Genomic DNA, 57,671 nt, shown 5'->3' on the forward strand with positions numbered 1-57,671 from the left:
TTCTTTATCGAAACGGTAGCTAAAGTTTTCTTGGCGCGGAGCAACCACTAAAATGGTGCTGATCGTGGCAGATGTGGTGGCGGTTGCTGATTTTTTATTTTGGGTTGATCCGTCTTCAGTCACCGGATCGTCACGCCACACTAAGCGGTAATAACGCTCTTGATTATCAGCTGGACCTTTATAGAAGATCTTAAAACTCTCTTTAGTCTTTCCGGGCAAAATTAAATTGGCTGGAGAAGAGAGCACTTCGTTATTGCTCATCGGAATAACTTGACCATTTTCTAATGGCGAAGAGACTCGCTCAATGGACAAGCCAACCAGTCGAGCTTGATCGACATTATTTTCAATTTCTTTTGCGAGAATAGTTTGGTCTGAGGTCATCATTTCAGTGATGGGACCGACATGAATAGCTGCTGCGAAATGACTATAAAAAAACAAAGGACTCAAACAGGCTAATATTATTTTTTTCATCACGAATCCTTTAGGGAGAGCGAATGATCCGCTCATCCCTTAATTACATTAATAAATTACGTATATTGCTTTATAACTTATGGCGCTTTGGTGAAGTCGCCTTCCCAAGTTGCAGTGAATTGCACTTTTACATCACCGTCCCAGTAACCATCGGCTAAATCAGCAAATTTAGCATCAACACCCGCAATTTTTGCAGAAGCGATATTGAAAGCGAATTGACCTTGTCCACTTACACGATCTTTACCGTTATAAGCACCTTCTTGTGCTAAGAAATCTAGACCAGCAGTGATACCTTGTTTTACATCAACCATAGTGGTGTCAGTAGTTTTGTTTACTTCTGCGCCATTCCACTTAACGCCAACCGTTAATTCACTGTCATCAGCAGTACGAGTTAAGGTGTCGGTGATAACTTTTGAAGTCAATTTAAAGTCAGTGGCTTTTTCTTGACCTTGGATTGTGATGTCGAACGCACCATCTTGAGTATTAAAACCTTTAATACCTTCAGCGTAGTTGAAAGTTAATGATTTTAATGGGGTAACAACTAACATACTTTGAGTATCTTTAATTGCTTTCGCATCCCATGAAGCTACAGCTTGTGCTTTACGAGTGTCTGCTTGAGCAAGGGTAGTCGCACCCATAATAGCAACAGCAAGAACGGCTAATGTCAGCTTTTTCATACTTATATCCTTTAATGATTGTCTATAATAGAGTGGGTTTCTTTCAAGCTACAGGCAGAAAGAACTTTGTATCTATGCTTAATTAATAATAAAAAACACGTCTTTAAAATGAACTTGTAGTCAAATTCATTTTAAAAATAATGTCTAAAAAATTAGACTCTTTAATTTAGAGATAAACTAAATTTTATTTCTTTTATATTTAACTTGATCTTATTTATAAGGATGTAATGAATTTAAATTATCTTCATCTTTAAAATAATCTTTTTAAGACTGGTTTTTCTTTGATATTTGTTACTATTTCTAGCTGATTTCAATCTTTCTTTACTCTTAAATTGAGTACGGAGATCAATTTAACGAATAAAAATAAGATTTTGCATAAGAATAATCTTATAGGCTTTTCTGCTGATAAAATAAAATATAAGGAAGATTTATCTTTCTTGTCGTATTTTGTTATTCTAAATGGGGCTTTACGCCTAATTCGATGAGTAATACTTATGTTTTTCTGAATGTGCTTTAGTGTAAATAAACATATATTTTGTTATATGTAATTTTATATATCAATAATATCGGATTTATATATATTAAACGCTATTTACTGTCCTTTAATGATCTGGTTGTGAATAATTAAGTAGATTTGCCATAGCAAAAAGCATCAAATCTTATTATGATAATCCTGATTGGATTATAATTAGGTGTTTATTCTTAGTGGTATTTATATATTAACAATTGAAATGGTAATTGTTATTATCTAAATAATCTTATTGCTTTTTTAAATGTATTTTAAAAAGTTAAAATTGTATTTTATTTATTTTTTTTGATCTAGATTAACATTGTTATTAAAATGTAATAAAAAAGTAAACTTATATGAATTGGTATTGTTACGGTATATTAACGTTAATTTTTCATTTTACTTAATAATATTCTAATTATTATTGGATGTTAATTTTAAAATTTAGTGATTCTATTTTTAATTTTTTTTAACTCTATTTTTATTATTTATTATGATTAGTGTCTATTTTTTAATGTAGAAAGTTTTACTTCCAGATAGGTAGTGGGTTTATAATTATTGATATTATCTAAATTATGATTTATTTTAATGTAATTAAATTATTTTTTCCTTTAATCATAATAAAGAATGAAACCATCAGTGGTTTATCACTGCGTTAAAATTAATATTTTTTAAATAAACTTTATTTTGAATATATTAATATGAATTTTTCACTTATATTCTCTTTTTTTGTTAAATTAAAGTTAATGGTGAATAAGGTTGAATGGTTGTAATTTATTGATTTTAAATTTTTTTGTGTTTGTTTTGCTCTAGCTCTTTATTGTTAATGATAATCGATATGAATAAAATCTAAATAAAAAGTCATTTAATCGATACCGATAAAAAATAAAATAAAGTATGATTTAATTTAAATTTAATATTTAATTTTTTATTTGAGTTCTTATGGCAACTGAAATAAGTTAAATATTATTTTTATAAATAAAATGCGACTTTTAGTGCTGTTAAATTTTTTCACTATAAAATTATAATAAATAATAAAAATGAACTTAAAATATTTTATTTTAAAACGCCTTGCTCAGGTTATTCCGATGCTGATTATTGTCAGTATATTGGCATTTATCTTAAGTCATATTTCTGCTGGTGATATTGCTGAAATTACATTGCGTAGTAAAGGGATGATCCCTACACCAGACAGTATTGCCGCAGTAAGAGTCGAGTTGGGGCTAGATAAACCGCTTTACATGCAATATCTCAGTTGGTTGGGTAACACGTTACAGGGGGATTTTGGTACCTCAATTCAATCAGGTTTGCCTGTTAGCCAAGAAATTATTGATAGATTTCCTGCCACATTGAAGCTGGCATTAGTCTCCACGCTATTTGCTGTCTTGCTTTGTGTGCCTATCGCATTACTTTCGGTTCGCTTTAAAGATAGTGCCATCGACCATGGTATTCGTTTTGTAACGACAATTGCCGCCACACTTCCTGATTTTTGCCTCGGATTATTATTGCTTTATATTTTTGCAATTAAGCTTCATATCGCTCCTGTTATCGCTGGCGATAGCATGCAAAATATTTTATTACCCGCACTCACATTAAGTGCTGGATATGCGGCAATGTATACCCGCATTTTGCGTAACAACCTGATTGAAGTGAGTTATACCGATTATATTCGAGCAGCAAGAGCAAGAGGGCTTGGAAAAACCGCCGCACTGTTTCGTCATGGATTAAAAAATGCCGCACTTCCTTGTGTCACTTTAATTGGTGTTAACTTCGGTAAATTATTAGGTGGTCAGTTTGCCTGTGAAACGATTTTTTCTTGGAATGGTATTGGTAAATTCGCTGTAGATAGCATTCGGCTAAAAGATTTACCCGTTATTCAAGGTTATATCGTTGTCGTTGCGGTGACTTATATCGGTATCAATCTATTGATCGATCTGTTGTATGCCTTTATCGATCCTAAAATCATGATGGAGTGATAAAGCATGCAACTGAATTTCTTACAGCGATTCTTACAACAGCGTTTAGCAATGACAGGCGTTGTGATTATCTTATTTTTGGTGATATTAGGTATTTTTGCCCCTTATTTGACACCGCATGATCCTTATATCACCAATGTAAAATTGAAATTGATGGATGCGAGTGTGGAATATCCGCTAGGAACAGATCAACTAGGTCGTTGTGTATTTTCTCGCTTGATTTATGGAATCAGAACCAGTTTATCAACAGCGGTGCTAGCGACATTCTTAATGTTAAGTATTGGCATTCCATTGGGAATTCTAGCGGGTTATGTCGGTGGAAAAACCGATAATTTAATTATGCGATTAGTTGATATTGCCTCTACTTTCCCATCAAGCCTATTAGCATTAGCTGCAATAGGGATCACCGGTCCTAGTTTAATGACGATTTTACTCGTTTTTATTACACTTTGGTGGGCGCCTTTTGCCCGTATTATCCGCGGTTCTGTGATTGCATTAAAAGAGAAAGACTTCATTCAAGCCGCAGTTTCTGTTGGTGATCCTCATCGGCGCATTATATTTCATCATATTATTCCCAATGCACTCTCTTCTATCATTGTGTTAGCAACACTGCGTATTGCTGCTGTTATTACGCATGTCGCGGCATTTTCATTTATTGGATTGGGCTCACAACCCCCTATTGCTGACTGGGGCGTAATGCTAAGTGATAGCCGGCAATTTATGACCCAATATCCGATGATGATTATCTATCCTGCTCTCGCCATTATGCTCTCGGTTTGGGCGCTAAATATGATTGGTGAAGGATTAAATGATGTATTGCAGAACAACACTAAGGCATTAAATTTAAAAAAACAGGAGGAGATTTAATATGTCTTCTATTCCTGTGTTATCGGTTAGAAAATTAACCACTTGTTTTTATTCGCAAAAAAATAGATTTATTGCAGTAAATAATATCGATATCGATTTATATGCTGGAAAAATTACCGCACTTATTGGTGGTTCTGGTAGTGGGAAATCAGCTACCGCTCTCTCTTTAATAAATTTAATTGATAATCCCGGAAAAGTGGTCTCAGGAGAGATCACGCTCTTTGGTGAAATGATTTCTAATAATAGTGAACGACAGTGGCGAAAAATTCGTGGCAGCAAAATTGCGATGATCTTTCAAGAACCAAGAAGCGCTTTAAATCCCACGATCAAAATTGAAAAACATTTTGCAGAAGCGTTATCCCCTGAACTGCACAAAAAATCCAAAACAGAAAAACGTCAACTTTATAAAGAGATCTTATCGCGTCTAGGTTTAAGTCACGGCGATGAACTACTTAATAAATACCCCTTTGAATTAAGTGGCGGTATGTGTCAGCGCATTATGGTGGGAATGGGGCTGTTATCAGGCGCTAAAGTTTTGATTGCAGATGAGCCTACTGCATCACTTGATCTGACTACTCAGGCTGCGATTTTGTATGAGATTGATCGTTTGAAAGCATTAGGGATCGCGATTTTACTGATCACGCATGATCTGGGAGTGGTTGCTCAAATGGCAGATGATGTTTATGTGATGTATCAAGGGAATATTGTCGAGTCAGACAGTGTAACGGCGTTATTTGATAATCCGCAACATGAATATACTCAGCGCTTATTAGCGACGGTTATCGCAGGAGAAAATAATGCCATTGGTTGAAGTGAATAATCTCTCTAAATATTACCGTAAAAATGGGATTACAACGTGTGCTGTTGCTGATATTTCGTTTTGTATTCATCGTGGTGAAACATTAGGTGTGGTGGGTGAATCTGGTTGTGGAAAAACAACGTTAGGTAAATTATTACTTAAACTTGAGCAAAGTGATAACGGGAATATTTTATTTGCGCACAAAGAGATAACTCATTTTAGTTTTAATCAGATGCGTCAAATTCGCCAAAATATGCAGATGATATTCCAAGCCAGCGCAGATGCATTTAATCCCTACTTCACGGTAGAGCAAATTATTGCTGAACCACTGATCAATTACCAAGAGATAACGCGCCAAGAACGTCAGCAGGCGATTTGCCACATGCTTGAACTTGTGGGGTTAGATAGCACTTTCTTATCAAGACGCTCTGATGCACTTTCAGGTGGGCAAAAACAACGAGTTGGCATAGCAAGAGCACTTATCTTACAGCCTGAATTTGTTGTCTGTGATGAGATTGTCTCTAGTGTCGATTTTGCTTTAAAACAGCAAATACTCACATTAATTAATCGATTAAAAAAGACGTTAAAACTTACCTATCTGTTTATTTCTCATGATATTTCAGCGGTTAACTTTGTTAGTGACCGTATTATTGTGATGTATCTTGGGCATATTGTTGAAGTGATCCCTAAGATGGATAACCATGTTCAGCATCCATATAGCCAAACACTTCTTTGCGCGGTATTGCCAATTCATCCCGCACAAAAAATTCCCTTTAAGCAACTCATGCATCATGAAACGCCAAAAGCGCATTCAGGATGTATTTACTATCATCGTTGCTTAAAAAGAGCAGAAATATGTAAAAAACAGGCACCACCCATGGTTCAGATTTCTCAATATCATTGGATTGCATGCCACAAAATAACTGATTGATAAATAGAATATAAAAAAATAAAAGGATACATTTTCTATGTTTAAACGATTGATACACCATACCTTACTCATTAGTTTTCTCTCACTTACGGTACTTTCTGGCTGTAAAGATGAGAAAGCGCAAGATACCACTTCAAATGTAGAAGCAAAAAAAGAAGTTGTGGTCGCCATTTATCGTGATGGCGCGATGAATATGTTAGATGCTGCAAGTTATAACGGTCCTCATTTTGTATTTAAAATGATCTATGACGGTTTAACGGAGGATGGTGGTGAAGGCAAAATTATTCCAGCATTGGCAACAAGTTGGGATATCTCTGCTGATGGTAAAACTTACCTCTTTAAGTTGCGTGAAAATGTGAAGTTTTCTGATGGTACGCCATTTGATGCCGATGCCGTTATTTTTAACTTAAAACGTTGGGTGAATAACCCACGCTATGGTCAAATCACAGCGACATTAGTCGATTCTATGGAAGCTGTTGATAAGAACACGGTACGTATTACTTATAAAAATGCGTCTTACCCTATTTTGATGGAAATGACGTATCCTCGTCCTGTGCGCTTTTTAAGCCCAGCCTCATTAAGTGATGATGGCAAAACATTTACCAAGCCAGTAGGTACAGGTCCTTGGATGCTAGAGAGCTACGATAAAGACAAAAGTTTTACGTTAGTGCCAAATCCTTACTACTGGGGTGAAAAACCAAAGTTAGACCGTATTATTTTTAAAGTCGTAGCAGATGGTCAAGCGCGTGTTTTTGCACTGCAAAGTGGTGAAGTAGATATTATTGGTGGTGACCTAATTGGTAAAATTCCAATGGGAAACATTCAAGAATTAGAACAAGATAGCAAATTTGATACCTTTACTGCTGACACATTAAGTTCACATTTTATTGCCTTTAATCAGCGTACTCCTGAATTTCAAGATAAGCGCATTCGCCAAGCTATTAACTATGCAATAGATAAAAAGAGCATTGCTGAAGACCTTTTCAACCATATTGGTAAAGAGGCGACAGGGATGTATCAATCAGGTGTACCTTACGCTAATGCAGAAAATAACTACACGTTAGCGGGAGATAAAGCGAAAGCTCACGCATTGTTAAGTGATGCGGGTTATGTGAAAAATGCACAAGGTATTTTTGTGAAAGAGGGCAAACCTCTGGCGTTTTCTTTGTTGTTAACAACGGATGAATTTCCTGAGTGGAAAACCTTAGCTGAATTTATACAAGCTGAACTGGCTCAAACGGGCATTCAAGTTAACCTGAAGATACTTGATCGCAATGGTTATACCCAATCAACGTTAGAAGCTAAAGATTTTGATATGGCGTTAATGCGTACCGCTTCTGATTCATGGATGCCACATAGTTCAATGTTAGAGATCTACGATTTACAGGCAAACAATCAACAAGCCAAAGCATGGTATGACGAAAAGCTATCAGCCATGATTTATAAAACCTTATCAACGCTAAATGAAGACGATCGTCAAAAAGGCTATAACGATATTATGGGTTTTATTAGTGAAGAGGCAATTACGGCTCCGATTTATCATCCCGTCACTAATTTTGCAGTAAATCCTAAAAAAGTGGCTAACTTTGAAGTTGGTGTTAATAACTATGCACCTGTTGCGTGGGAAAAATTAACAGTACCGAGTTCGTCAGAAAAATAATCAATAACGTGCAGCTTATCTTAGGTTGCACGTTATTTGGATCTTATCTTTTTTATAGGTTGTGGTTATGCAAGGTTCACAAAATAAACTATTAAAAAATTGGACTGATGGTGCTGAAAATTACAGTAACCTTATCCAATTAGAATTAAATGGGTTTCAGCGAGAAGCGTGGCTCAATATTATTCATGAATATTGTGGTCAACATGGCAAATTAAGGGTGCTTGATATAGGTACTGGTCCCGGCTTTTTCTCTATTATTATGGCAAAAGCAGGGCATCAAGTTACGGCTATCGATTGCACTCAAGCTATGGTGGATGTGGCTAAAAAGAATTTTGAGACTCATCAAGTGGATGTTGAAGTAATGCAAGGCGATAGTCATGCACTGCCTTTCCCTGATAATTATTTTGATTTAGTGATTAGCCGCAATGTGGCATGGACGTTATTAGATGCAGAAACGGGTTATAAAGAGTGGTTAAGAGTATTAAAGCCCGGTGCCAGAACCCTTATTTTTGATGCTAATTGGAATAGATATCTGTTTGATGAAAAATTAAATCAGAAAAACAGTGAAGATATTGCTGCTTATGCAATGACGTTTAATGAGCAACCTGCTGGTTATAGTGCAGATATGCTGGATTATCGCAAAAGTATGCCAATGTGTCAGAAAGTTAGACCTCAGTGGGATTTATCAACCTTGGTGACACTTGGCTATGATGAATTAACTTGTTTAACCAATATTAATGACCGTGTATATGATGATAAACGCAAAGTACTTTACCGCTCTACACCCATGTTTATGATTGCCGCGACTAAGCCTTGGGTAAAAGTAACTTATTAAATTTATTGCGTTATTTAGGGCTGATTAGTTGTCCTTGTATATCTGCAATACCAATGCTTGCAATACAGCCAGCATTAAATTGCAGGTAGTCATCTTCAATGCCATCAGAGAAAATAACGCCGTTTTCTGGCATTAAAGACTCTAGTTCTAAAGGAGAATTAGCATCAATAGTGCCAAAAGTAAGCGCTATTCCTGTTGTTTTACTTGGAAAGGGCTCTCTGACACTAAATTGTAGTTTTTTATCTCCCCAACTAAATCCTTGTAAAAAAGGGTGTGATGTATTGCCTGTAATTGCCATTGCACCCGCTAAAATAGATTGAAACCAACCTGTTGAACCTAACCCTGTTGAGACAATAATACCGGAAGAAGATTGCGCTTCTTTAGCGCCTTCCCACTGTAAAATATAACGGGCTGAAGTATGACTTTTTGGACCAATAAAGAGATCATTTACCGCCAATAGAGACTGACCATCATTCGTTGTCGCTTGGGCAAACGTGACTGCTTTAAAAGGCATTTTTTTATTCAATGTATTAATAACAGTCTGTTTTAATTGCCCAATTTCAAATGGCAGTAATTTGCCATCCCACCTTGAGGGATCTGGGTTTATCGCAATAACCGGCTGTCCAGTAAGGTATTTTAGAGTGTTAGCCACAAGCCCATCTTGACCAATCACAACCACAATATCATGAGCCGCAAATTGATAACTCGGGAGTAAATTTCTTTCTAATAGCTGAAATCGCCCAAACGATTTTAGAATTAATTCGGCCTCCGTTAACTGTTTTTGATACAGGTTATGCTCGTTGAGGTAATCCTTTACCTCAACATTATTATGTTCTAAATAGAATTTAGCTTGCGACCAAGTATTAAAACGTTCAATTAACTCTTGCAAACGGCTTTTTCGCATCACCAATACAAATCTAACCTCTCTGTTATTTTCCATTATTTGCTTCCTTTTTTCATAAATTGGCTAAAAAGGTCAGGTGTAATATTTAGTTCACCAATTTTTCCTGAATTGAGTGCTAAGGTTTCAAATGCCATCGCCATTAATTGCTGAGAGTCCATTTTTGCCAATGCCATTGCTTTTAGGTTTTCAACCGGTAATTCACGATAGGCTCGCATGGTTGCTTCAATGGCATAAGCGTCGGCTTCTGATTGTGTCCGTTGGTTTTCCGCACTTAACGCTACCAGTTCTTTACGTTTTGCTTCTGCATTAACTTTGGCTTCTAATCGCTCTTTTTCGATTTCAGCTTGTTCTCTTAATAGCGCACGTTCGTTTTCTAGTCGTGCTTCTTCTATTTCTTGTCTTTTACGTTGTATGGATAAATCAGTTTCTAATTCAGCTTCTTTAATGGTGCGCTCTTGTTCTACTGAGAACTTACGGCGCGCATAAATTGCGTCATCTGCTTCTTTAAGTAGCGATTCTCTAGCTTGTGCTTCCAGTGCTTTTAAGGTTTCTGGTGAGGGGGTAATTGCTGCAATAGAGACATCAAGAATAGCGATACCTAATGCATCTAATGATGGGTGTTGCACCAGCTGTGACATGACAAAAGAGACTAAAGATTGGCTGAGTAATAGCGCCTCTCGCAGTGGTGTACTTTGAATTTTTGCCTGAATTAACGTTTGAGCAATACGCACCACACGATCACTTAATTTCAGTGGATCTTCTGAGGCGTAAGCTTTGCCATTTTTACTTAAGTTAAAGTTGAGTACTTCGGCGGCTTTTTCAGGCTCTTTAACTTGGAATGAAATCTGTCCTTGAATGCGTAAACCTTGATAATCCGCAGTTTGAAAGTTAAAGATAAAAGGCGCTTCTTGGGCATTTAAAGGTAATGCAGCAATTGAAGTTGTTGCCGCGTTATACCAAAAACTAAGTCCTTTACCTTGTTGGCGAATTTTGCCATTCACTGATTTTATAATGAAGGTTGATGAATCTGCTTTGAAATAATTTAAGTTAAACATAATAGTTCTCCAGTTAGTGTCCTTATGACAATAACTAGATTGTGTCTTATCGACACTATGCTTGTCAACTGATTTAGTGTCTTTATGACAAAATTTGATTTTCCTGCTGTTATGTTTAAAATAGCGCTATCTTTTTTCAATAAAGCCGATGCCATGAATGAACAGGATTTTTTAGCTGGTTATAACCGCTGTGATTTCTTATCACCACTGTTAACCGTTGATGCGGTACTGTTTACATACCACGAAGAGACACTAAAAGTGTTGGTCGTTAAAAGGGGAAATCATCCCGAAAAAGGAAAGTGGGGATTACCGGGTGGGTTTGTGGATGAAGCGCAAGATAATAGTCTTGAAGATACCGTATTGCGTAAGCTAAAAGAGAAAACAGGTGTTACGCCACCCTATATAGAACAACTCTGTTCTGTCGGTAATAGTCAGCGCGATGCAAGAGGCTGGTCGGTTACGGTGTGTTATACCGCATTAATTGCGCATCAAGCTTGCGAAGCCCATATTGAATCTGTAGATAGCGTTATGTGGTTACCTATTGAAGAAGTTGCTCAAAAAGTATTGGCATTTGATCATAATGAATTAGTCCACCAAGCAAGAGAGCGGTTAAAGCAAAAATCACTCTACTCAATCGTGCCCGGTTTTGCATTACCTGAAGTATTTACCTTGCCTGAATTACAGCATGTGCATGAAATTTTAATTGGTAAAGAGATCCAGAAAAAATCATTTCGTAGGCGTATTGAACAAGCTGATTTATTAATTGATACTGGCGAGAAACGTGCCGAAAGAGGACGCCCCGCAAGTCTTTATCGGCTAAAAGAGGCGTCGGCAGATTATCGCTTTATTCGTAATCTGGAATTTTAATCAGCAAGTTGTTTTACAAAATAGTTAGCGCCATCGCGTATGGCGTCATCTGCCACTTTCATCATGCGAGAGTAGTGTAAAAAGGCATGTAATGTGCCTGAATACATTTTGTATTCGCAAGGTTGTTGATGCGCTTCTAAGGTTTTAAACAGTGTAATGCTGTCATCAATAAGTGGATCATATTGCGCACCTGCGATAAAACAGGGTGGAATATTTTTAGTTAAGTCATTATTAAATAAACAGTAATAAGGCGCATCTCGATTGCCTAATACGGTTAAATAAGCATTATCATACTCTTCTAAATCTTGCTGGCGTAATCCATCCCACTCACCACCATAAAGACGACGGCTGGTGGAATCACGTAATCCATATAATCCATACCAAAGTAAAACCGCACCAATATTGCCGCAATTTATTTGGTTATCCCGTAGCCAAAGAACAGTTGCTAACGACAACATTGCGCCAGCAGAATCACCAGCAAAGCCAATGTTTGATGTGTTTAAGTTATATTTTTGAGCCATTTGGTGATAGTGCTGACAAACTTGTGCTGATTCTTCAATGGCTTGTGGGTAACGTGCTTCTGGTGATAATGAATAATCGATACCAATAACAGCGCATCCGGAATAGCGCGCTAATAGGCGCATAATACGATCATGGGTATCTAAATTTCCTAAAATAAAACCACCACCATGAAGATAAAACAGTGTTGCTGGTGTCTTGTCTACGGGTTTATAAATACGCGTTAAAACTTGCCCGTAAGAGGTCGAGACTGAAATATCTTGAATGCTAAACATTTCAGGGGCGTCTTCATTCCAATAACGTCTATCTTGGTTATAAGCAAGGCGCATTGCTGGGTAATCGTTACTTTTAGGCGCTGGTTGCGGATTATCTGCATAAAATTGCATGACTTGCTGCATTTCTGGCGAAATAAGTTCTAGCACATTGATTTTATTTTTAGTTTTCATTAATGCCTCCAATTATCACTGTACGGTATTGTAAGTAATGGGGCTTAATAAACTGGGATCTTGGTATCCAATATTGAATGTTAGTGAGCTGGTGAGTGGGTAAGAGTAGGAAGTGTGATTTATCTTTTAGTTAAAAATAATGGTGAAAATATGATGAATTGCACAATTTTTCTTAACTAAATTAATATTTGAAAATAAAAATGATTATCAGAAGTGTTAAGATATAAGAGTGATAAAACGATTATTGAAGAAGAATAATGAAAAAAATATTGCTGATATTAGGTTTATTTCTAACTGTTTTTTTATTAAATGGGTGTGCGACTAAATCAACGCTGGCTTACATTGATAAAGGAGAAACAAGCTCGGCGCAAATAAGACCAAAAATTTTATCTCAGCCATTACCTTATTATCCAGTAAAAGCGCGAGCTAATAATATTGATGAGAGTTTAAAGGTTAAATTTGATGTAGATGAAAAAGGCATAGTCCAAAATATCAGAATATTGGATTCACCCTTCGTGGATGTATTTGGTTTATCACTTATTCATGCGATAGAACAGTGGCGTTATGAACCTGGAAATCCAGTAAAAGATTTAATTATGGTTGTTGATTTTAAATCGACAGTATCTAACTAAATTATTACCTAATAAAAAGAGAATAACCCTTTATGAATTAATGAGGTTATTCTCTGATCATGTTTAATTTGAGACTAACTGTACAACGACTAATCGCCCGCCTTCTTCTGTTGATAATACAAATTGCAGCCCATCGGTTAGGGCAATTTTATCGCCAATCGCTATCTGTTTTTTCTCCGGTAATACCATTAATCCATCAATACGTTCGTTAACTAGCCACCATGTTGAATTGTGATAAACAAAATAACCAACCCGTTTTTTCTGTTCATCGGTGGTGCGTTCATTCGGGGCAATAAGGCGATTAACATGCCAAGGGAAAAGCGATTGATTACTCCAAACCATTAAGCGGTGATCGTCTGGTCTAAAACTCCCTGCTTTACGTGAAGAATAGAGGTTTAAAATCGGCAATTGACCTTTATAAGGGGTGTGGCAATAAGGGCAAACAGGGTGTGTTTTACCTGAAAAAACATACCATTGCTGTTCACAATCACTATTTTGACAAGGCTGAACCAAATCTACTGTTTTTACTAATGCGGTTTCCCATTCATCTGCGGTAGGACGTTGAGCCGGATCGTGTAATCCCGTGATAAACGCCCTTTCAAATAACGGTGTTAAATAAGGACCCATAATGGTGTAAGGGATCTTTTGTGGATCAGCCCAAGGCAGAGAAGAGGGTTTCACCTGATTTAATTTTACCGCATTACTGCTATCGGTTGGGTGTTCAATAAAAAGGGCTTTTTCACCCATAGAGAGAGTTTCATCACGCATTTCATCGTCAAGATCGTGAATTTTACCGCCACGTAGAGGATGACGATAAAATAGATATATATAAATAAGTACGGCAAGAGCGTGTCTGTCAGTGGTGATATTAGGCAATATGCGATTAGGATCATCTTTCGCTAAATGGCTGGTTTTTACCACTTCAGGTGCAATAAAATCGGGTGTTCCTACTACATCGGGTGGGTATTTACCGGGAACGACTAAGCCATCAATATCAATGACACAAGCGTGACCTTGTTCAGGATCGATAAGCACATTTTTATAGCTAAGATCACTGTGACATAAACCCGCCGCATGCATTCGGCGTACAGCGCGAGCAAGCAATAAACAGACTTTGAGGTAATTTAACATATTGCCACGTTCACGAGGATCGAGAAATTTGTTCTGGTTATTTGCACTCGCAAACCATTTTCCTTCTTTCTCTCGACCTTTTATCGCCAAAAAGTCATTATTTTTAGAACCATATTTAAAGAAGAAATGCGATTGATAAGTCGGAACGACAATACCAATTTTTCCTTGATGCTCTACAACATCGGTTGGCCAGCAAAAGAGGTTTTTCCAGTAGTCACCACCGCTCTGTTCAAAGATATTATGACGATATGAGCTGGTTATCATATCAATACGATCTTTCGCTTGTGCATTTTGTTGCGTTTTATAAAAGGCGACAACATAGGATTTATCAGGGGAAAAATAGACATCTTTCATGGAACCAGAGCCAATTATCTCATTAACATACTGGATTGTTTTTCCACTTTGCGTTGTACAGGTAATGATATCTGCCATAAAAAATCACCAATTCTTTTGTTCTAAAGATCACCAAGCCACAATAATAGTGCGGTCATCGTGATTACCTGCGGAAAAGAAATTCAACCACTCAGCAAGTGCTTTATCTGCATTTTCAGGTGTCGCTAAACAAGGCGATATCTCATTAACTAATGCAGCCCATTTATCTGCGGCTTGTAAGCCGTTGTCCGTTTCAAACCAAGGATCAGAAACACCATCAGTCATTAAAATAAGATGAGAAACATCATTCCATTTACCAATAATAATACGGCGATTAAAGTCGTTATCATGGATCGCGTTATCATCTAAAAAGCGTGTTTGTCCTGCATATTCGCCGCTATCAGGAGAACCTAATAAGCGTACTTTTCCAGTAGGACTAAATGCAGCAATAGCGCCATCACCCAGCCAAAATGAGGCAGCAAAAATGGCATTATCAAGTTGTAAAGAGACGGTGGCTAATAGCGTAGTAGAAAAGGATTTCACGGGTTCATTAACGCGTATTGCTTCATTTTTTAAATTATTAACAGCAAGTTGTGCTGCGTTATGAAATAGCTTGGCAAAGAAAGCACCGATTTGTTTAATTGCTTCTTCATCCCATTGATGAATCGCCTTGAGATAAGGTGCTAATACTTGGTTATTATCAGCGCTTAATTGCGTTTTTAAATATTCACTAACGGTATTAACGGTAATGCGCGAGCCTTCACGAGAGTAGCGTGCACTACCCGCACCATCTGCGGCAATGAGGACACTCCATTGGCTTTGATTATCATGATGAATTTGGAAATCATCATCACGAAATGTACCAGCATGTTCATGAGAACGACCACGACGACTGGCTGCGGCAATTCGGATACCGTCTTCAAGGATCACTTTGCTATCAATGTGTTCTTTAGGATAAGGGCTATCAGTGGCTGGTTCGTTAATTTTCCATAAACTACGAGGATCCGGATTAATAATCAGTAAAACCTCGTTGCTGTAGTTGTTGTTATCGTCTTCTTCAGTACGCCAATGCACGGTGAGCGTAAAATTACCGCTTTTAATCGGCATACCTGTTAGCGATAACGTTTCTGCATCAAAACGAATACCGAGATCTTCAGGAATTAAAATTGACTCTATTTTTGCACTTTGATGGGTATCTAACGTTATCTCAACCGCGGAATTAAATTCAGTACCGACTTTGGCATTTAAAAGCGTAATTTGCGCAATAGGTTTACGAACAAAGGGCTTTTTGGTCAGTAGTGGCGATGTATTTTGTGGAATTTGCCCTGGTTTTAATGCGTCATTTTCTACTATGGTTATTTCGGTTATTTCAGTTGTTTCAGTTGTTTCAGTTTCAACTTCTGCCGTTATCTCGTTTTCTATTTTAGCGACAGCGTCTTGTATCGGTGTTAAAAGCTGAAGTAACAGCTGTTCTTCATTTTTTAGCGTACTATTTTGTTGTTGTGCTTGTTTGGTTTTTGCTTTTATTTTCATCGCAATAGCATCAATAGCTTGAGCTATTTCAGTATCTTCATAAAGTGCTATCACTATTTCTTCTGATAATGGCAGACGATATTGTGTCATAACACTATCAATAAAAAGCTTGGTAAGCGTGGCTGTTTTATCCATTAACCTTTACCTCGTGTTACATCGAAATCAGACTGATTACTGTTGTCGTTAAAGGTAATTGTGTTATCACACCAAGGGCAAATTACCGTTTCTGGACCGTTAACACAAAGTAGTTTTCCACATTGGCAAACGGCAAATGCGGTGGCATTACCACAATAAGGGCAGCCCGGAGTGCCATGTAATTCACTGGTATTTACTTGATATGTGGTTGCGCTGTTATCACTCCAAGTAAAATAATCTTCATTGAGTGGGTAGCAACCTGTTAAGTTAAAGCCATTTAAATTCAGTTTGAAATCAAGACCGGAAGAGGTCATCGGTGGACGTTCATATTTCATCAAATAAGCTGAACGTGTTTGATTACAACGACCAACAAAAGTGACACAAGATTCATCATAAGCGCGAGCAATATCATCTTTTGCTAGACGAACAATATGTTCTGTTTTACTTAAAAGCACAGGTGCTTCTTCACCTACACTGCGGCTATGAGAAACCACAGACATCGTTATCCATTTGATAAAACGGGTAAAATCACCTTCTTGTGTTTCAGTAAATAGCAGTACGTTTTCGGTTAATTGTGATAGCACATGTAAATCAGCGCTAAGCCCTAAACCAATGGCAATAAGATTGACTTTATTGGCGTACTTCTCTTTCCAACGAGTAATTTCTGGTGCGTAATCATCAGTAGGGCGACCATCAGTGAGAAGATAAACAACGGGTTTCCAGTCGCCTTTCTGTTCTGTTGTGGTCTTTTTAACTTGGGTATCAATTTGGTGTGATAGCTCTCTTAATGCACTACCTAAAGAGGTTCCTCCACCAAGTGGTAATTGCGGTGGATAAAAAGAGACAACTTCAGTGAGTGGTACAATGGTTTTTGCAACGCCAGCAAAGGCGATAACAGAAACCCAAGCGGTTTCAAGTGCGTGAGGATCTCTTCTAAGATCGCGAATAATAGTGGTTAGACCATCATTCATCTTTTTTAGGTTTTCACCTATCATCGATTCTGAGCAATCTAAAACAAAGAAAATAGGTAGCCTTCTCATCGTTATACCTTATTACTTTATGGTGGCTGTCGTTAAATTTTAACTTATAAATCAAGGCTTTAATGAAATAAAAGCAAAGCCTTTATTAGCGCTTTGCTTTATTGATTACAGTACCAATTGGATTTCAGGAGGTGGCGGCGGTAGTGTATCTTTATCTGTATTAACACCCGCACTTGAGCTACCTGAGGCGACACTGGCTGATACCCATTTAAAAAAGCCTGAGAAAGCATTGGAATCTAAGGTTTCTAATGCCACGACTTGAGACGTTAACGCTTTTAAATGGTCATGCTTCGCTTTAGGTCCTACTGCACAAGCAATAATAGAACCAAACGAGCGTTTTTTAACTTCTTTAATGGCTTCGCCATAAGCATAAGAGTCTGATGGTGTGCCGTCGGTCATTAAAAAGACCAGCGGACGCCAATCTCCTTTTTGATCACCATCAGAGCGTTTAATATCACGATCAACGCATTTGATTAAGCACTCTAATGCTGCGCCTGTAAAGGTACCACCTGAACTTGGAACCGTGATATCAGTGAATTGAAAATCCTCTAACGCTGTCATTGGAATAAATTCACGGGCTTCATTATCGTAAGTAATAATAGAGATATGTACGCTCTCTAATGCATAAGGATCTTGCCTTAGTGCATTAAGCATGGTTTGTATCCCTACGTTAACCGCATGAATAGATTCGCCTCTCATTGAACCTGAAGTATCAATAAGAAGGTAAACCGGTAATCTTCTCATTTAGGTGAAATCCTTTAAGTAAGAGACAAAGCTATCTGAATTTGAAGGTTCACCAATTGCATTAAGTTTCCAACCACTCTCTTCTCTGACTAATTCAGCAAAAAGCATTGAACGTTGATTATTAAAAGCTTCTCCGCCTGATAGATCAAAACGAGCCATCTCTATATTTTTGGCATCGACAGCACGAATAAAGGCATTTTGTACTTTACCAAAGTGTTGTTGTAGCTCTTTGCCATTATAAATCTGAACAATAAAGACGATTTTAGTGAATTGAGCATCAAGGGTATTGAGCTTAACAATGATCTGTTCGTCATCACCATCGCCAGCACCGGTGCGGTTATCACCCGTTAACCAAATTTGTCCTGATTTATGCTTTAAGCTATTAAAGAAAATAATATCGCCATTGACGAGAGAAGGTTGACCACCTTCTATCTGACCCAGATCGTTAATTTTGCCATTAGAACCACATAAAAAGGCAACAACGTCTAAATCATACTCTTCACTTTTTTTACCAAAGAGCCCACCTAGGAAACCCCGTTTTTCTTCGTTGATATCCCAACCTAAGCCAATGGTGACAGATGAAAGGTCATATTCATTTTTCTTTAAACTAACACCTTGTCCTTTTTTTAAACTGATTGACATATTCATTCCTTTTTAAAGTACAACGTTAACCTCTGGAGGTGGTGGCGGTAAGTCATCAAGATTGCTGATATCTTTTTTGCTGAGATCAACTTTTTGACTACCTACGGAAATACTGGCAGAAACCCACTTAAAGAATGACTTTATGGTGGTGGAATCTGCGGTATCTAACTGCAATACAATTTCGGTAATATTTTTAAGAATATCAGTTTGAGCAGCTTGCCCGGCAGCGCAGGCAATCACAACACCTGTTCGTGCGGTTTTGAATTTTTCGACGCCTTTTTTCCACTCATCTGTGGGGGCGCCATCGGTCATCATAAAGACGATAGGTCGCCAATCACCTTTGGTTTCAGCTGTTGTTTTCTGCACTTCTCGTTCAATACAACTCGTTACTAACGTTAATGCTTCACCAAGCGCGGTGGTGCCACTTGCGGTTAACTCCGGTAATTTAAAGTTGATGATATCCGTAAGTGGCACAACTTGTTGTGCAGATGAATTAAAGGTAATGATTGAAACATAAGCGGTTTCTAATGCGTAAGGGTCTTGGCGTAATGTTGATAAGAGCATTTCAACGCCATTTTTGACTGCTTCAATGGGCTCGCCATACATCGAACCTGAAGTATCAAGCAAAAGGTAAACTGGCAATCTTCTCATGCATTTATCCTGTTATTTAGATAGGAATACGCATTAATATACTAATTGATTCACGTACCCTTTTAATTGAGATTATGCTTAGTTTAATTTAAATAAGGCAAAAAGGCAGTGATGATCATCCAATATTATTAACCTGAAATTGGATTTTATAAAAAGAGAGATTAAAACAATATTAAACAAAAACCTTCTTTTCTCGCTCTTGCTAATACTCGTTTTATGAGTGCTGAGGACTCTAATAAATTAATTTAATCGAAATTAGAATATAAAAAAGCAAAATGACAGAATAGACCGTAAAAACGAGATGGTTAAGTTAAATTTCTTGTTTTTCAGCTGTTTGGCGTAATTTTAATTAGGCTGGTAATATTTAATTATATGAGTTAATTTTTATTAAAATTTTTTCTTATATTTAATAAGTAAATTTAATTTAAATAATAATCAAATGATAAATATAAAACTATTAAGATTTAATGAATGATTAATTAATGCTTATCATAGGGAAACTTGATATTTAGAGGTAAATAAAATATCAAGTTTTTAAAGTTATTTAGTAGTTAAATATTATTTTTCTTTTTTCGATGCAGCAAGAATTAAATGTTCAATATAGTTATCAACTAATAATTCAACGGCTTCGCTTCGTGTTGAATCATTTAAATGAGACAACCTATCTATTTTTCGTAATGCTGACATCTTTAATGATAATGAAACGGATTTTTTCTTGTCTTTATCGAGAAAAACACGGCTCGCCATTTCATGGTGGCGCAGTTCTTCATGTGCAGATAATGCTTCTCGCATACGACGCAATGCTTTGTTATCAAGCTGCCCGCGCTCTGTCATTTGATAAGCACGAGATGACTTACTGTATTTTATTTCAGCACCATAGGAGTCTCTTATCTCTTTTAATACACGAGTAAGCGTTGGCTCTGAACACTCAAGAGCTGAAATGATTTTAATTGTTGGAACCTTTTTCCCTGGGCTTAAAAGCGTTGCCAGTGTAAAGACTCTGACCTGACGAGTGCTTAGTTGCATGCTTAGTTACCACTTATCTGTAATTCGTATGTTAAAACATTCAGACATTATTATCGGATATTCTTACACGCGCTATTTAAGAATAAATTGAAATAAGTCATATGTTAAATATAGTATAAAATAATAAGTAAAGTGAAAAAATATATAATTTTTAAAATAACAAAATAAAAGATTATTGCTCTTTTATTGAGCTATAACTAAAGAATGAAAATTTAGTTATAGCGATGTAAGTGAAATATATTTAAACGTAAATATCAATAACAAAATACATTTCTAATATTAAGCATAATACTAGTAGTGATAAAGAATTAATATCACGTTACATTAAAACGCTGATTATTATTTTGTTGGTTAGGTATAATGCCATAAACTTTAGCTCTTGTTAAAATACTTAGCGCCCAACGTCGATGTGTTGCAGGTTCGCACATTGCACCTTGAGATTTAAATACGGCTTGTGTTGAGTTTAATATACGCAATGCATCGGAGTGATCAGATTGAGAAACCATTAATGCTTGCTCAATTTTGTGGATCTGTTTTGGATGAATGGCTGTTTTACCCACTAGACCATTCGCGATATCAAGTGCGAGTTCTTTATCCATAATTTGATGGTCATCAATATGCTCACAAACGGGTGCTGTTAGTGCAAATTGACGCGCACCAAATACCGCAACAAGCATTTTTATGACATATCCCATAGGACCATCGTACAGGGTTAAATGACGATTTCTTCTTAAAGAAATGACATTCATTAAGTCATTTCCACCAATACGCAATGCAATAATCCGGTTATGACAAGGATGAGTGAGCAGTAAATTGGCAAGTTCAGTCATTTGAATAACATCAAATACTTCTTCTGTTTCAAGCGTTGGCATCATACACAAATGTGTGTTTTCGATGATGTTCCACCAAACAGGTAGTGAAGCTTGAGTAAACTTAGGCAGCACAAAACCATCGATGGCACTGAGATCTAAGTTTTCAGTGATCCATTGCCCCATTTCTGTATGACGAGGGCGGATAAAAAGCAGTGGCCAATGGCTGCAATCACTGTTTTTTTTATGCTCTGATAATGTGTTTAATAATGTCGCTAAGTTTTCTAATGCAACAGGGATATCGGCATCACTTACCGCATCTTCTAAACAGATGATCAGCGAGCGTAATCCTTCAATTTTCTGATTAATAACAGTCTGTGCAATGTCAGTACGGGTTGCTGGCATATAGAGTGTTGCCCCTAGATTCCAAGGGGATAATCGTTCAATCATTATTTCACCTTTTTAATGATAGTCACTGCACGATATTGTCCGAGAGCATCTCCTGCCTCGATAACGGCGATGTTTTTTTCCTGAGCAAGATAAACCAACAGGGCAACATCAGGATCCGTTATTTTTCTCACTAAAACATGATCAGGTACACGGCGTAATACCGCGCGTGTGGCTTCAGCAATACCGGGTTTTATACGATTGATATTTGAAATATCATATTTTTTTGCAAGTGAACTAACGACGTTTTCGCTAAGTTTTTTTAAATCTGATTGTTGTGGTTTAAACGTGGCAATATCAATATTTGAAACATCAAGCTTATCAATGGATTTTGCAACAGTATCAACTAAATAACGGCTACATTCATACTGTTTGAGATGCTGGCAGTTTACAAAACCATGGAAGCCTTGTTGAGTCCAAATTGAGCGTGAAATTAAGCCCGAAACAGGTGCGCCCATGATCCCAAAAGGGATCAACCAATCTTCATCACTGGCACTTAACCATGCGCAACCACAAGGATCGGCTAATACTACTAGGCGAGGTTGAGCAGGGTAGCCTTCTCTTCCTGAAAGGGAACGAATTAATTCACCTGTGATTGCCCCTTTGCCAGTCCAACCATCGACAAAAACAGTACCTTCAGTGCCATGGCGTTGTTCTATCCATGAAAGCGCTTGGATATCAATGCCCCTATCTCTAATAATACTTATTCCATAGTGATAAGAGGTTTTTCCCATTTTGCGCAGTGTCTGTTGCAGCATTACGCCTAAAGGTACGCCAGCACGCACCAAGCTGGTTAGAACAATCGGTGTATCACCAAAGCGTTCAATTAACGCCTTAGCTAACATAACCACTTCAATGGCTAAACGGGATGCACCGGTTTCAAGGGCTTTTTCAAAAAGATCTAAATGCCACGTCGTCGGCTCTGGCTCTTGGCTTAACATATCGGAATAGTGAAGTTTGCCAGATTGAATCAGCGCTTCTTTTAATTCAACGGGCGTCATTTCAATATTGACAGGCTGAAGTAAAAAATCGACATCACCTGATAAATAAGATCCTGAAAAAGGTTTATGATCCATCATGCTAATTCTCCAAAAATTTTTGTACTAATGGCATCTGCAAACTGACTTTGACGAGGCATACCAAACCAACTACACAATTTCATAAAGCGACTATCACTTAAGCTATCACCTAAACCAATAACAGGAAAAATACCACGCTCAGCTTTTAATTTATTGAGCAAATAAGTCACCGCTTTCCCTTTTTCTATTGGTTCCGGTAGCCATGCGATGTTGTTACTGTTGCGATGAATATAAAAACCTTCAGTAGAAAATGCTTGTTCTAACTCATCACCAATGGCGTTCAGTTCATCTAATTTTGTGCTGTCGTTATGTTTCATCACTAAATAAATGGGTAAATCACCATATTCATAGTTAATACGAGCCCAACCGTCTATTTGGCGTTTTGCCATCAGTTCAGTGATAAATTTTTGTAAGGTCAACAAGCGGTCAGTATAAGTTGAAAGGCTTTGAGTTATAGCCTCTTGCCACTGCTTATCTGCTTTACCCTCAGGCGTTAAGATAACCGCACCATGAGTGGTAATTGCCCAAGAATGAAAAGGGATAGAGACACGGCTAATCTCTTCAGTACCGCGAGCAGTAACCGGAATGAGATCAGCATGTTCAAGTAGCCAATCAACTAACATGGCTTGCTCTTGCGTCATAAAACTACGTGGCTGTAAGCTTCTATCAAGAGCGCCTGTTCGATATGGTGCTAAATCTAGTTCATCAACCATTTTGCGACGTGTTTGAAATAATGTGTCGTCTAAGTCAGTGAAAACAACGGGTTTAGTCATAACTTAGCACCTCAACAATAGGGGCTACTTTTTGCAGTGCATCGATAAGTTGAGGATCAACGCTTTCAGCCGGCGTTTCACAGCAAAGGATGATGCGATCAAACTGTTGATGAGCAACGTTATAAACAAAATTAGCAATGCCTAAGCCATAGTTATCTGTAAACGTAATTGCAGATTGAATGGCAAAGTTTGTTGCAATTGGCGAGCGTGTTGTTGAGCTATATTTTACTAATGCCCCTTGTTTTTCAAGGCGCTCTGCAAGTAAGAAGGGTTCCCATACAAATTCGCCCGATCCTAAAACCAGAATTTTTTCACCTTTCGATGCCGTTAGGTTTATCCCAAGATCATTAGCAGGAACGGTCATTCCTAAACGTCCCCAGCGCTGTTTCCCTGTAATAGCAACGTGACCTGATGCGGTAACATTAACATTAGGCATAATCGGTAATGGTGCATCGGGATTAGCTTCCCAATGCCATTTTCCTTGTACTAATGAGATGGTCTTTACAGGTAATGGCGAACGCTGTGCGATGGAATCGCCGCTCCAGTCTGTGAGTGTGACGGTAATAACCTGTTTTATCTGGCTTAAGCCACCTTCTTCACGTAGTGCACCTAGCAGATTAATAAAGGTATTGCCTGTTGTGGCTTCATCATCAATTAACACAACCGTTTGTGCTTGCTGCACCCATCGACGTTGTTCTGCATCTTGCGGTAAATAGAGCAGATGATCAGTGGCATGGCTGTGGTTTTCTTTAAACTCGCATAATAAATCAGCTTGCTCAATGGGATGGCGGGTTGATGTTAAATAAACAGCACTGTTATAACGCGCTCTTACTTCATCAAAAATACCAGCGCCAAGACCAACAGCGGTTTCTGCCATGCCAATAAATAAAACCGGACCTTCAAGGACGTCAGGAAATTGTGTTGCAACTTTTTGGTAAACAGCGCGCATGGTTTTAGGTGAAACCGGAATATGACGACCTAATACTTTGCTTACAAAGAGAAAAGCACGTTTAGGATTGCGTCTTTCAGCAATATCAAATAACTCATCAAGTAACTCTATTGGACAGTTTGGCGTTACGCTTAATGTGCCACAGGTAAGATGACGACGGTAAACTAAAGGGTCAGTCATACTATTCATTATTAATTATTATCCGTACTTATTAAATTTGTCAGTGTTGAATTAAAAACAACAGAATCGGTGATTGAACGTATTTTTGTTGGTGAAAAATGGCTATTTTCAGCTTTTGCAGCTGCAACGCTGATTAAATCTAGTTGGCGTAGGGCGAAAATCCCAGCAAGGTTTATCCCACAATGTTGGGTATAACCAATACCACCAGAAGGGCGCATATTAATTTCAAGTAAGAGAGGGCGACCTTGGTGATTATTTCGGGTTTGTACATTCACAATGCCGTCAGCTTTCATTGCTGTGGCACAAGCTTTGCCTAATTCATAAGCCTCGCCTGAGATTTCAAGATGCTGGATTGCCCCCTCTTTACGACGAGCAACTGCCGCAATAACCTCGCCTTGTTCAACAACCATATCAACGGAATATTCAGGACCGGGTAAATATGGCATTAACACCATTGGCTCGAAGTGTTCAACTTGTTTTAGCGCATCAAGATATTGTTGTGGATTGACTCGACGATTTTCTGGATGACTAAAAATAGCCATAGGTGAAACGGTGTTATCAAAACACCAAAATCCCATACCATAAATGCCTTTTACAGGCTTGATACATAAAGGCAGATCACCAAATGGTGGGTTTTTTAGCTGCGTTTCTAACTCATCAATAGAGGTGATGCAAATAGAGGGTACAGCCGGTAAACCATATTGTTCCATGGCTTGTGCAAATGCCACTTTATCATCAGCAAGTTGTAACTGTGTAAGACTTGTCGCGCCAGTTGTTAACTTAACGCCTAATGATTCAATATCATTTCGGTGAGTTTCAAACCAAGCACAATTTCGACCTGTATGTATGGCATTAACATGATGCTTTTTAACTGTCTCTACGATAAACGCAAGGCGTTGAGTCTCATCTTGAGGTTCATAAAAAGCATTATCAGCGAGCGACAAAATCTCATTTCGTGAATGACGATGAGAAGCCAACAGCGTAATTTTTTGGTTTTGTTGGTTTGCAAAGTGTTTAACACCTTGAATTATATCGCGTTGGGAAGATAACCCTTCCATTAACCAAATCGTATTGTTCATTAATCTTTATACCGTGAGATAGATTGGTAGAGAACGTATTCTGTAATCATGATGTTTCCTTTGATTAGTGTCAATCATAATATGATTTATTCCATATAAGTTTAAAAGCTAATAATTTATCTGGTTAATGTTGAGAATATTCTTAAGTAATAAGTGATTTTAATAATAAAAATATTATATTTATCATTAAGTTGACAAAACTTTAAGTTAAGGATGTGAAAATAGTCTTGCTCAACTACTTCATCATGATATGATGATTTTCATTGTAAGAATTTAAGTGCAAAAGGCTTTGTTATTTCACTCTACCTCTGAAGGAAGTTAATTATGGTTTCATTAAGCAAGAATCAAACAGTTTCTCTCAGTAAACAGGCACCTACGCTGAGTCATTTAATGTTTGGTTTAGGCTGGGATCCGATTAAGAAAAAAGGATTTCTAGGTGGTCTTTTTGGTGGGGGTGGTTCTATTGATTTAGATGCCAGCTGTGTTTTGCTTGATGCTTCTGGTCATCAAATTGATACCATTTGGTTTCGTAAACTAAAATCAAGTTGTCAGTCAGTTGTTCACTCTGGTGATAACTTAACCGGCGATGGTGATGGTGATGATGAAACAATTTTTGTCGATTTAAATCGTTTACCAAGCAATGTTGAATACTTGGTTTTTACTGTCAATAGTTTCCGTGGACAGACATTTAATGAAGTCGAGAATGCCTTTTGTCGTGTCGTAGATAAAACCACGAATAAAGAACTCGCTCATTATAAGTTAACGGAACAAGGCTCTCATACAGGTATTGTGATTGCAGCATTACAACGCAATAGCGGACAATGGGATTTCACGGCTTATGGTGAGCCTTGTCGAGGTCGCGTAATTAACGACATGATGCCTGATATTTTGACTACGGTGGTGCGATAAATGAACCTGACACCCGGTGGGAATCTTCCGGTACCGACTCAAACATTAATTGTACGTATTCAATCTGGTGCACCTGTTGATGCCTCTGCGTTTAGACTTTTTGCTTCAGGTAAAGTCAATGGCGATGCTGATATGGTGTTTTATGGTCAAACCGCAAATGATGATCGCACCATTATTTACGCTACTTCCGGTAATAGCACTTCGTTTACGGTTGATTTAACGCGTTTACGTCCTGATGTTGATAAAATTGCGTTTACAGCAACTTGTGATGGACAGCAGACTATTGCGAATTTGCAACGACTCTCTATTCAAGTTGATGCCAACAATGAAGTTGTTGCCAACGGTAATGTTGAAATTAATGGACGCCAAGAAGCTGCATTAATTTTAGGTGAGTTATATCGACGTAATGATAGTTGGAAATTTCGATTTATTGCACAAGGTTTTAATGGCGGGTTAAAACCATTAGCAGAGCATTTTGGTGTCGATATTGCAGATCCGGCACCAGCACCAACTCAAGTACCAACACCAGTACCAACATCAGTACCAACTCCCGTTCCGCCAGCAGCACCAAGTACGGTGAATTTAAGTAAGGTCTCTTTAACCAAAGAGAAACCGGCAATCAGCCTCACAAAACGAGATGATTTCGGCAAAATTCGCATCAACTTGGATTGGCATCGTGAAAAAAGCAGTAGCTCAGGATTACTCGGCGGTTTATTTGGTGGCAATAAAGGTATCGATTTAGATATCGGTGCATTTGTTGAATTACAACAAGGTCATAAGTCAGTTATTCAAGCATTAGGTAATGGCTTTGGTGATTTTCAACGCTCACCTTATGTCGAGTTACAAGGTGATGATCGTACTGGTGATGTCTCTGGTGGAGAGTGGATCTTTGTTAATGGACGCGAGTGGAAAAATATTAAGCAAGTGCTGATTTTTGCTTTTATTTATGAAGGCGTACCCAATTGGAGTAAAACAGATGGTGTTGTCACCATTCATGTACCAGAGCAACCCCCTATCGAAACACGCTTAACTGATGGTAATAATGGCAGAGGTATGTGTGCCATTGCACGATTAGTTAATGAAAATGGTTCGATAAAAGTTGAACGTCTTAATGAGTTTTTTAAAGGCCACCGTGATATGGATAATGCCTACGGGTGGGGATTTCGCTGGACAGCGGGTTCTAAGTGATCTAGTCGATAAAAGGAAAATAAACATGAGTTTTTTCAATAAATTAAAAGAAGGTTTTAATTCAGGTCGTTCTGAGTTAGTTAAACAAGTTGGTCGTTTTAAAAACAAAAAATTTATGCAAGGTACAGTTGCGGTATGTGCGCGAATTGCTATCGCAAGTGACGGTGTAAGTTCAGAAGAAAAACAGAAGATGTTAGGTTTTTTAAAAGCATCGGATGAACTTAAGGTGTTTGATACTTCAGAAGTTATCGAATTCTTTAATAAGCTAATTACAAGTTTTGAGTTTGATACTGAAATCGGTAAAGGCGAAACGATGAAGTATATTTTGGCGATGAAAGATCAGCCAGAAGCTGCGCAATTAGCTATTCGTGTCGGTATCGCTGTTGCGAAAAGTGATGGTGATTTCGACAATGATGAAAAAGAGGCTGTGCGCGCTATTGCCATTGCATTAGGCTTTGAGCCTGCAGAGTTTGGTTTGTAATTAATTTAATATAGGGAACCGTTCAGGAATTATTATGGTATCCACACATATTGGTTTTCCGACAGAAACTGTCATTGTTTTTATCGTACTTGCGGTTGGCGCTATTTTTATCGACTTATTTATGCACCGTGCAGATAAGCCGATTTCACTGAAGAATGCCATATTTTGGTCGTTATTCTGGGTTGCCATTGCAATGGTATTCGCAGGATTTCTTTACATTCACCATGGCTCAGAAGTTGCCAGCTTATTTGTAACGGGTTATGCGTTAGAAAAAGTACTTTCTGTTGATAACTTGTTTGTCATGATGGCTATTTTCTCATGGTTTGCCGTGCCAGATCGTTTCCGCCACCGCGTGCTTTATTGGGGAATTATCGGGGCTATCGTTTTCCGTGGGATCTTCGTTGCTATCGGTACAGGACTACTAAGTTTAGGACCGTATGTTGAAGTTGTGTTTGCGCTAATTGTTGCTTGGACGGCAGTGATGATGCTGAGAAGTGGTGGTGAGAGTGAAGAAATTGAAGACTATTCTCAACATCTTGCTTATCGCTTAGTAAAACGATTTTTCCCTATATGGCCAAAAATCAGTGGTCACGCTTTCTTATTAACACAAAAAGAAGTTGATGTTGAACTGGCTAAGCCAGAAAACAAAGATGTTACGATAGGACGCGGTACAAAAGCGGCATTGTATGCAACACCATTAATGCTGTGTGTTGCAGTTGTAGAGCTTTCAGATGTGATGTTTGCTTTCGACTCTGTTCCCGCTATTATCGCAGTAAGCCGTGAACCACTTATTGTTTATAGTGCAATGATGTTTGCAATCTTAGGCTTACGTACGCTCTACTTTGTGTTAGAAGCGTTAAAACAGTACCTTGTTTACCTTGAAAAAGCGGTTATTGTGCTGCTGTTCTTTATTGCTGCAAAACTTGGTTTGAATGCAACCGACCATATCTGGCAGCATGGATATAGCATCTCCGCGACAACTAGCCTCTTTGTAGTGCTTGGTGTCTTAGCTCTAGGAATTATTGCAAGTTTTGTATTCCCAGAGAAAAAGGAAGATGAAGGTAAAAAAGAATAATCAATATTCTCGAGAAATCGGAATATAAAAATCTAAACTAAAGAGGTTAAGAAATGAGCGTTTCTCTTTCTAAAGGTGGTAATGTCTCTCTGAGCAAAGCAGCCCCAACGATGAAAAACGTCCTTGTCGGACTAGGTTGGGATGCCCGTTCTACAGATGGTCAAGATTTTGACTTAGATGCGTCTGTATTTTTGTTAGCCGCAAATGGAAAAGTGCGTAGTGATGCCGATTTCATTTTTTATAATAACTTAAGATCAGCTGATGGTTCAGTTGTTCACACTGGCGATAACCGTACTGGTGAAGGCGACGGTGATGATGAAGCACTGAAAATCAAATTAGATATGATCCCAACTGATGTCGATAAGATTATCTTTGTTGTCACTATCCATGATGCTCAAGCGCGTCGCCAAAGTTTTGGTCAAGTATCAGGTGCATTTATTCGTTTAGTTAATGATGATGACCAAATTGAAGTGGCTCGTTATGACTTAACTGAAGATGCATCAACAGAAACCGCGATGTTATTTGGTGAACTGTATCGCCATAATGCAGAGTGGAAATTCCGTGCTGTTGGTCAAGGTTATGCTGGTGGCTTGGGTTCTGTATGTGCGCAATACGGCATTAACGCCTCTTGATAGATTGTTATGAGATATTAATTACTGACAGCCATTAAAATATGGCTGCAAGTTTACTCAATAAAGTAGGAGCTTTGATATGGCAGTTTCCCTCGTTAAAGGTGGTAATGTTTCACTAACTAAAGAAGCACCAGCAATGACTGTTGCTATGGTTGGTTTAGGATGGGATGCCCGCGTGACTGATGGCGCTGAGTTCGATTTAGATGCGTCAGTATTCATGGTCGGTGAAGATGGAAAAGTACTTTCAGACGCTAGTTTTATCTTCTTCAACAACAAAGTAAGCCCATGTGGCAGTGTTGAACACCAAGGAGATAACCGTACTGGGGAAGGCGATGGCGACGATGAACAAGTCAAAATCAGCTTGTCAAAAATCCCTGCTGAAGTGAAAAAACTGGTATTCGCAGTCACTATTTATGATGCAGAAAACCGTAAACAAAACTTTGGTATGGTAAGCAACAGTTTTATGCGCGTTTATAATAACGACAACAATACTGAAATTGCTCGTTTTGATCTTTCTGAAGACGCATCGACAGAAACTGCAATGATCTTTGGTGAGTTATATCGCCATGGTGCAGAGTGGAAATTCAAAGCGGTAGGTCAAGGTTTTGCTGGTGGTTTAGGTGCTTTAGCTGCACAACACGGTGTTAATATCTAAGTTAATGCTTTAGTCCGTATTTAAGCATCAACATAAAATAGCCCTCGTTTAAAACGGGGGCTATTTATTTTTAACGAATTGATTGCTCAAATCTATTTTTTTATTGTCACTTTGATTGGGGAGTTTTTAGATTGTGCATTTCCCGAATGAAAATAACGCCAATGAGGATCTTGCGCTGCTAACAGTAACTCATGGTCACCACGAGAATCGCCCCAAGCTCTTAAATGGTATTGTGTTAAATCACCATAGACACCTTCTAAGCGCTGAATTTTCTCTCCACAACGACAGTTATTACCAATAATTTTACCTGTTAGTTTACCGTCTATGACTTCGAGCTGAGTGCCAATCAGTTTGATGCCTAATTTATCAGCAAAAGGCTGTAATACCATTGCTGGTGATGCAGAGCAAATAGTGACTTCAGCACCAATGTTCACCTCTTCAGCAACCGCAATAAGCCCTTTAGGGCGCATTAATTTAGCCCAGTAAAGTTGGCAAAATGCTTCTGCTTTCTCTTTTAGCCATTTTTCATCAATATTGGTTAAAAAGGTTTTTATTAACACTTCTTTTAATTCATCACGCGTTAGTTTGCGTCTAAAGCAGCGTAATGTTGGTAGCACCATTTTGATTAAACGACGAGAGAATTTGCGCTTACCAAAGGCAAACTTTAAAAAAGGAATAAAGCTATCGTGATAGGTTAAAGTGCCATCAAAATCAAACACTGATAACGTTTTTACGGTGTTTTTTGAGTTTTCAAACTGGGGTTGCATAGGGCATTAAGCTCCGTAAATCATCAGGGTTCGGGGAGTAATTTTGTTTATTATATCATTGTTGAAAAAATCAGGTAGTAGCAGGGAATTTACGGGTAATGCTCCTCTTTTTAAACAAGTAAAAAGAGTTTGATAAGTAAAAACAAAGTGCTATATAAAATAAAAACCATCAAAAATGTTAATTTAATAAATTATTGATTAATTATTAATAATAATGTTTATCGGTTTATTTTAGAGTTTAAATATATTTGAGTTGTTATTTGTAATAATATGATTGTTTTTCTATATAAAGATAATAACACTATAAAAAATATAATATTATTGATTTTTTGTTTGATTTAAATAAAAGGTATTTAGTGCCGATAAGAAAATATAATTTATTGATATTAACATGAGTACATAGGTGTTTCTTATTATGAATATTAAAAATTCGGCTAAGCTTGGCTCGATAATATTGTTATTTATATTTTTTCTCTCATCTGCAATATCATTATTCTTTATTTATAAAATGCAAAATAATTTCTCACTGGCGGAAGCATTATCAACGCGCTTTACCGATGTTCAAGAAGCGAGATATAAACTAGCAACAATGCGTTCTAATGTGAATTTTATTATGCAAAACAGTGAGGAGAGTAACGCAGTAGATGATAAAATTATTGAACAAACTAAAGCGCTTGCAGTGAGTGCTAAGAAAATTATTACTAGCTGGGTAACAGAGAAAAAAAGCACAACTCAAGCTCAGGAAAGTGCAATAGCAGTCTCTAAGTTATTTAATAACCTTATTGATAGACTACTTCTATCTATCAATAATATAAACTCGATAGATTTTAAAGATGAAGCCTTTGCTTCAGATTTTAATCATCTCTCTCAGCTATTTGATAACTATTTTCTTATAACAAAAGCCAATGACGATACTATTAGTCATCAACAGTTATCAATGGTTCATTTCTCTCTCTATTCAACGCTTATATCATTAATAATTTTATTAACCATGTTGTATGTGGTTATTCGCTGGGTAAATGAAAAATTTATTTTTAACCTTAATTTACTTTCTGATATTTTAAAAAAAGTGGGTGAGGGAAATTTGGTTTTTACATTACCCAAAGAGAGTAAAGATGAATTTGGCAAGCTATTTTCTCATGTCAGTGATATGCAAAAGTCATTAACGTCCACAATATTAACCGTTAAAAAAGAGACATCAGAGATGAAAAAAGAAGCCACTGAAATTGCATCAGGCAATCAAGAGCTCTCATCTCGTACTGAAGAGCAAGCAAGTGCACTGCAACAAACCGCGGCAAGTATGGAAGAGATAAAAACAGCAGTGGCAAATAATACAGAAAATACCGTATTAGCAAATGATATTACTACTGAAGCGCATAATGTTGCTATGGATGGTTCAATCATTATGAAAGACGCCATTAGCTCGATGAAAAAAATAGAAAATGGTGCGGTAAAAGTGGGAGAAATCAACGACGTGATTAATGGCATTGCAAGCCAAACCAATATTTTGGCATTGAATGCTGCCGTAGAAGCCGCAAGAGCGGGTGATCAAGGTCGTGGTTTTAGAGTTGTTGCAGCAGAGGTAAGAAATTTAGCGGCTAAAAGTGCAGAAGCGGCAAAAGAGATTAACCATATCATTAAAGAATCCATGGCAGATGTTTCTCATGGTACTCAGTTGGTGAATAAAACCGGTGAGCATATGGAAGAGATGGTCTCTTCAATTTCTAAACTAAATAAGATTATGCAGGGAATAAGCCTTGCTTCTGAAGAGCAAAGTTTAGGCATTGAGCAAATTGCGGTAGCGATAAATCAGATGGACACTGTTGTGCAGCAAAATGCATCACTCGTTGATCAAAGTGCAACATCCACCATGATGCTAGACGAAAAAGCACAACTCTTAATGGATAATGTCGCTGTTTTTCAAATTGAGGAACAAGCATAGTTATGAGTAGTTATGATTAAAAAACTCACTCTGATTTAGGTTATCAGAGTGAGTTTCATATTGTTGGCAAACAGAATACAGATTAATAATATTCAATCATAAAGGTTGCAGCGCCATTGGCGGAACCTGCTGATAATCGGTCATCTACACGAATATAACGTGCACGTAATGGAATGCTGACTGTACCTGCTTTTTCCGTGATTGGCTGTGCAAAGGCGGTTGGGATATTAAATTTAACAAAATCTTCGCCAGTAGTACCAAACGCGAGCTGTATACCGACACCTTGAGCAGCACCTGGTACATCATTGACTTCAAAAGTGCCTGGGTACTCAATAATTGGTGGATTTACAGGCTTAATGGTCACTTTTAGTTCGTTAGGATCGCGATCTGGGAATGTTTGTCCTTTTTCACTGGTATATACATCTCCTTTGCCACCAGAATAGTAACCTCGAAATGCAGGACAATTGTATAAATTAATATCAGAATTTATCCATTTGGTTGAACTACCTTTTGCAGGTAAGGTAGATGTTTCATGTTTGCCTAATTCCACGGTGTAGTCTTGTGTTTTACAACTTGAAGCGGTAACACTAACCGAACCTGTAATATTCATATATGCGGCTATAAAAGGGAATCCTTCTGTTATAACCTTATCTTTTTCTGGGTAATTTACATCAAGTTGCATTCTTGCAATATTGCTTAAATCAAAAGTACCCGGCTGAATAGGACCTAATTTAATTAAAGAATAGTTTAATACTGGGTGTGCCCAATAGGTTATATTTTCTCTATCTTTTTCAATAAGTTCACGATTCCCTTCCCAAGAGAGTTTAGCAATATTAGGTGTTAGTGAATTATTTCTATCTCTACTTGTATAAAACACAATACCAAGACCTGGGTTATTGGTTTTATAAACATTAGGAGGAATACCTGCGCCAACAGCGGGTGTTCCTCCCATACTTAATAATTTTATCTCTTGCCTTTCTAAAAAGTAATAGTTTCCTAATCCTGTTGAAGGTACATTAAATCCACAGCCATAGTTGTATGTATAACTAGCAATATCGATTTTACCTTGGTAAACAACAGAACCTACTGGCATATCAGCACCAACATGAATTGCGCCACCAATCGTCATAGTATGATTCACTGGAGGAGAAATAACATGACATTTGACTGTTTGTTGTGCCATGACCTCCGCAGCTGGAAAAAGTAGAAGCATTAAGGCTAAGGTTTTTTTGATTGTAAGCTTCATACTTTATTCTCCACAGACACTTGTTAATTGAACGAAACTACTTGAGCTATCTTTATCTTGTGCTGGTGCACTATAATTGATAGTACATTGCTGTATTTCACCCGGTCCCCACTTAACAGTTAACTTACCTGCGTTATTATTAACACGCGCGTAGAGAAGTCCTCCTTGACCTATACTACCCACTTCATTGTTCTGTTCATCATAAGCAACACTACCGAATGGAATTGCACCGTTATTACGTTGAATAGTAATTAACAATGGAACACCTGCATTGGTTTTAAATTCTACTTTAGCAATTGCACCATCAAATGGGGCGATACGGGCTTGCGTATTTTGTAACTCAACGTTATTCGACATCCCTTTCGGGTTGATTGTGACGTCATTCATTTCATAAGGTGTTAAATAAGGCACAGCTGCATGACCAAAACCATCGATTTCAATGCCCGGATAGCCACTGACTTTCGCACCTTTAGCGCCATCTGCTTCAACTACAGCAAAAGTATTGCCTTGATAAGGGGTTGCTACCACACCACCAGACCAGCCGATTAATGAACCGCTAGCACCAATCGAACCATTTTGATAATGCTCACCTAAACCATAGTTAGCCGTTAAGTTGGTATAGTTAGTTTTTGCACTACCATTTAATGTCATACTGGAACCCACACCGTGGTTGGTATTCATTGCGGTTATACCGTAGTTATAACGATTATCTTCACCAGCAGAACCTGAGATACCGACACGCTCACCGACGTCTCCTCGACCATTACGAGTTAATGCCGCCGTTAAGGTTGGCATATGATCAACACTTAAATCGTAGAGTGGTAAAATAAAGTTCAACTCAAATGAAGTCTCTTTCTTACCATCCGCATTACGCGCTTGACCGACGTTTAAGCCATAAGAGAGGCGTTTCCAACGGTTGTTATAACCCATTTGGTATTGCAAATCGGTGGTGTCGTTATTCCAGTAGTTTTGTGTAAATCCACTCAGATAGAAAGAACCCCAGCCCTCAGGTAATCCTTGGTCGACAGTGACATTAAAACGACTTTTTGGACGCCAAATATTGTTGATGTTTCTGCCATATCTTTCTTCATTAATCGCTTGCACCGCAGAGCTATAATCGTAGAATTTTTCAGTATTAAATTTATAAGCAGCAATAGTCAGGTTACTGTTAGTATCTTGAATAAATTTACTGTAACTAATCTGATAACTTTGCCCACTGTTAACTTTTGTTGGTGCTGTCTGTAAGTGTAAACGCGCTTGAGTAATGTCAGCAGAGAATGCACCTAATGGGGTACTTAATGCAAAACCTGCTTGAATAGCATAATAGTCAGCACCTGTTCCCTGCACACCGGCATAACCCGTAATAAGGTTAGTTAAACCACGACGATAAGTCGCTTGGTATAAAGTGGGATCATAATCGACAGCTGATGAATTTAGGTGACCCGCAGCAACGGTATAGTTATGTTGTCCAGGGCGTAATAGTTGAACCACTGAAGCGTAGTACACTTTAAAGTTTTGCTCTGAACCATCCGCTTCTTGAATGGTAATATCCAAATTACCACCATATCCAGATGGATAAATATCATCAATCTCAAAGGGACCTGGTGGAACAGCAATTTCATGGATCACTCGTCCGTCTTGGCGAATAATGACCCTTGCGTTTGATTTTGCTACACCACGAATCGTTGGTGCGAAACCCCGTTGTGATTCAGGTAACATTTTTTCATCACTAAAGAGTTGAATACCTCTTAGTGGTTGAGAGTCGAAAAGTTGTCCAGTTGTTAGTACGTCACCAACTTGAACCACCCCTTTTATTGTTGTGATAATACGTTGTAGGTAATTATAAGTTGATGTGTAGTCATGACCATTCTGTTCATTCCACGAATAGTTACCGGTGTGATGGAAACTCCAAGTTCCTAAATTGAGGTTACTATTTATACCAACGAAAGCAGATTTGTAATTAGTGCCATTACTGCGGGACATAAAATAGTTTGCATTATAGCCAACTAATAATGCATTTATGCCTCGTTCCCATAATGAGGGGCTTACGTAGCCTCGAGGTCTATAACCAACGAGAGCTTGAGGGGTGTTAATGGTTAAACGTTGAATAGAGTGGTCATAGACAACTTCTGTTGAGGGGACAAACTCTGTTAACGCAATACATTCGTGGAGTTCTAATGCACTTTTTAGCAGCGGTGTGATTTTATCACTTTTAAACCCCACCAGACTGATAATATCTTTAGTTAAGCAAGGTGATACTTGCCCGTTAGCCATATCTTTAAAGGTAATCGCCGTTCTTGCCGCGAACTGGCTATTAACATAGATTTCAACATTCCATGTACCGGGCAGTATGGCATTCTCTTTATCAAAGCGACTAATATCAATATCGCCTTGGGATGTATTCATAAATATAGGGTTAAACGATAATGACGGATTACTCGTTTGAGGAATATTACTATTTGGTAATGCGTTATTTTGATTAATAGTAGGAGCAGTATTAGATGCTGATACATTACCATTAGGCAGCCACTTATTATTTTCGATCTCTGTTATATTTTCTGCATAGGTATAAGGTGCTACCAAGAAAAAAGTGACACCAGCAGATATTATAATAGTTTTTAAAATATAACTGCTCATTTGAATATTCCCATATATTTTATGAAGTATTGAGAGAATTAAAGTTTTGTTTCAACTATCTTCATTGCACCCCAGTCATTTACGTAACGATAAACGACATTGCTACCTAAATTAGCCGATACACCATTTGGGATCGTAAATTCATGCTGACCTAATGGCGGAACAATATCGCCATCAATTGGGTTTTTTTCATTATTTGAAAGAGTGATAGAGACTAATGAAACAAAATAAGGTGAATTGTTAATAACTTTCAAGTTATTACCTGAAACTGCAAATTTAAGACCTTCAGCGGCATTGATCGCACCAATTTTATCTTTTAGTACATCAGGGCGATAAAATAGTTTTATTCTAGAGCGATAAGCAATTTGTAATTTATTATCTACTTCGGTGTTCGCATTTGGTGGTATCTCTAGTACATTTAGCCAATAAACAGATTCTTTATCTTTGGGTAGTGCTACTGCACCAGTAAAACTAATTCTTAATGACTGTGATTTTTGTGGTTCAATACGAAATACAGGGGGAGTTAATACAAAAGGAACTTGAATGTTTTCTGGTTTAGCATCTACATCACCAGTATCAATCCAGTTTTGAATTAATACTGGTACTTTTCCTTCATTACTAACTTTAATTGTAACTTCTTTCTCGCCTTCATTATAAATAACGCGAGTGCCACTAATAACAACACCAGCATTTACCCATGTTGGAATAACTAATAATAAACTTATAAAAAAGCTTTTAATTAATTTTGCGGTTTTCATCTTTATCTTTATTCCATTAATAAAAAGCAAACAGAGAGGAAAACTCCCCTCTGTTTATTTCGATTATTTATACTGCAGAGTATAAACAACACTACTTGTTACTTTACCAGCTTCAGTTTTACCAATTGCATAGTATTCAACTGCATATGGCAGAGTCGCTTTTTCATTAGTGATTTGATAATAAGTGGTATCATTTACTTGTGAAGTGTTACCCACTTTGATAGGACTAAAGTTAGCACCATCTAACAGTTGTAATTGAACAAATTTTGCACCTGTAGCAGCTACGTCCATATTTTTCAGACGACCATTAGCTTGGTCTACTGTTGCGCCAGTTTCAAAGAATGCAGAAACTGTGCTATGACCAGCCACGCCAACTTTACAATCAGACAGGTTCATATTGAATGCAGTACGACCAGTTACTTCACCAGAATTTTGTAACACATTGGTACTTACTGTTGGCAGAGTAATAGTTGCATCAGGACCTTGACCTTCGATATCAACTTTACAAGTTGTATCAGTTAATTCACCGTTAAAAGTAATGGTACCAGTATTATCTGCAGCAATTGCATTGCCAGCCATCAGACCAAATGCCATCGCTAAAGATGCACCAATGATAGATTTTTTCATTCTAAATTCCTTTGTTTTATATTAGATAACTACACTTTAATAAATTACTAAATACAGATTTTAATATTTAGAAATTTATTTTAATGACTGGCTATTAGTGTAAAAATAGGCACAAGCCATCCGTGGCAAATAAATACCCAAATACAGGTAGTTATTTTCCTGATTATTTATTTTTACGAAATAATAGCTTTATCATTTATTGACACCCTTACCTTCATAAAGCTAATAGCTCATGAAAATAAAACATAATTAAATATTTTATTTTCATGGTTTATTGTTATAAAAGTGAAAACTTAGTTTATGTTATATTTTTGTTTATAAATTTGGTTGTCTAATAGCATTGTTACTAAATTTATAATCTCTTTTTTTTAGACTATAATCTGACATTTTCTCATTATAATTGCTGATAACCTCGCGGTTTAAATCATCCCATGTTTTATCAAAAATAATAAGTAACTTATTTATTAAACTAAGAGACATACTATTTTTACCATTTTCATAGCGAGAAATTTGTTGCTGGCTTACAGAGATTATTTTCGCCAGTTCACGACCAGATAATTTCTTCTCTTTTCTTGCTCTTTTAAAAAAAGAGCCCACTTTAATGTCTAGATCGTTCATAGAATTAATTCCAATAACATGAGGTCTAATATAGAGAAGCTATCACATATTAAAATTAGCTAATTCATTGCGAATAACTATATTACACATATTTTGAGACGTAAAAGTGTTTTCCTCTATGTGATATCATCTTGTAATAGGTAAAAGCTATCAAAGGAGTATTTATTATAAGGTGAAAGTTAATAGTTAATAAGTGACCTAGATATCAATATGTTAAGCAAATTAATGTAATGTTTGGTCAATAATGATACTCCTTTTATGAGTTTTTTGGTGGGGGTAAATATTGTTTCATAAGTTATATGTTAATTTATATTTCAAAATGTATCTTTATAAGATGAATAACATCCTATGTATATAAATCTAAGGAAGTGAAAATTACTCTCTTTGAGTGTATGCATGGTGAATTGAGAATATAAGATTCCTCTGAATAAATCCTAATTTTGTACTATATGATAAAAATGAATTATTGAAATTTTATAATTAGTCGTTTTCTGTCATTTTTCATTGAAATTAATAATTATAAAAATTGATCTAGCGTAATAATTTTTATAAGGAATATCTTTTCTTGATTTTTTTTCTCCCTTTTTGGTTATAAATTTGTGTTTTTATATGTTAATAAAAGTTACTATTCTTATTTTTATTATCGTAAAAAGATGACCATTCTTTATTTTAATTATTTTTTATCACCGCAATATTCCATCTGAAATTTTCATGATTATTTTATTATTTTACCTAAACAGTATCCTAGGTGTTTTTACTTATTTTTTCTAGGGGGAATAATCTATTTATTTATCTTAAGAAGCATAAAATAAAACTTATATGAGTGATTTTTATTGGTTTTAATTTTCTAATTAATTGTTAAGTAAAACTTTTAAGGAAGAGGATATGAAAATAGAGCGAGATATTCAGTCAATAGAGAATGCTGAGCAAATAAAGAAAAAATTATTTTATTGAGATATATAAAAATGAAGAGTGCTTTTGATGGTAGCGTAAAACTCTAAATCTAATCATTGATGGAGAACTTAAATGGAAAAATATACCGATTATTCTGATTAATAAGTAAATAAAATCTATTTAGTGCCGATATAAGAGTGGGTTTTATTAATTGATTACTGAGGTAGATAGTTTCATGAGTATAGAGAAATCGGCTAAAGTTGGTTCATTTATTTTATTACTAATTTTCTTAATGTCGTCAGCATTGTCATCATTTTTTATTTATAAAATGCAAAATAACTTTGAGTCACTTAACTCATTGAACACACGACTAACTAATGTTCAAGAGGCAAGGTATGAGTTAGCAACGATTCGTTCCCATGTTAACTACCTTATGTTAATGCAGAGTATGGATAATAAAGAAAAGACGACAGCTTCTATTGTTGCAGAAGCCAAAAAATTGGCAGTTGAATCCAAGGCAACGATTTCACACTGGGTGCAAGTAAAAAAAATTAGCCCTGATGCTCAACGAAACTCGGAAGAGTTATCGGTATTATTCTTTGAGCTACTTGATGAGTTAATCGCGCCTATAGATACAATGAGTTATAAAGAGAAAAATCTCTCTGGTGATTTTAACCGGCTTTCAGCGCTGTTTGATGAGTACTTTGTTATCACCAAAGGTGTAAATGACAGTATTGCGGCACAGCAAGCGTGGATGGTACAACTTTCTATCTACTCAACAATAATTGCCTTACTTGTGATGTTAACGCTGCTTTATAGTGTTGTACGTTGGATAAACAAAACCTTTATTTTCAACCTTAAGACTTTGTCTGACATTTTAGCAAAAGTCGGCGAGGGCGATTTAAGTTTCACTTTACCGAAAAAGAGAAAAGATGAGTTTGGTGTTTTGTTTTCTAATGTAGGTGATATGCAACAAGCATTAACTTCAACAATAAAAGTCGTTAAAGACGACGCGTTAGAAATTAAAAAAGGTTCTGCAGAAATTGCTTCTGGCAACCAAGATCTCTCATCAAGAACAGAAGAACAAGCGAGCGCTTTGCAGCAAACTGCGGCTAGTATGGAAGAGATAAAAACAGCTGTCGTGAATAATAGCGATAATGCGATGCTTGCCAATAGCATTACTTCAGAGGCACGTGAACTTGCCGTTGATGGTTCTAATATTATGAATGATGCCATTGACTCAATGAAGAAAATTGAAATTGGTACATTAAGAGTTGCAGAAATTAATGATGTAGTTAATAACATTGCAAGCCAGACCAATATTTTGGCATTGAATGCGGCTGTAGAAGCGGCTCGTGCGGGTGAACAAGGGCGTGGATTTACGGTTGTTGCAACTGAAGTAAGAAACTTAGCGGCAAGAAGTGCAGATGCGGCTAGAGAGATTAATCAAATTATTAAAGCGTCAGTCACTGATGTTGCTCGCGGTACAGAGCTTGTCAATAAAACGGGCTCTCATATGCAAGAAATTGTCTCTTCAATTACTCAAGTGAGTAATCTTATGCAAGGAATTAGTATTGCATCTGAAGAGCAAAAAGTCGGTATTGAACAGATAGCTGTCGCTATTAATCAAATGGACTCTGTCGTACAACAAAATGCTGCTTTAGTGGAACAAGCTGCAACTTCAACCATGATCTTAGATGAAAAAGCACAAAATCTAACTGATAACGTGTCGGTGTTTCAAATTAAAGAACAATATTAATCCGTTAAGTTAGTCAGTTAATATTGTATTTAAAATAAGCTCACTTTGAGTGTAAAACTCAAGTGAGCTTTATTGTTATTTATTAATCATAGTGTTTCAGCTACCTCCATAACTGTACTTAGTACAGAACCCCAGGTGAATGAAGATGAAGGTGCACTGCAGATGCTTCTGCTAGTTCATTGTTTATATTAGTCATTGATAATCCCATTACAAGATGAGGTAAATTATCTATCTTTAATGGGTTGTAACCTTTATATGGTTCATCAGATAAAGTCGTTTCCTCTGGTGAATAATGAGGGTTTGGAATTGTTTCTTCAATAATATCACTACCTATTTTGGTGTAGATAGTAACAAGCTCTATTAATTGATTTGGAATGTTTATATATGCAGAGTACTCTTGCTCTTCAGTTAATACGGTTCTGAGTATGTCACTGACACGTTCTTTAATTTGATCATGATAATAATAGACGGTATCAAGTGCAGAATGAAAATTATTTGTTGGCCTTATCTTATAAATATAAGATTTATTTTCGCTTGAGACATTGAGTAAATCTTTTGCGAATTTTTCACTTGATTTAAAACTTGATATTGTCGGAATAAATGCAGAGTCTTTACTTCCTCTTCTCCCTGAAACACCGTTTACATGAGCATGGAAATTGAGATTATTTCCCCAAGCGACAAATCCTTTTTTAAATACCTCCTCTGGTGGTCTTGAATCTGCTCGGTACACTTTACTGACGGGTCTTGCATATGATAGTTGTATATTAAATAAAATAAGTAATATAATTAAAATTATTTTTTTATTATAACCTCTTATTATTCTATAAATTCTTTAGAGTGCTATGTTATTTTCCTTTTTTATTTAGTCATGATTTCTTTTATTTTTGGATGATTAATGTTTTGATAATCCAATCATATATAAGGCATCTTTACCAGGAAAAGTATTTTCATTTCCAACGCATATGGCTATATTTATTTGTGTCAGAAATGAAACCTTAGCGATATCGTAAAGTGCAGTTGCATTGTACATAATACCATAATGATAGGCGCCACCAGTTGTAGGATTAAATTTTATATTGGCAGTTAAAACTGGATTTTTACCATTATTATAACTATTAGTTACAACCGTGAGACTGACAATTTTGCCATTTTTTACAGTTCCATTTAGGGTTTTGCAATAACCATCAAAATCAACGCCTGCATATGACAATGCTGAAAAAGAAAGAAGACTGATAATAAATACATTTTTCATTTATAACTCCTGTATTCATTTGCGATATTTATATGTGCTTGTTGCTTATTCCATTAATTTAATAATAGATGTTTATTATCGAGCGTGGTACGTACATCAATATAATGGAAACGATTTAAATATACAGAGATGGGTTGTTTTTAAAATATGTATTTTTAATATGTTGCAGTGAGAAAATAATAATAATAATAATAATTATAATTATAATGAGAATGAATTTTTTTAAATTTTATCTGGTGTGAATGAATATAAAAATAATATGTTTTGTTTTTTCTAAGGATAATATTTTTTATGGATAAAAAATTTTAATATTCTATTAATGAAAAGATAAAGATTGAGAGGTAGAAAAGGGAATATGATAAAAGACTGACGAATTAATAGTAAAAGAAATTTTGTATTTACGTGAGGTTGATTATCTACATTTTACGCGAGAGCATTTTAGAGAATATTTATTTTTCAGTGGTTTATAGATTTTTGAAACTGAAATTTATTGTATTTTTATATATTAAATATTTTTTACTTAAACTATGGGAAATATTTTTATTAAAAAAACTCTGTCGCCATTTTGTCGCCACTGACCTATAAAAACAAAAAAGCCACTTACTAGGAAGTGGCTTAATGCGCTGATTTAACAGCTAAAATTTGGTGGCCCCTACTGGACTTGAACCAGTGACCAAGCGATTATGAGTCGCGTGCTCTAACCAACTGAGCTAAGGGGCCTTAATGGAGTGTGATTATACGTGTCATTTGGCACGAGGTCTAGCCTTTGAATGACTGTATGCGCAAATTCTGTTCAATCTAAACAATAAAAAAATAAAACAGAGAATAATTGTGATATCAATAACATAGCGTAACAATTTATGGATAAGCTTACGCACAGGTACAATAATATAAATAGTAAGGCTATTTTTTATAAATATGTGTAGGTGAAATTTATCGTAGATTAGATAGATTGTAGATACCGTATCGAAATTCCATAAAAAAACGCCTGTGATATCACAGGCGTTCATTATAACTTTTATTGAAAAGTAAGTTGATTACTCATCAAGGAAGCTACGTAACACTTCAGAACGGCTTGGGTGGCGTAATTTACGCAGTGCCTTCGCTTCAATCTGACGAATACGTTCACGGGTAACATCAAATTGTTTACCCACTTCTTCCAAGGTATGGTCGGTATTCATATCGATACCAAAACGCATACGCAGGACTTTTGCTTCACGCAGTGTTAAGCCAGCTAACACTTCATGTGTTGCTGAACGTAAACTTTCTGATGTTGCTGAATCCAGTGGTAATTCGAGAGTAGTATCCTCGATAAAATCACCTAAATGTGAATCTTCATCATCACCGATTGGGGTTTCCATGGAGATTGGCTCTTTAGCGATTTTCAGCACCTTACGGATCTTGTCTTCAGGCATCAGCATGCGTTCTGCAAGCTCTTCTGGTGAAGGCTCACGTCCCATCTCTTGCAACATTTGACGAGAGATACGGTTCAGTTTATTAATCGTTTCAATCATATGTACCGGAATACGAATGGTACGCGCCTGATCGGCGATTGAACGAGTAATAGCCTGACGGATCCACCATGTTGCATAAGTTGAGAACTTATAACCACGACGGTATTCAAACTTATCAACCGCTTTCATCAGACCGATATTCCCTTCCTGAATCAGGTCAAGGAACTGTAAGCCACGGTTGGTATATTTTTTCGCGATAGAGATAACGAGACGTAAGTTTGCTTCAACCATCTCTTTTTTCGCACGACGTGCTTTCGCTTCACCGATAGACATACGACGGTTAATATCTTTAACCTGTTCGATAGTCAGTCCAGTTTCAACTTCAATTTGTTGTAGCTTTTGTAAACTACGTTGTACTTCTTCTTCAATACCTGCCAGTTTTTCAGACCAAGGTTTATTCATTGCACGAGCTGCGGTAAACCATGTGTTATTGGTTTCGTTACCAGTAAACAGGGTAATGAAGTTTTTCTTAGGCATTTTTACTTGGTCAACACAAAGACGCATAATGTGTCTTTCTTGTGCACGAACACGATCCATCATGTCACGCATGTTGTTAACCAGATAATCAAACTGTTTTGGCACTAAGCGAAACTGTTTGAAGATCTCAGACAACAGTAAAATTTCGATTTCTGTGTCTTTATGGTTACGACCTTTAGCTTTGATTGTTTGACGAGTTTTTTCGTATTGCTCACGAAGTTCTGAGAATTTTTGACGCGCTAATTCAGGATCGATGCTGTTATCATCATCGCTATCGTCGCTATCGCTCTCTTCGTCCTCGTCCTCTTCCTCTTCCTCAGCATTTTCTGCGAGTTCTTCGTCTTCTTTACCTAAATTAACATCTTCGCTTTCTGCCATTTCTTCGGCATTAGGATCGATGAAAGCAGTAATTAAATCAGAAAGACGAGCTTCACCTGCTTCAACACGGTCGTATTGATCTAGTAAATAGGTAATAGCTTCAGGATATTCAGCAACAGAGCATTGAACTTGGTTAATACCATCTTCAATACGTTTTGCTATATCAATTTCACCTTCCCGGGTGAGCAGTTCAACAGTACCCATTTCACGCATATACATACGTACTGGGTCGGTTGTACGGCCAATCTCAGATTCTACGCTAGAAAGTACCTGAGCAGCGGCTTCTGCCGCATCATCATCAGTGTCATTTGAATTTTCTGCCAGCATCAGATCATCGGCGTCAGGTGCTTCTTCCATAACCTGAATGCCCATGTCGTTAATCATCTGGATGATGTCTTCGATTTGATCTGAATCGACGATATCTTCCGGCAGATGGTCATTGACCTCAGCATAGGTCAGGTAGCCTTGCTCCTTACCTTTAGTGACAAGTAGCTTCAGCTGTGACTGCGGGTTTTGCTCCATAAGACGGTATCCACACTTCAAAGTAATTTGGGTTGGTGTCGGTCGGCGATAACTGTTCAGCCAACAATAACTACGGAGGGGCATTTTCATGTCGATTGCTACGGTCCCCTCAGCGTAGCAAATGTAGGTTTATTTCCTACCGATAGCGGCAATTAAGCCGTGTTTTTAATCTTAATTCTGGTTTTACTTTCTGACACGCGCCTGTATTATCAATCGGACTTCTTCGCGCTCATCTTGTGTCAGACCTTCAGTTCTTTCTTTGGCAATAAGAGAGTTTAGTCGCTCATCCATTGCTGTTAAAAATAGATGGTCTAATGTATCTGTAAAGGTTTTTTCTGCAATTTCATCTATATCTATATCGTTCCACATTGCCAATTTTTCAAGTTGTTTACCGAATTTATTCTCTCTATAGAGTTCGATAATCTGCCCAGTATTAAGACCAGGCTGTGCTTGGCAAATAGAAACTAACTCAATAAACAGTGATAAACCTGCAATTTTTTCAGCATTTAGCCCTTCAAGCGGGGGAACTAATTTAGAGAATTCCGGGTTCTGTATCAACAGTGCAATTAGAATGCGCATTGGTGTTGTGCGTAATTTAGTTGCTTGATAAACATTCTCATGATTTACCGGATTTCTACCAAATAAACGATCCATTTGCTCAATATCAGGGTTGCCCGTTAAGCTTCCCAATTCCCTTAATAAATAAAGACGTAGTGTCTCACTTGGGATTTGGTCTATTAATGGTCGAGCTAAGCTATATAACTTACCATTGCCTTCTTGGGTGCTAAGATCCACCTGTGGAACCAGTGAATCAAATAAAAATGTTGATAATGAATGTGCTTGCTCCATACGTTGTTCAAAAGCGTCTTTACCTTCTCGGCGAACCAGTGAGTCAGGATCATCGCCTTCAGGTAAAAACATAAAACGTAATGAGCGTCCATCGTTTAAAAAAGGAAGTGCTGTTTCTAATGCTCGCCATGCGGCATCACGTCCAGCCCTATCTCCATCATAGCAGCAAATAACGTTATCTGTTGTCCTAAAGAGCAACTGGATGTGTTCTGCTGTTGTTGATGTGCCTAATGAAGCAACGGCATAATCAATACCAAACTGCGCTAATGCCACAACATCCATATAACCTTCAACAACTAATAGCTTTGTGACGTTATTAGTAGATTGTTGTGCTTCATAAAGTCCGTAAAGTTGACGCCCTTTATGGAAAATCTCTGTTTCTGGTGAGTTCAAATATTTTGGTAAATCATCACCTAATACTCGCCCACCAAAAGCAATCACTCGTCCACGACGATCGCGAATAGGGAACATAACTCGTTGTCGAAAACGGTCATAAGTACGACCATTATCGTTTGTTATTACCATGCCTGCTTCAAGAAGCAGTGCTTTATTATCGGCATTTTGTCCAAAACGTTTTAGGGTATTATCCCAACCAGCAGGAACAAATCCGATAGAGAAACGAGTAATAACATCTTCACTGAGTCCACGATTAGCAAGATAACTCCTTGCTTCTTGTGCTTGTGGCGTATTCAGCGTACTGCTGTAATAGTGATTGAGTTTCTCCATCAATTGATAGAGATTTTGTCTCATATGTCGTTCAATAGGGCTACTGCCAGTTCCTGATTCATAAGGAACTTCTAACCCATGCATTGCTGCTAACTCTTCAATCGTTTCGACAAAGTCGAGCCTGTCGTAATTCATTAAAAAATCAATAGCATTGCCATGCGCGCCGCAACCAAAACAGTGATAAAACTGTTTGTCGCTATTTACTGTGAAAGAGGGCGTTTTTTCATTATGAAACGGACAACACGCTGAATGATTCTTGCCTTGTTTTTTTAACGGCACTCTAGCGTCGATAAGATCGATGATATCTGTTCGAGCTAATAAATCATTGATAAATGAACGTGGAATTCGTCCAGCCATAAGCCCTTTTTACGCCTGTTGTTGAACGAGAATAAGCCGCGCTTTCATGAGAAAGCACGGCCTTTTAACTGCGACTACAGTGTCTGCATATGTTGCGGGATAAGCCGCAAAATACTAGTACAGACGAGTACGACGTGCGTTTTCGCGAGCTAATTTTTTAGCGTGACGTTTTACTGCTGATGCTTTAGCGCGTTTACGCTCAGTCGTTGGTTTTTCATAAAATTCACGACGACGAACTTCTGCTAATACGCCTGCTTTTTCGCAAGAGCGTTTGAAACGACGAAGAGCAACGTCAAATGGCTCGTTTTCACGTACTTTGATTACCGGCATGTGCCTCTCACCTCAATAGAAATCGGTTTGCGCTGGCATTATTTAAGCCAGCCGACATTTAAAATGGTGCGGAATTTTACTTCAAAGCAGGGCACTTTGTAAAGAGATGCACAAAATTGAAACGCAAACTCTCACTTTAGTCTCTTTTTTTACAAGAACACAAAGTGATAGTCGCTAACCACACATTTAAATTACATAAAATAGGTGGATAATTATAGACCAGAAAAAGAAAGTTGTCACATGTTGCTGTGTAAAAGATATCGCGAAGGCGTATAAAATCACCGAAATAATGATATAATTGACACATTACGCGATTACGCGAGGAAGAATTTGGAAAGCGTCATGCGAGTTTTAGGTATTGAAACATCTTGCGATGAAACCGGTATCGCAATATACGATGATAAAGCCGGTCTATTAGCAAATCAACTTTATAGCCAGATAAAACTTCACGCTGATTATGGTGGTGTTGTACCTGAGCTTGCATCACGGGATCACATCCGTAAAACGGTTCCTTTGATTCAAGCTGCGCTAAAAGAAGCTAATTTAAGCGCAAAAGATATTGATGCAGTTGCCTATACCGCAGGTCCTGGTTTGGTTGGCGCACTGCTGGTTGGTGCTACTATTGGTCGTTCTTTAGCTTTTGCGTGGGATGTCCCTGCTATTCCTGTTCATCATATGGAAGGACATTTACTGGCACCAATGCTTGAAGAGAGAACCCCAGAGTTTCCTTTTGTGGCGCTGCTGGTTTCTGGTGGTCATACCCAATTAATTAGCGTAACTGGGATCGGTGAATACACATTATTAGGTGAATCTATCGATGATGCGGCGGGCGAAGCTTTTGATAAAACGGCTAAATTACTTGGATTAGATTATCCTGGTGGTCCCGTGTTATCAAAAATGGCACAACAAGGTATTGCTGGACGATTTGTATTTCCTCGTCCAATGACAGATAGACCAGGGTTAGATTTTAGTTTTTCTGGTTTAAAAACCTTTGCGGCTAATACGATTCGTCAAAATGATACTTCAGACCAAACTCGTGCTGATATTGCGCGTGCTTTTGAAGATGCAGTCGTTGATACACTTGCAATAAAATGTCGTCGTGCATTAGAGCAAACGGGCTTTAAACGTTTAGTTATGGCGGGTGGTGTAAGTGCTAATCGTTCATTACGCGCGAAAATGGAAGCCGTAATGAAGCAAATTGGTGGCGAGGTATTTTATGCTCGTCCTGAGCTTTGTACGGATAACGGTGCCATGATTGCGCTTGCAGGAATGATCCGCTTTAAAGGTGGCACAGAAGGGCCTCTTAGCGTAACAGTAAGACCTCGTTGGCCATTAGCTGAATTGCCAGCGTTAAAAAGCTAATTAAATAGCCCTATTTTTAGCTTTAAAAATACAGAAAAAGCCACTTAATAAGTGGCTTTTTTACCAGTATTAAGAAAATAGATTTAACCAAAAGAGCGCTAATCTTCTTTTTCTTGATCTTTCGCTTCTTGAATAATCTCTTTCTCTGTTTTTTCTGTCTTTTTCTTTAACTTATGCCAAATACGACTCTCTTGACCACGCCATAAACGTTGAATATTGTCGTGATGACGGTAAAGTACCAGACAGGATAGTAAAGCAACGGGATAGGTGAATTCGGGTTTAAACCACCAAACGTAGAACGGTGCTAATAATGCACTGACTATTGCACCCAGTGATGAGTAACCACTGAGCAGTACAGTGAGAAGCCATGTTCCTGCGATAAGGCCACTTAAATCCCAACCTATAGCGGCAATTGCACCAAATGCGGTGGCAACGCCTTTTCCGCCTTTAAAGTGGAAAAAAACAGGGTAGATATGCCCAAGACATGCAGCTATTGCGACTATCCCAAGATAAAATGGAGGCACATTTAAATAGTAGGCGATCCAAACAGGGATCATCCCTTTTAAGACGTCACAGATAAGTACCGCTGCAGCAGCAGCTTTACCGCCGATACGTAAAACGTTAGTGGCACCAGGGTTGCCGGAGCCAAATTTTCTTGGATCAGGAAGCCTCGCCAGTCGGCAAATCAAAATCGCGCTGGAGATTGAGCCGCACAAGTAGGCGAAGATGATCATTCCAAGTGCGTTAGCACTCATTTGTATTCTCCAATGTTTATGTAAGTTCGTTAGACATGTATGGATAATACTCATATTTCATCAGAAGTGGTATCTGATGGGCAGAAAAAATAAGAGATGACGTGATGGATATCGTATTTATTGAGCAATTATCCGTAATAACCACAATCGGCGTTTATGATTGGGAAAAAACCATTAAGCAAAAATTAGTGTTCGATATCGAAATGGAATGGGATAACAAACGCGCATCCCAAACTGATGATGTAACTTATTGCTTAGATTATGCCAGTGTGAGTAATGCAATTATTGATTATGTTGAAAACGGACGTTTTGAATTAGTCGAGCGAGTTGCAGAAGAAGTTGCACAGCTGTTGATAACACAGTTTGCTGTACCTAGAGTGAAAATTAAATTAGCTAAACCCGGCGCTGTTGCACAAGCAACGAATGTGGGTGTGATCATTGAACGTCGGGCTTAATAATTAGCTATTTAACATGTTGAGTAAGTCGCGATTTCCATTGGATAATCGCGATTTCTCGCTGTTTAGTGAGTGCATCTCTGATTGCACTGCCTTTTAATCCACTGTCAATAATCGGTTTTATATCAACGCTGTTGGCTATAGTAAACGCTTGGCAAAAAAATGCGCTTTGTGGATAGGCGAGGTTTTCTAACCCTTTTCGTCCCCTTGCATCGGCTTCACTGACCATCGCTAATTGTTCAACGCGTTCAGGTTTTCGCCATGCATCAATGGCATCAAATAAGCGGATAATTTTAGAAGGTCGCATTCTGTCAATACGATGAATATGATCGTGAAATCTTGCGGTTAACCTTGCCAGATCCCGAATATGATTAGGGATGCGATAGCGTTGACACAGCGCTTCAACTAAAGGTACGCCAGCAGGACCATGTCCATGATGATGCGGCCATTTTTCTGGCGGTGTTAATCCTTTACCTAAGTCATGGCAAAGCGCACTGAATCGCACCGCAATATCTTCAGTCAGTTGACTCGCAATGGTTAATGCCATCATGGCGTGAATACCTGAGTCGATTTCAGGATGCCATTTTTCAGGTGAAGGAACACCGAACAGCGCATCAATTTCAGGAAAAAGTACCTTTAATGCCCCACATTGGCGTAAAACGTCAAAATAGACTTGAGGCGCTTTGCTCTCTAACGCTTTTTCGGTCTCTTTCCAAACGCGCTCAGCGGTTAATGCGTTAAGTTCTCCACTTTGGGTCATCGTCTGCATTAATAACAACGTTTCTGGTGCGACTTGAAAGCCTAAAGGGGCAAAACGCGCTGCAAATCGTGCAACTCGTAATACCCTTAGTGGATCTTCAGAAAATGCGATAGAAACATGACGAAGTAATCTGGCATTAATATCGTCCTGACCATGGTAAGGGTCAACATATTCACCATCAGCAGAGTAAGCAATGGCGTTGATGGTTAAGTCACGCCGCTGTAAATCATCTTCTAAAGTGACATCGGGTGCCGCATAACAAGTAAATCCAGTGTAACCTGAACCTGATTTTCGTTCTGTTCGCGCTAAAGCATATTCTTCATGCGTATCAGGATGAAGAAATACTGGGAAATCTTTGCCAACTTGTTGATAGCCTAAAGCTAACAGTTGCTCTGGTGTTGCACCCACCACAACCCAATCTTTATCTTTAACGGGCATATTCAACAATTGATCGCGTACAGCACCACCCACAAGGTATGTTTTCACTGGATTATTATCCTTTATTCTGCGTCTTTAATTCATCCAACGATCATTACGTTTGCGACGACGTGGAATGATATGAGGAAGGATCAGACCCAAAATAAGCCCAGCACCCGCAACACCGCCACCATACATAAACCACTGTAAGATAATATCGCGTTGTCTGTCATCTAACTGTTGATTGGCAAAGTCGAGTTTTTTCTCAGCAACTGCCAATTTGGTTCTCATTTGTTCATTCTCTTTTTTCAAGCCATTGATGATATCATCACTGCCTGAAACTTTACTTTGCATATCAATGGTACGCTGATTCCAGCTTTGATCGATATTAGCGAGTTTATCGCGTAAGGTTTGGATCTCTTTTTCCATTGCTGGAATACGAGTACGCATACTTGGTTGTGTACTTAATTGGTTTTCAGGTAGCCAAACAATGCGATCTTTATCGTCTTTGATTTGCACATAGCCCGTTGCTGCATTACGAGAAAGAACAGTTACTGTCGAACCTGAATTTAAAGAGCCTAAAATTCGATACTGATTTCCTGGACCACTATGGACATAAGTGGATAATTCATCGGAAACATAACGAGTTTCATTTGCGTGTGAGCTTAGTGAAAAGCCTAAGCCAAGTAAGGAAATAAAAAGTAAGGGTAGTTTTCGCATTATGTTTTCAACTTTTTTATCTATACAAGAGAATATTTTTACTGATACTAAAGAGTAAAGTTTGCGTAAGCAAATAGTAAACCAGAATGAGAACACTCTTAACTGGTAGAATATAGGGGAAATCTGCCTTTTATTCATTTGAGTAATAAGGCTATCACTTGCAAAGCGAAAAATCGCCAAATATTTTACTAATCAATTGATTTACTTAAGGGAAATAGAATGAGCCAAATAGAAACAGAATTAAAACTCAGTGCGATATCCGCCGCTATTCCTCATATTATTCAGCGAATTTCAACGCTCCCTCATCAGCATACTGTGGCTAAAAAGCTGACTAATCTTTACTTTGAAACCTCAGATAATCAAATGCGTAGTCGGGATATGGGATTACGTATTCGTGGTGTTGATAATCACTATGAAATGACGATTAAAACCGCAGGCAAAGTGATTGCTGGGTTGCATCAACGTCCAGAATATAATGTGATATTAGAACAGCCAAAATTAGATTTATCCCGTTTTCCAGCTGAAATTTGGCAACAAGATTGCGATCTAACGCAATTAGAGGCGAATTTACGCGTACTGTTTAATACTGATTTTTATCGTGAAATTTGGCTGGTTAATTACCAAAATAGCCAAATCGAAGTGGTACTGGATAAAGGTGCTATTCGTTCTGGCGAGAATGAACTGCCTATTGAAGAGTTTGAGTTAGAGCTAAAAACAGGCAATGTCTCTGATTTAATCGCTTTAGCAACATTTTTAGGTGAAAAAGGCGGATTGCGTCTGGCTTCTCGCAGTAAAGCGGCAAGAGGATATTATTTAGCTAAAAATAAACCTGCACTAACGTTGAGTGTTGTTAATCTTTCTCCTAGTGATACAACGGCTCAACAACTGACTAAATGGTTGTCATCAATTCAATCTTTAGAAGAAGCCATTTTTGCTAATCCAACGCCGCCTACAATTACTATGCCTGCTATGTTGGCACTGTTTTCTGATTGGTGTAAAAAACAAGTTGAATTGCCTGCCGTTATTAGCCAATCATTAAGTGAGATTTCGCCGTTATCACTTACAACAGCGACCGATTATTATCATGTGTTGTGGTTAAGATTTAAATTAGCGTCAATGGCGTGGTTGTTATCTATTGCTTAATTTACTGATAATTTGAGAGCCTATTTATGTCTGCTATCGATGCGTTTCAACAATTGTGGGATAAAACACAATGCAGTTTATCTTCTCCGCTTAATGCGCTAGCGCCTTTTAGTGAGCAAGAGCAGCAGTTTTTAACTTTTAGCCCATTTGCTGCTGAGCATTTACGCGTGAATCCTCAATGGTTAATTGATATTCGACAAGCAGCGCCGATAGGTTCTGAATGGCAATTATATGAGACACAATTATCAGAAAAACTAGCAAATATTGATAATGAAGACGATTTAATGCGTGTTTTACGTCAATTCCGTCATCAGCAACTGGTTCGTATTGCATGGCTTCAGTTTTTCCAATTATGTGACACAGTTTGTAGCCTAAAACAGTTAAGTGTATTAGCCGAAACCTTAATTTGTGCTGCGAGAGATACGCTTTATCAGCAGTGTTGTCAGCAATGGGGCACACCTTGTGATAGCGAAGGTAAGCCTCAACCATTACTGATTTTAGGTATGGGAAAACTGGGGGGCTTTGAGCTTAATTTTTCTTCTGATATTGACCTGATTTTTGCTTATCCAGAAAATGGCGTTACTCAAGGAGGGCGTCGTGAACTTGATAATGCGCAATTTTTCACTCGATTAGGGCAAAAATTAATAAAAGCGTTAGATCAACACACGATTGATGGTTTTGTTTATCGTGTTGATATGCGACTACGCCCTTTTGGCGAAAGTGGTCCTTTGGTCATGAGCTTTGCGGCACTAGAAGATTACTATCAAGAGCAAGGGCGTGATTGGGAACGTTACGCAATGATAAAGGCTCGAGTTTTAGGCGCTGAAAAGAGAGACTATTGTCAGGTATTACGCCAAATGCTACGCCCTTTTGTATATCGCCGCTATATTGATTTTAGTGTTATTCAATCGCTTCGTAATATGAAATCAATGATAAGCCGTGAAGTGCGTCGTCGTGGTATGATTGATAACATTAAATTAGGTGCTGGTGGTATTCGTGAAATTGAGTTTATTACGCAGGTTTTTCAATTAATTCGTGGTGGTAGAGAGCCAGATTTACAAAGTAACTCGCTATTATCTGTGCTTAAAGTTATCTCAAAACTTGAGCTGTTAACAGAAAAAGAGACAACGCAGCTAACCGATAGCTATCTTTTTTTACGTCGACTAGAAAACTTATTGCAATCAATGGGTGATAAGCAAACGCAGACTTTACCTGATGATGAAAATGATAAAATCCGCCTAACTGTAGCGATGGGATATAAAAACTGGGTAACGCTTTATCAGGATATTAATAATAAGATGAGTGTTGTTGCTGCTATTTTTACTCAACTGATTGGTGATGATGACGAAAATGAAGATGAAAAAGATCTCTCTGCGTTTAAAACGCTCTGGTTATTAGGACATTTCCCCGAAGAATCAACGCTATTTCACCCATCTCTTACCCAAGATGATATTGATGCTATTTGTCAGCAATTACATCTCTTTCGTCAAGACATCAGTAAACGAACCATTGGCCCAAGAGGGCGTGATGTTCTTGATTTATTAATGCCTAAATTGTTGGCAAAGATTTGCCAGCAGCCACAATCAGCGATGATATTGCAGCGAGTAACACCTTTGCTGTTGAGTATTGTTAGCCGCACAACCTATTTAGAACTAATACAAGAGTCTGATGAAGTATTGACTCACGTTATTCGCTTATGTGCGGCATCACCAATGATTGCAGAACAATTAGCGTTACATCCTCTGTTATTAGATGAACTTCTTGATCCTAACTCACTCTATCAACCACTTCCTTTAGATGCTTATCGTGATGAACTACGCCAATACTTATTACGCGTACCAGAAGACGATGAAGAACAGCGCCTAGAAGCATTGCGACAATTTAAGCAAGCACAACTGTTACGTATTGCGGCTGAAGATATAACGGGTGTATTGCCGGTTATGAAAGTTAGCGACCATCTCACTTATCTAGCCGAAGCTATTATTCATGCTGTGGTTCATCAAGCTTGGTCATATATGGTGAAACGCTATGGCGAACCAGAACATTTAGCACATAGAGAGGGGTTAGGATTTGCTGTTATTGGTTACGGTAAATTAGGTGGTTGGGAGTTAGGCTATAGCTCTGATTTAGACTTGGTGTTTTTATTAGATTGCCCGATAAATACCGTAACCACTGGCGCAAGACAGATTGATGCTCGCCAATTTTATCTACGTTTAGCTCAACGTATTATCCACTTGTTTAGTACCAGAACGTCTTCAGGTGTGCTGTATGACGTGGATGCGCGTTTACGTCCTTCTGGCGAATCAGGTATGTTAGTGAGTACCATTCAAGCTTTTGATGAATACCAAAAAAGTGAAGCGTGGACATGGGAACATCAGGCATTAATTCGCGCTAGAGTCATTTATGGTGATGAGCAATTACAACAGATGTTCTCTCGTATTCGTCATGAAACCCTGTGTCTTTCTCGTGATGTTGAAGTGTTAAAAAATGAAGTGCGAGAAATGCGCCAAAAAATGGTACAGCATCTAGCACCAACACAAGCTGATAAATTTAATTTAAAAAGCTCATCTGGTGGTATTACCGATATTGAATTTATTGCCCAATATTTGGTGTTGCGTTTCTCTTATCAATATCCAGCATTAACTCGTTGGTCTGATAATGTGCGTATTTTCGAGTTAATGGCAAAACATCAAGTGATGACAGAGGAAGAAGCACAGGCTTTAACTCATGCTTATGTCACACTGCGCAATGAATTGCATCACCTTGCTTTGCAAGCAGTACCCGCGGTTGTAGATAACAGCTGCTTTATGTCAGAACGGCAAAGTGTATTACAAAGTAAAATAAAATGGCTTGATGAATGATATGGATAATATGAAACCTATAATCTGATGTGTTTCTCTATTTGGTTATCGAATTATGGTATTATTTGGGCTTATTTTGGAAAATAAATGTGGAGTATGGGATGAAAGTAACGCTGCCGGATTTTAATAAAGCCAATGTGCTGGTTGTCGGTGACGTCATGTTAGACCGCTATTGGTATGGCCCAACAAGCCGAATTTCACCTGAAGCCCCAGTTCCTGTGGTTAAAGTGGATACCACCGAAGAGCGTCCCGGAGGCGCGGCTAACGTTGCTATGAATATTGCTTCTTTGGGTGCTAATTCACGCTTAGTGGGATTAACGGGCATTGACGAAGCAGCAAAAGCATTGAGTAACACATTAAGTCAGGTCAATGTGCGTTGCGACTTTGTCTCTGTCGCTACACATCCAACGATTACTAAATTGCGAGTGCTTTCTCGTAATCAACAGTTGATCCGCCTCGATTTTGAGGAAGGATTTAGCAACGTTGATCCACAGCCAATTTATGAACGTATTCAGCAAGCCTTACCTTCTATTGGTGCGTTAATTTTGTCTGATTACGCTAAAGGGGCGCTTTCTCATGTTCAAGAGATGATTCAGCTTGCCAGAAAAGCGGATGTCCCTGTTTTAATCGACCCAAAAGGTAGCGATTTTGAGCGTTATCGTGGTGCCACACTATTAACACCAAATATGTCTGAGTTTGAACAAGTGGTTGGTGTTTGTCATAGTGATGAAGAATTAGTTGAAAAAGGGGCTAAGCTCGTTCGTGAGTTAGAACTCGAAGCACTTTTAATTACCCGCTCAGAGCGTGGCATGAGTTTAATTCGTGCTAATGAAGCGCCGTTACATTTACCAACCCAAGCGCAAGAAGT

Annotated in this window: 52 protein-coding genes and 1 tRNA gene (1 of these 53 running past the window's edge); 21 read left to right on the forward strand and 32 right to left on the reverse strand. The window is 37.7% G+C overall.

The genetic code is table 11. From position 1 onward, the window contains the following. Together ABN099_RS15360 and ecpA are read right to left on the reverse strand one after the other, a co-directional pair. Window positions 1-471: hypothetical protein (locus ABN099_RS15360; protein WP_349464919.1), on the reverse strand; the 471-nt coding region annotated here is incomplete at its 3' end. A 77-nt stretch (window positions 472-548) separates the two neighbouring features. After that, a complete protein-coding gene (ecpA, locus tag ABN099_RS15365; protein WP_349464921.1) occupies window positions 549-1,148 on the reverse strand; it encodes a common pilus major fimbrillin subunit EcpA in 600 nt (199 codons plus the stop codon). Window positions 1,149-2,696: 1,548 nt separating this feature from the next. Between ecpA and ABN099_RS15370 the strand changes: the two genes are divergently transcribed. The 6 genes from ABN099_RS15370 (at window position 2,697) to ABN099_RS15395 (ending at window position 8,724) form a co-directional block, all read left to right on the forward strand. Continuing rightward, window positions 2,697-3,632, forward strand: coding sequence for an ABC transporter permease (locus ABN099_RS15370; protein WP_349464923.1), 936 nt, complete (start codon window positions 2,697-2,699; stop codon window positions 3,630-3,632). A gap of 6 nt (window positions 3,633-3,638) precedes the next feature. Next, window positions 3,639-4,499, forward strand: coding sequence for an ABC transporter permease (locus tag ABN099_RS15375; RefSeq protein ID WP_349464925.1), 861 nt, complete (start codon window positions 3,639-3,641; stop codon window positions 4,497-4,499). Window position 4,500: 1 nt separating this feature from the next. Further along, window positions 4,501-5,310 (forward strand): ABC transporter ATP-binding protein, encoded by an 810-nt coding sequence (locus tag ABN099_RS15380; RefSeq protein ID WP_349464927.1) that lies wholly within the window; start codon window positions 4,501-4,503, stop codon window positions 5,308-5,310. After that, window positions 5,297-6,229, forward strand: coding sequence for an ABC transporter ATP-binding protein (locus ABN099_RS15385; RefSeq protein WP_349464929.1), 933 nt, complete (start codon window positions 5,297-5,299; stop codon window positions 6,227-6,229). Before ABN099_RS15380 ends, ABN099_RS15385 begins: the two co-directional genes overlap by 14 nt. A 37-nt stretch (window positions 6,230-6,266) precedes the next feature. Then, window positions 6,267-7,889 (forward strand): ABC transporter substrate-binding protein, encoded by a 1,623-nt coding sequence (locus ABN099_RS15390; protein ID WP_349464931.1) that lies wholly within the window; start codon window positions 6,267-6,269, stop codon window positions 7,887-7,889. 67 nt (window positions 7,890-7,956) lie between these two features. Beyond that, window positions 7,957-8,724, forward strand: a complete 768-nt coding sequence (locus ABN099_RS15395; protein WP_349464933.1) for a class I SAM-dependent methyltransferase — start codon at window positions 7,957-7,959, stop codon at window positions 8,722-8,724. 10 nt (window positions 8,725-8,734) lie between these two features. Here the strand turns inward: ABN099_RS15395 and ABN099_RS15400 are convergent, their stop codons facing one another. Next, window positions 8,735-9,664 carry a sugar kinase gene (locus ABN099_RS15400; RefSeq protein ID WP_349464935.1) on the reverse strand — a complete coding sequence of 310 codons (930 nt, stop codon included), beginning with the start codon at window positions 9,662-9,664 and terminating at the stop codon, window positions 8,735-8,737. Next, window positions 9,664-10,683 carry an SPFH domain-containing protein gene (locus tag ABN099_RS15405; protein ID WP_349464937.1) on the reverse strand — a complete coding sequence of 340 codons (1,020 nt, stop codon included), beginning with the start codon at window positions 10,681-10,683 and terminating at the stop codon, window positions 9,664-9,666. The genes ABN099_RS15400 and ABN099_RS15405 overlap by 1 nt, the downstream gene beginning before the upstream one ends. A 153-nt stretch (window positions 10,684-10,836) precedes the next feature. On the opposite strand from ABN099_RS15405, the gene ABN099_RS15410 reads away from it, so the two are divergent. Next, entirely contained in the window at window positions 10,837-11,550 is a 714-nt protein-coding gene (locus ABN099_RS15410; RefSeq protein WP_349465183.1) for an NUDIX hydrolase, read from the forward strand. Here the strand turns inward: ABN099_RS15410 and aes are convergent. Then, complete coding sequence (gene aes / locus ABN099_RS15415) at window positions 11,547-12,515, reverse strand: acetyl esterase (protein ID WP_349464939.1); 969 nt, start codon at window positions 12,513-12,515, stop codon at window positions 11,547-11,549. The genes ABN099_RS15410 and aes overlap by 4 nt on opposite strands. Before the next feature lie 257 nt (window positions 12,516-12,772). On the opposite strand from aes, the gene ABN099_RS15420 reads away from it, so the two are divergent. After that, window positions 12,773-13,147 carry a TonB family protein gene (locus tag ABN099_RS15420; RefSeq protein ID WP_349464941.1) on the forward strand — a complete coding sequence of 125 codons (375 nt, stop codon included), beginning with the start codon at window positions 12,773-12,775 and terminating at the stop codon, window positions 13,145-13,147. A gap of 63 nt (window positions 13,148-13,210) precedes the next feature. Here ABN099_RS15420 and ABN099_RS15425 read toward each other — a convergent pair whose 3' ends face one another. The 12 genes from ABN099_RS15425 to ABN099_RS15480 form a co-directional block, all read right to left on the reverse strand. After that, window positions 13,211-14,710: a helix-hairpin-helix domain-containing protein gene (locus tag ABN099_RS15425; RefSeq protein ID WP_349464943.1), complete on the reverse strand. Its 1,500-nt coding sequence runs from the start codon at window positions 14,708-14,710 to the stop codon at window positions 13,211-13,213. 30 nt (window positions 14,711-14,740) lie between these two features. Beyond that, the gene (locus ABN099_RS15430) at window positions 14,741-16,318 is read right to left on the reverse strand and encodes a PP2C family serine/threonine-protein phosphatase (protein ID WP_349464945.1); all 1,578 of its coding nucleotides are present in this window, start codon (window positions 16,316-16,318) and stop codon (window positions 14,741-14,743) included. Continuing rightward, the gene (locus ABN099_RS15435) at window positions 16,318-17,358 is read right to left on the reverse strand and encodes a TerY-C metal binding domain-containing protein (protein ID WP_349464947.1); all 1,041 of its coding nucleotides are present in this window, start codon (window positions 17,356-17,358) and stop codon (window positions 16,318-16,320) included. The genes ABN099_RS15430 and ABN099_RS15435 overlap by 1 nt, the downstream gene beginning before the upstream one ends. Window positions 17,359-17,463: 105 nt before the next feature. Further along, a complete protein-coding gene (locus ABN099_RS15440) occupies window positions 17,464-18,102 on the reverse strand; it encodes a vWA domain-containing protein (RefSeq protein ID WP_349464949.1) in 639 nt (212 codons plus the stop codon). Continuing rightward, window positions 18,103-18,744 (reverse strand): TerD family protein, encoded by a 642-nt coding sequence (locus ABN099_RS15445; RefSeq protein ID WP_349464951.1) that lies wholly within the window; start codon window positions 18,742-18,744, stop codon window positions 18,103-18,105. Between the two features lie 12 nt (window positions 18,745-18,756). Beyond that, window positions 18,757-19,395, reverse strand: coding sequence for a vWA domain-containing protein (locus ABN099_RS15450; protein WP_349464953.1), 639 nt, complete (start codon window positions 19,393-19,395; stop codon window positions 18,757-18,759). 558 nt (window positions 19,396-19,953) lie between these two features. Continuing rightward, window positions 19,954-20,421, reverse strand: a complete 468-nt coding sequence (locus ABN099_RS15455; protein ID WP_349464955.1) for a tellurium resistance protein TerW — start codon at window positions 20,419-20,421, stop codon at window positions 19,954-19,956. A gap of 314 nt (window positions 20,422-20,735) precedes the next feature. Beyond that, entirely contained in the window at window positions 20,736-21,680 is a 945-nt protein-coding gene (locus tag ABN099_RS15460) for an HpcH/HpaI aldolase/citrate lyase family protein (protein WP_349464957.1), read from the reverse strand. Further along, on the reverse strand, window positions 21,680-22,756 hold the full coding sequence (locus ABN099_RS15465) for a cysteine protease StiP family protein (RefSeq protein ID WP_349464959.1): 1,077 nt from the start codon (window positions 22,754-22,756) through the stop codon (window positions 21,680-21,682). Before ABN099_RS15465 ends, ABN099_RS15460 begins: the two co-directional genes overlap by 1 nt. Further along, on the reverse strand, window positions 22,753-23,529 hold the full coding sequence (locus ABN099_RS15470) for a hypothetical protein (protein ID WP_349464961.1): 777 nt from the start codon (window positions 23,527-23,529) through the stop codon (window positions 22,753-22,755). Before ABN099_RS15470 ends, ABN099_RS15465 begins: the two co-directional genes overlap by 4 nt. Further along, window positions 23,522-24,667 (reverse strand): phosphoribosyltransferase domain-containing protein, encoded by a 1,146-nt coding sequence (locus ABN099_RS15475; protein WP_349464963.1) that lies wholly within the window; start codon window positions 24,665-24,667, stop codon window positions 23,522-23,524. The genes ABN099_RS15470 and ABN099_RS15475 overlap by 8 nt, the downstream gene beginning before the upstream one ends. A gap of 2 nt (window positions 24,668-24,669) precedes the next feature. Continuing rightward, on the reverse strand, window positions 24,670-25,737 hold the full coding sequence (locus ABN099_RS15480) for an ATP-grasp domain-containing protein (protein ID WP_349464965.1): 1,068 nt from the start codon (window positions 25,735-25,737) through the stop codon (window positions 24,670-24,672). A gap of 324 nt (window positions 25,738-26,061) precedes the next feature. On the opposite strand from ABN099_RS15480, the gene ABN099_RS15485 reads away from it, so the two are divergent. The 6 genes from ABN099_RS15485 to ABN099_RS15510 all read left to right on the forward strand — a co-directional run bounded on the left by ABN099_RS15485 (window position 26,062) and on the right by ABN099_RS15510 (window position 30,677). After that, on the forward strand, window positions 26,062-26,646 hold the full coding sequence (locus ABN099_RS15485; protein WP_349464967.1) for a TerD family protein: 585 nt from the start codon (window positions 26,062-26,064) through the stop codon (window positions 26,644-26,646). After that, complete coding sequence (locus ABN099_RS15490) at window positions 26,647-27,834, forward strand: TerD family protein (RefSeq protein WP_349464969.1); 1,188 nt, start codon at window positions 26,647-26,649, stop codon at window positions 27,832-27,834. 25 nt (window positions 27,835-27,859) lie between these two features. Then, a complete protein-coding gene (locus ABN099_RS15495; protein WP_349464971.1) occupies window positions 27,860-28,315 on the forward strand; it encodes a tellurite resistance TerB family protein in 456 nt (151 codons plus the stop codon). Window positions 28,316-28,349: 34 nt separating this feature from the next. Further along, entirely contained in the window at window positions 28,350-29,390 is a 1,041-nt protein-coding gene (locus ABN099_RS15500) for a TerC/Alx family metal homeostasis membrane protein (protein ID WP_349464973.1), read from the forward strand. Between the two features lie 53 nt (window positions 29,391-29,443). Beyond that, window positions 29,444-30,022 (forward strand): TerD family protein, encoded by a 579-nt coding sequence (locus ABN099_RS15505; RefSeq protein WP_064721058.1) that lies wholly within the window; start codon window positions 29,444-29,446, stop codon window positions 30,020-30,022. 79 nt (window positions 30,023-30,101) lie between these two features. Continuing rightward, the gene (locus tag ABN099_RS15510) at window positions 30,102-30,677 is read left to right on the forward strand and encodes a TerD family protein (RefSeq protein ID WP_349464975.1); all 576 of its coding nucleotides are present in this window, start codon (window positions 30,102-30,104) and stop codon (window positions 30,675-30,677) included. Between the two features lie 92 nt (window positions 30,678-30,769). Here ABN099_RS15510 and ABN099_RS15515 read toward each other — a convergent pair whose 3' ends face one another. Next, window positions 30,770-31,444 carry an HAD family hydrolase gene (locus ABN099_RS15515; RefSeq protein WP_349464977.1) on the reverse strand — a complete coding sequence of 225 codons (675 nt, stop codon included), beginning with the start codon at window positions 31,442-31,444 and terminating at the stop codon, window positions 30,770-30,772. 415 nt (window positions 31,445-31,859) lie between these two features. Between ABN099_RS15515 and ABN099_RS15520 the strand changes: the two genes are divergently transcribed. Next, window positions 31,860-33,386 (forward strand): methyl-accepting chemotaxis protein, encoded by a 1,527-nt coding sequence (locus ABN099_RS15520; protein ID WP_349464979.1) that lies wholly within the window; start codon window positions 31,860-31,862, stop codon window positions 33,384-33,386. An 82-nt stretch (window positions 33,387-33,468) separates the two neighbouring features. Here the strand turns inward: ABN099_RS15520 and ABN099_RS15525 are convergent, their stop codons facing one another. The 5 genes from ABN099_RS15525 to ABN099_RS15545 form a co-directional block, all read right to left on the reverse strand. Continuing rightward, window positions 33,469-34,632: a fimbrial protein gene (locus tag ABN099_RS15525; protein ID WP_349464981.1), complete on the reverse strand. Its 1,164-nt coding sequence runs from the start codon at window positions 34,630-34,632 to the stop codon at window positions 33,469-33,471. A 3-nt stretch (window positions 34,633-34,635) separates the two neighbouring features. Beyond that, the gene (locus ABN099_RS15530; protein ID WP_349464983.1) at window positions 34,636-37,269 is read right to left on the reverse strand and encodes a fimbria/pilus outer membrane usher protein; all 2,634 of its coding nucleotides are present in this window, start codon (window positions 37,267-37,269) and stop codon (window positions 34,636-34,638) included. Between the two features lie 38 nt (window positions 37,270-37,307). Next, window positions 37,308-38,027: a fimbrial biogenesis chaperone gene (locus ABN099_RS15535; RefSeq protein ID WP_349464985.1), complete on the reverse strand. Its 720-nt coding sequence runs from the start codon at window positions 38,025-38,027 to the stop codon at window positions 37,308-37,310. Between the two features lie 63 nt (window positions 38,028-38,090). Beyond that, window positions 38,091-38,654: a fimbrial protein gene (locus ABN099_RS15540; RefSeq protein WP_349464987.1), complete on the reverse strand. Its 564-nt coding sequence runs from the start codon at window positions 38,652-38,654 to the stop codon at window positions 38,091-38,093. A 315-nt stretch (window positions 38,655-38,969) separates the two neighbouring features. Continuing rightward, window positions 38,970-39,272, reverse strand: a complete 303-nt coding sequence (locus ABN099_RS15545) for a helix-turn-helix domain-containing protein (RefSeq protein WP_349464989.1) — start codon at window positions 39,270-39,272, stop codon at window positions 38,970-38,972. Window positions 39,273-40,401: 1,129 nt separating this feature from the next. Here ABN099_RS15545 and ABN099_RS15550 point away from each other — a divergent pair. Further along, window positions 40,402-41,925, forward strand: a complete 1,524-nt coding sequence (locus ABN099_RS15550; protein WP_349464991.1) for a methyl-accepting chemotaxis protein — start codon at window positions 40,402-40,404, stop codon at window positions 41,923-41,925. 118 nt (window positions 41,926-42,043) lie between these two features. Here ABN099_RS15550 and ABN099_RS15555 read toward each other — a convergent pair whose 3' ends face one another. The 6 genes from ABN099_RS15555 to rpsU form a co-directional block, all read right to left on the reverse strand. Then, entirely contained in the window at window positions 42,044-42,754 is a 711-nt protein-coding gene (locus ABN099_RS15555) for an enterotoxin A family protein (RefSeq protein WP_349465185.1), read from the reverse strand. Window positions 42,755-42,817: 63 nt separating this feature from the next. Continuing rightward, a complete protein-coding gene (locus tag ABN099_RS15560) occupies window positions 42,818-43,177 on the reverse strand; it encodes a hypothetical protein (RefSeq protein WP_349464993.1) in 360 nt (119 codons plus the stop codon). Window positions 43,178-43,820: 643 nt separating this feature from the next. Then, window positions 43,821-43,897, reverse strand: a tRNA-Ile gene (locus ABN099_RS15565). A gap of 317 nt (window positions 43,898-44,214) precedes the next feature. Next, a complete protein-coding gene (gene rpoD / locus ABN099_RS15570; protein WP_349465187.1) occupies window positions 44,215-46,068 on the reverse strand; it encodes an RNA polymerase sigma factor RpoD in 1,854 nt (617 codons plus the stop codon). Between the two features lie 183 nt (window positions 46,069-46,251). Beyond that, the gene (gene dnaG / locus ABN099_RS15575) at window positions 46,252-48,000 is read right to left on the reverse strand and encodes a DNA primase (RefSeq protein ID WP_349464995.1); all 1,749 of its coding nucleotides are present in this window, start codon (window positions 47,998-48,000) and stop codon (window positions 46,252-46,254) included. A 114-nt stretch (window positions 48,001-48,114) separates the two neighbouring features. Continuing rightward, complete coding sequence (rpsU, locus tag ABN099_RS15580) at window positions 48,115-48,330, reverse strand: 30S ribosomal protein S21 (RefSeq protein ID WP_001144069.1); 216 nt, start codon at window positions 48,328-48,330, stop codon at window positions 48,115-48,117. Between the two features lie 342 nt (window positions 48,331-48,672). Between rpsU and tsaD the strand changes: the two genes are divergently transcribed. Next, window positions 48,673-49,692: a tRNA (adenosine(37)-N6)-threonylcarbamoyltransferase complex transferase subunit TsaD gene (tsaD, locus tag ABN099_RS15585; RefSeq protein ID WP_349464997.1), complete on the forward strand. Its 1,020-nt coding sequence runs from the start codon at window positions 48,673-48,675 to the stop codon at window positions 49,690-49,692. 98 nt (window positions 49,693-49,790) lie between these two features. Here the strand turns inward: tsaD and plsY are convergent, their stop codons facing one another. Beyond that, entirely contained in the window at window positions 49,791-50,447 is a 657-nt protein-coding gene (gene plsY, locus ABN099_RS15590) for a glycerol-3-phosphate 1-O-acyltransferase PlsY (protein WP_349464999.1), read from the reverse strand. A gap of 104 nt (window positions 50,448-50,551) precedes the next feature. On the opposite strand from plsY, the gene folB reads away from it, so the two are divergent. Beyond that, window positions 50,552-50,902, forward strand: coding sequence for a bifunctional dihydroneopterin aldolase/7,8-dihydroneopterin epimerase (gene folB, locus ABN099_RS15595; RefSeq protein ID WP_349465189.1), 351 nt, complete (start codon window positions 50,552-50,554; stop codon window positions 50,900-50,902). Between the two features lie 7 nt (window positions 50,903-50,909). On the opposite strand, the gene ABN099_RS15600 is transcribed toward folB, so the two are convergent. After that, window positions 50,910-52,148 (reverse strand): multifunctional CCA addition/repair protein, encoded by a 1,239-nt coding sequence (locus ABN099_RS15600; protein ID WP_349465001.1) that lies wholly within the window; start codon window positions 52,146-52,148, stop codon window positions 50,910-50,912. Between the two features lie 27 nt (window positions 52,149-52,175). After that, window positions 52,176-52,799: a TIGR04211 family SH3 domain-containing protein gene (locus ABN099_RS15605; protein WP_349465003.1), complete on the reverse strand. Its 624-nt coding sequence runs from the start codon at window positions 52,797-52,799 to the stop codon at window positions 52,176-52,178. A 219-nt stretch (window positions 52,800-53,018) separates the two neighbouring features. Between ABN099_RS15605 and ABN099_RS15610 the strand changes: the two genes are divergently transcribed. The 3 genes from ABN099_RS15610 to hldE all read left to right on the forward strand — a co-directional run. Beyond that, window positions 53,019-53,942, forward strand: a complete 924-nt coding sequence (locus tag ABN099_RS15610) for an inorganic triphosphatase (RefSeq protein WP_349465005.1) — start codon at window positions 53,019-53,021, stop codon at window positions 53,940-53,942. A 26-nt stretch (window positions 53,943-53,968) separates the two neighbouring features. Then, entirely contained in the window at window positions 53,969-56,803 is a 2,835-nt protein-coding gene (gene glnE, locus ABN099_RS15615; RefSeq protein ID WP_349465007.1) for a bifunctional [glutamate--ammonia ligase]-adenylyl-L-tyrosine phosphorylase/[glutamate--ammonia-ligase] adenylyltransferase, read from the forward strand. Window positions 56,804-56,904: 101 nt separating this feature from the next. Further along, window positions 56,905-57,671: the 5' portion of a bifunctional D-glycero-beta-D-manno-heptose-7-phosphate kinase/D-glycero-beta-D-manno-heptose 1-phosphate adenylyltransferase HldE gene (gene hldE / locus ABN099_RS15620; RefSeq protein WP_349465009.1), read on the forward strand. The gene runs 658 nt beyond the window's last position; only the first 767 of its 1,425 coding nucleotides appear in the window; it begins with the start codon at window positions 56,905-56,907; its stop codon lies beyond the right edge, outside the window.

Origin of the sequence: Proteus hauseri, from assembly GCF_040139125.1 — a bacterium.
GTDB classification, from domain to species: Bacteria; Pseudomonadota; Gammaproteobacteria; order Enterobacterales; family Enterobacteriaceae; genus Proteus; species Proteus hauseri_B.

Coding starts and splice junctions, on each gene's coding strand:
- ecpA (WP_349464921.1), bottom strand. CDS start 1,148: ATGAAAAAGCTGACATTAGCCGTTCTTGCTGTTGCTATTATGGGTGCG.
- ABN099_RS15370 (WP_349464923.1), top strand. CDS start 2,697: ATGAACTTAAAATATTTTATTTTAAAACGCCTTGCTCAGGTTATTCCG.
- ABN099_RS15375 (WP_349464925.1), top strand. CDS start 3,639: ATGCAACTGAATTTCTTACAGCGATTCTTACAACAGCGTTTAGCAATG.
- ABN099_RS15380 (WP_349464927.1), top strand. CDS start 4,501: ATGTCTTCTATTCCTGTGTTATCGGTTAGAAAATTAACCACTTGTTTT.
- ABN099_RS15385 (WP_349464929.1), top strand. CDS start 5,297: ATGCCATTGGTTGAAGTGAATAATCTCTCTAAATATTACCGTAAAAAT.
- ABN099_RS15390 (WP_349464931.1), top strand. CDS start 6,267: ATGTTTAAACGATTGATACACCATACCTTACTCATTAGTTTTCTCTCA.
- ABN099_RS15395 (WP_349464933.1), top strand. CDS start 7,957: ATGCAAGGTTCACAAAATAAACTATTAAAAAATTGGACTGATGGTGCT.
- ABN099_RS15400 (WP_349464935.1), bottom strand. CDS start 9,664: ATGGAAAATAACAGAGAGGTTAGATTTGTATTGGTGATGCGAAAAAGC.
- ABN099_RS15405 (WP_349464937.1), bottom strand. CDS start 10,683: ATGTTTAACTTAAATTATTTCAAAGCAGATTCATCAACCTTCATTATA.
- ABN099_RS15410 (WP_349465183.1), top strand. CDS start 10,837: ATGAATGAACAGGATTTTTTAGCTGGTTATAACCGCTGTGATTTCTTA.
- aes (WP_349464939.1), bottom strand. CDS start 12,515: ATGAAAACTAAAAATAAAATCAATGTGCTAGAACTTATTTCGCCAGAA.
- ABN099_RS15420 (WP_349464941.1), top strand. CDS start 12,773: ATGAAAAAAATATTGCTGATATTAGGTTTATTTCTAACTGTTTTTTTA.
- ABN099_RS15425 (WP_349464943.1), bottom strand. CDS start 14,710: ATGGCAGATATCATTACCTGTACAACGCAAAGTGGAAAAACAATCCAG.
- ABN099_RS15430 (WP_349464945.1), bottom strand. CDS start 16,318: ATGGATAAAACAGCCACGCTTACCAAGCTTTTTATTGATAGTGTTATG.
- ABN099_RS15435 (WP_349464947.1), bottom strand. CDS start 17,358: ATGAGAAGGCTACCTATTTTCTTTGTTTTAGATTGCTCAGAATCGATG.
- ABN099_RS15440 (WP_349464949.1), bottom strand. CDS start 18,102: ATGAGAAGATTACCGGTTTACCTTCTTATTGATACTTCAGGTTCAATG.
- ABN099_RS15445 (WP_349464951.1), bottom strand. CDS start 18,744: ATGTCAATCAGTTTAAAAAAAGGACAAGGTGTTAGTTTAAAGAAAAAT.
- ABN099_RS15450 (WP_349464953.1), bottom strand. CDS start 19,395: ATGAGAAGATTGCCAGTTTACCTTTTGCTTGATACTTCAGGTTCGATG.
- ABN099_RS15455 (WP_349464955.1), bottom strand. CDS start 20,421: ATGCAACTAAGCACTCGTCAGGTCAGAGTCTTTACACTGGCAACGCTT.
- ABN099_RS15460 (WP_349464957.1), bottom strand. CDS start 21,680: ATGATTGAACGATTATCCCCTTGGAATCTAGGGGCAACACTCTATATG.
- ABN099_RS15465 (WP_349464959.1), bottom strand. CDS start 22,756: ATGATGGATCATAAACCTTTTTCAGGATCTTATTTATCAGGTGATGTC.
- ABN099_RS15470 (WP_349464961.1), bottom strand. CDS start 23,529: ATGACTAAACCCGTTGTTTTCACTGACTTAGACGACACATTATTTCAA.
- ABN099_RS15475 (WP_349464963.1), bottom strand. CDS start 24,667: ATGAATAGTATGACTGACCCTTTAGTTTACCGTCGTCATCTTACCTGT.
- ABN099_RS15480 (WP_349464965.1), bottom strand. CDS start 25,737: ATGAACAATACGATTTGGTTAATGGAAGGGTTATCTTCCCAACGCGAT.
- ABN099_RS15485 (WP_349464967.1), top strand. CDS start 26,062: ATGGTTTCATTAAGCAAGAATCAAACAGTTTCTCTCAGTAAACAGGCA.
- ABN099_RS15490 (WP_349464969.1), top strand. CDS start 26,647: ATGAACCTGACACCCGGTGGGAATCTTCCGGTACCGACTCAAACATTA.
- ABN099_RS15495 (WP_349464971.1), top strand. CDS start 27,860: ATGAGTTTTTTCAATAAATTAAAAGAAGGTTTTAATTCAGGTCGTTCT.
- ABN099_RS15500 (WP_349464973.1), top strand. CDS start 28,350: ATGGTATCCACACATATTGGTTTTCCGACAGAAACTGTCATTGTTTTT.
- ABN099_RS15505 (WP_064721058.1), top strand. CDS start 29,444: ATGAGCGTTTCTCTTTCTAAAGGTGGTAATGTCTCTCTGAGCAAAGCA.
- ABN099_RS15510 (WP_349464975.1), top strand. CDS start 30,102: ATGGCAGTTTCCCTCGTTAAAGGTGGTAATGTTTCACTAACTAAAGAA.
- ABN099_RS15515 (WP_349464977.1), bottom strand. CDS start 31,444: ATGCAACCCCAGTTTGAAAACTCAAAAAACACCGTAAAAACGTTATCA.
- ABN099_RS15520 (WP_349464979.1), top strand. CDS start 31,860: ATGAATATTAAAAATTCGGCTAAGCTTGGCTCGATAATATTGTTATTT.
- ABN099_RS15525 (WP_349464981.1), bottom strand. CDS start 34,632: ATGAAGCTTACAATCAAAAAAACCTTAGCCTTAATGCTTCTACTTTTT.
- ABN099_RS15530 (WP_349464983.1), bottom strand. CDS start 37,269: ATGAGCAGTTATATTTTAAAAACTATTATAATATCTGCTGGTGTCACT.
- ABN099_RS15535 (WP_349464985.1), bottom strand. CDS start 38,027: ATGAAAACCGCAAAATTAATTAAAAGCTTTTTTATAAGTTTATTATTA.
- ABN099_RS15540 (WP_349464987.1), bottom strand. CDS start 38,654: ATGAAAAAATCTATCATTGGTGCATCTTTAGCGATGGCATTTGGTCTG.
- ABN099_RS15545 (WP_349464989.1), bottom strand. CDS start 39,272: ATGAACGATCTAGACATTAAAGTGGGCTCTTTTTTTAAAAGAGCAAGA.
- ABN099_RS15550 (WP_349464991.1), top strand. CDS start 40,402: ATGAGTATAGAGAAATCGGCTAAAGTTGGTTCATTTATTTTATTACTA.
- ABN099_RS15560 (WP_349464993.1), bottom strand. CDS start 43,177: ATGAAAAATGTATTTATTATCAGTCTTCTTTCTTTTTCAGCATTGTCA.
- rpoD (WP_349465187.1), bottom strand. CDS start 46,068: ATGGAGCAAAACCCGCAGTCACAGCTGAAGCTACTTGTCACTAAAGGT.
- dnaG (WP_349464995.1), bottom strand. CDS start 48,000: ATGGCTGGACGAATTCCACGTTCATTTATCAATGATTTATTAGCTCGA.
- rpsU (WP_001144069.1), bottom strand. CDS start 48,330: ATGCCGGTAATCAAAGTACGTGAAAACGAGCCATTTGACGTTGCTCTT.
- tsaD (WP_349464997.1), top strand. CDS start 48,673: ATGCGAGTTTTAGGTATTGAAACATCTTGCGATGAAACCGGTATCGCA.
- plsY (WP_349464999.1), bottom strand. CDS start 50,447: ATGAGTGCTAACGCACTTGGAATGATCATCTTCGCCTACTTGTGCGGC.
- folB (WP_349465189.1), top strand. CDS start 50,552: ATGGATATCGTATTTATTGAGCAATTATCCGTAATAACCACAATCGGC.
- ABN099_RS15605 (WP_349465003.1), bottom strand. CDS start 52,799: ATGCGAAAACTACCCTTACTTTTTATTTCCTTACTTGGCTTAGGCTTT.
- ABN099_RS15610 (WP_349465005.1), top strand. CDS start 53,019: ATGAGCCAAATAGAAACAGAATTAAAACTCAGTGCGATATCCGCCGCT.
- glnE (WP_349465007.1), top strand. CDS start 53,969: ATGTCTGCTATCGATGCGTTTCAACAATTGTGGGATAAAACACAATGC.